Here is a 57,671-nt window from a genome sequence, read left to right on the forward strand (position 1 = left end):
GTCGGCGTCATAGCCGTGCGCACCGACGAGGGCGAAGCCGTGGTGACAACCCGGATAGTGCTCGAGAGTGTAGTTCGCACCGGCCTCACGCAGGGCCGCATCGATTCGCTCCGTCTCGCCGGGGATGATGTAGGGATCGTGCTCTGCCACACCCAGATAGATTTCGCCGGCCATCCGATCGGCGAGAAGATGCGGGCTATCCTCTCGATCGGTCGCGAGGTTCGCCCCGTGGATCGAGGCCGCCACGGCGACCCGATCAGGCAGCCGCCCCGCCGCGAAGAGCGCGAGCGGCCCGCCCATGCAGTAGCCGACGCAGGCGATCCGATCCGGCCTGGCTTCCGGCCTGGCGGCAAAGAACTCGAGGAAGGCTTCGATGTCGCGGAGAACGCCCTCGTTGGTCACGAGCGCGACCATTTCCATGACACGGGCCTGCTGGTCCGGATCGTCCTGCAAGGTCGAGTGATCGAGCGGCTCGTAGTCCCCGGAGCGATAGAAGAGATCGGGGACGAGCACGTAGTAGCCGTACTGGGCGAGACGTTCGGCGGAAGCGAGGAGCGTCGGTCGGATGCCCATTCCGTCCATCAGGTAGACGACGGACGGCCAGGGTCCCTGCCCCGTCGTCGGATGAAAGACATGGGTCGGAACGCGGCCCTCGCCCGTCCGGATCTCGACGAATTCCCCGTTCATCGCTTCCCCCTGCACCGACACTGGAGAGATCCGCCGGGCGATCGTGGCTCCCCGGGGTCGGTTCCTCTTTGATAGCCTACCGACGTGAGAAGGGGAGACCCCATGTCGGTACTCGACGAAATGAAGACCGCCGCGCTGAGCGGATCCCTCGGAGCACTCGTATCCGGAATCGACCTGCGCGAGGTCGAGGGACCGGAGGAGGTCGCCGCCGTTCGCGCGCTCCTGCTAGACCGACTCGTGCTCGTCTTTCCCGACCAACACCTCGACGCCGAGGAGCAGCGCGCCGTGATGGCGCGCTTCGGCGAGGTCGAGAAGCACCCCGAGCGACCGCAGGTCCTGGCCGACAGCGACGAGGAAGTCGTCGTGATCACGCCGTCCGCCGGCGTCTCCGCCGTCTGGCATTGCGACTACGAGCCCGACTTCATGCCCTGCGGCATCTGCTCGCTCAACATGGTCCAGACGGCCGCGGACGGGGGCGGAGACACGATCTTCGTGAACGCCTACCGGATCTACGACAGCTTCTCGGAGCGCATGAAAGAGCTGCTGGACGGGCTGACCGCGATCCATCGCAACACCGGCAACAGCGGTCGACAGCGCGACGAGGCGTGGTTCCCGCTGGTCGGGACCCACCCCGAAACGGGTCGACGCGGACTCTTCTACAGCGCCCACCACGTACAGGACTTCGTCGAGCTGCTCCCGGAGGAGAGCGCCCTCCTGCTCGCCCGCCTGCAGGAGCTCACGCAGAAGCCGAACTTCGCCCTGCGCCACCACTGGAGCCCCGGCTCGATCGCACTCTGGGACAACCGCGCCGTCCAGCACTACGTCGTCCCGGATTTCGAGGGCGACCGCCTGCTCTATCAGGTGACCGTCCGAGCCGAGCCACTCGACCCCCTCCCCGACTACGAGCAGCCGAGCGAGTCCGATCTCGTGTCGGCGACTTCAGAGGTCGCCGCACGCTAGGAGCGGATCGTGTCTTCCAGGCCAGAGAGCCAAGCCCGCTACGCGCTCGTTCTCCTCTTTCTCGTGATGATGCTCAACGTGATCGATCGACAGATGCTGTCGATCCTGATCGAGCCCATCAAGGCCGAGCTCGGCGTCGGCGACGCGGCGATGGGGCTGCTCACGGGCACCTCCTTCGCGCTCCTCCACGTCGTCGCGATGATCCCGATCGCGAGCCTCGCCGATCGCCGATCGCGGCGCGGGCTGATCGCCCTGGGCCTCGGTGCCTGGAGCGCGCTGACCGCATTGACGGGGCTCGCGCGCAGCTTCACCGAGATGTTCTGGATCCGACTCGGATTGGGGGTCGGAGAGGCGACGGCGGTCCCGGCATCCCATTCCCTGGTCTCCGACCTCTTTCCCGTCGACCGCCGGGCAACGGCCCTCTCGATGCTGGTCCTCGCCAGTCCGATCGGCCAGATGATCGCCTACGCCGGCGGCGGGTGGGTCAACGAGGCGTTCGGATGGCGCGCGGCCTTCTTCGTCTTCGGCGTTCCCGGGATCGCGCTCGCGCTCGTGATCCGATCGACGCTCCACGAGCCGGCCAGGGGCCAGGCCGACGGAACGGCCGGTGAATGGACGCCGGTCCCGCTCGTGGCGGCGCTGCGACAGCTGCTCCAGCGCCCGACCTACCGTCATCTCGCAGCCGCCGGTGCGCTGTCGGCGACCGCCAACTACGCGCTCCTCATCTGGTCCGCCCCCCTGTGGATGCGGAGCTTCTCGCTCGACAGCGCCGCCGTCGGAACCTCGCTCGCGCTCGCGACCGGCCCCGCCAACGCGCTGGGCGTCCTGGTCGCGGGCCGTCTCGCCGATCGAGGGGCAGCACGCGACGCTCGTTGGCTCGTCTGGCTCCCCGCCACGGCCTGCGTCCTGGCGGTCCCGGCCTCATTGGCCTTCGTGTTCGCCGAGGAGTACGCCGCCGCCGTCGGCGCGGTCGTCCTCGCTTCGCTGCTGGGTTCGATGGTGATCGGACCGGTCTTCGCCGCGGTCCAGAGCGTCGCGGCGCCCCCGGTTCGCTCCATGGCCGCCGCGGCCCTCTCGCTTCTCCTCACGGCATTCGGGCTCGGGATCGGCCCCCCGCTCGTCGGCATGCTGAGCGACCTCGGGACCTCGGAGCTCGGCGTCGGCGCGCTTCGGCGCGCGCTGGCGGGCGCGATGCTGTGCTTCGCCTGGGGCGCAGTCCATCTCGTGATGGCCGCGCGGACGATCCGGAGCGACCTCGAGCGGGCATCGATCGGGCGCGCTTGATCCCGGTCGGTCGTCAGCCGGCCCCGACCGGCGCGATCGCGTCGACGTCGAACCCGTAGAGTCGAGCCACGTTGTCGCGCAGGATCGCCCGCTGCTCCTCGACCGGAACCTCGGCCAGGATCTCCGCCGCGATCTCACGAGAACGCGGGAACGTCGACTCCGTGTGCGGGTAATCGGAGCCCCACATGAGGGTGCCTTCCCCGCAGACGTCGCGGACCCGGATCCCGACCGCGTCTTCCTGGAAGCTGAGGAAGCAGTTGCGCTTGAAGAAGTCGCTCGGGAGCACGCCGGGCTCGAAACGATGCCAGTCTCCGCGGAGCGGTCGGTCCGTGTAGCAGTAATCCGCCTGGAAGAGGAAGAAGGGTACCCAGCAGACCTCGTGCTCCACCGATCCGACGCGCAACTTCGGATGCCGTTCGAAGACACCCGAGAAGATCATCTCACCGAGCGACTTCCGGACGAAATGGTCCTGGAGATAGAAGGCGGCTTCCGAAACCCGCTGTGTACTCTCCTGACCGGGCTCGGCCGAGAGCAGTCGGCGACCGGTGGCTACGTGCATGCTGAGCGGCATGTCGAGATCGACGGAGGCGCTCCAGACAGGCTCGTACATCGGGTCGTCGTAGGGCCGGTCTTCCGGCGGCAGAACGGTGATCATCGCTCCGCAGAGCCCGAGCTCCCGCGCCCGCTTCATCTCGCCGACCGCCTCGGCCGGATCGTCCACGTTGACGAGCGCGATCCCCTTCAGTCGATTCCGATCGTGGCTGCAGAACTCGGCGATGAAGTCGTTGTAGGCGCGCATGGTCGCCGAGCAGAGCTCCGAGTCGGGAACGCTGTACGCGAGCAGCGCCTCGCTCGGATAGATCACCGAGCCCATGACGCCGTCGTGGGCGTTCTCCGCGAGGTAGAGCGAAGGATCGTAGGCCGCCGGGCGGACCTCCTCGAAGCTCGCCGCGGTGATCAGCTCGGTCGCGTCCTTGTCGAAACGATCGCCGGTCTGGACGCCGAGGAAGGACATCGACCGCTGTCCATCGATCGTCCACCAATCGTGGTCTCCGTCCCGAACGACCCGCGGCTCCCGCCCGCGAAACCGCGCATCGATCCGTTCGGTCCAGAGATCCGGCGGCTCGATGATGTGCGAGTCGGACGAGATCATCCAATCCACGCCGGTCTCCGAGCCCGACGATCCATTCGTTGAGGATGAAGCCATCGCGAACGCCCCTTTCTCGCATGTCGTCGGGAAGCGGCGAGCCCCGACGCAGTGTCTCCCCCATACGCTACACGCAAAGGTCGACCCGCGAGAGGTGGCCCTTCAGCGGCCGCGAGCGGTGGCGAGAACGCCCGAAGACGCCAACAAACCCGACGCCCGCCGCCACGAGCGATCCGAAGCCGGGTTCGGGCACGGGCCGGTAGACGATCTCCAATCGGGGCCCCGAGATCGGCGAGTCCACCGAGACGAAGTTCACGCCGAAATCGAGTTCCTCTCCTGCCGGAACCTCGACGTCGTCGACGTCCCAGCCGGTCCGAAGGCCGAGGAGGGTGTAGCCCTCGTCGTCGACCCACGAGAGACCCGTCGCGTTGAGTGGGAAGACGACTTCCCCGTTCGGAACGTAGGTCTCGCTCACGTCGATGCGTGGCGCGCCTTCCGGCGGAGCGTCGACGGGCTGGAAGACACCGTAGTCGGAGAGCTCCCGCGTCGTCGGATCCGGATCGTTCGTCCGGACCAGAATCAGATCGTCGGCCGACTCCGGATGCGTATTCGAGTAGGGATCGCCGAAGAGGGTGTACTTCATCCGCAGCGTCGCGGACTCGATCACCGCGCCATCGGGGAGCGCGCGGGTATCGAAGGGAAGGTTCAGCCGCGAGATGATCGAACGCGTCGTGCCGCTGAAGTTCTGGTTCGTTCCGAGGTTGCCTCGCGAGGCGGTGAGGAGCGTGGCGCTCGTCAGCGTCCGCGCGAAGTCGAAGCTGCTGGCGTTGCGATACAGGCTCATGTCGACCGGCCCGCCGCCGAGGAAGGAGGCCGTGCAGAGCCCGGTCCCCTCGTCGAAGACGTCGCCCGGCGCGCAGACTTCGGGACCGCAGCCACTCGTGTCGAGCGCGCACGCCGGTCCACAGGCGAGCGTTCCGTGGGTCCACCCGATCGACGCGCAGGTCGCGCCACCGAGCGTCGTGCCGTCGCACACCTCGCCGTTCGCGTCGTCGATCACTCCGTTGCCGCAGTACCGCGAAACGGTCACCCGGACTTCGAGGGCAGAGCCCACGACGCCGAGGGTCTCGATCGTGATGCCGCGATCGGTGTCGACCAGGGTCTGCCCGACTTCGAGCAGGACGTCCGCGGAGTCGACCTCCTGCGATCCCCCGCCCGGCTTCGCGTCGAGCAGGAGCGACGCGCCCGTGGCCTCGGTCGAGAACTCGGGGAAGAACTCGGTGCCGAGGTGGACCATGGCGCCATCCGTCGCGAGCTCGGAGAAGCCCGCGTCGAATCCGATCGGCTTCCGGTAGCTCACCCAGTAGTCATCGAGGACCCGGTAGTCGTCGTACGGTCCGCTGGCCGGAATCCGGAGGGCCTTCAGTCCGGCTCCCGTCGTCTCGTAGGGCTCCAGCAGAAACGTGCCCCCTGCCCCGCCGACCTCGGCGATCTGGTCGTCGAACCACTCGAGCGCGTACTTGCCCGGCGGCGTGTAGTGACCGTCGTTCACGCTGGCTGCGATCACGTCATAGCGGTCGGTGCCCGTCGCGAAGCAGCTCGCGCCCATCGCCTCGGTCCCACACTCCCAATCCAGGGAGTGCTGGAGACCCCCGAAGCTGTGACCGAGCTCGTGCGCGACGAGCGGTCCCCAGGGCGCGGCCGGTGCGTTCAAGAGGATGACCGAGAACTCCGCGGGGCCGAGCTCCGTCTCGAAGGCCCACTTCCCGAGTGTCGACAGGCCGACGAAGCCGCAGTTCGCGTTTCGGGGGAAGACGACGATCCAACGATCGAGGGTCCGGAAGTCGAGTGCGTTGTCGAGCTCGTCGACGAGCTGCCGCGTCCCGGCTTCGGTTCGAACGAGACAGTGGGTGTCGTCGTACGAGGCCTCGAACTGGCCGACGACGAACTGAAAGCTCTGCACCAGGGAAGCCCGTCCATAGGAGGCTTCCGCCACGTAGGCCGCGGCCGACGTGGCGTTGCTCGCATCGTAGACGTAGTCGAAGGCGTCGACCCCGGAGAAGTTGGGGGTCCGATCGTTCGCGAAGTTCACGAACGTGACGAGCGTTTCCTGTGGCCCCAGGACTTCCCCGGGGTCGATCGTCTGCGCCATCGCGGTGAACGGTGGGCACAGCGCAACGAGCATGGAGAGGAGCAGAGAACGGGCGGGAAGAGCGGCCATACGGGGCGATCGACTCCGGGGATGGGGGTTCCAGGCCCTCGTTGGTGCCGAATCCCCAACGCAGGTTCCGTCGGTTCGCTTCTCCAGGAGATGCGAACCGCCTCCTCGGACCCCCATCCCGAACCACGGACACTAACGCGTCGACCCGGTCGTCGGTTGGGAGCGAGCCCGTCGACACGCGCCCCGTGGAGAACCTTCCATGTCTTCTCTCGACCGGCTTCCCACCGCATGGCATCGCGTCGCGCGGCAATCGCTCTGGCTGATCATCCTCATCGGCCTCTCCGCACCGACCGCGCAGGCCCAGCTCGGCAGCCCCGTCTGCTGCGCGAAGAACCCCTTCCCCACCACGACCAACGCCAACGTCGCCGTCCCCGAGCTCTCCCGCATGCTCCCGAGCGGCGGTGTCAAGAGCGAGACCCGCTACGAAGGCGGTCTCCGATGGCGAACGACGCGAACCCTCTCCCTCTTCGGAGTCACCGCTCGCGGCCTCTCGTCGCGAACCTGGGATACGGACACGCGAAAGTGGAGCGACTGGGATCACCTCGGCAACCCGTCCGGTGCGCCGATCGAACGCATCTCGAATAGCGGCGACTCCCCCGGCCTGGACTTCGGCTTGCCGCTGGTTCGCGGATGGGGCGCGCACGATCCCGACTGGATCGTCTACCAGGGTCTCGGGACCGAATCCGGGAGCAGCACGCCCGACTTCGAGACCGCGCGGATGGAGATCGATGCTCCGCGCGCGAGTCTCGACTACGCGGGCCTCACGCCGAACCTGACCACCGCGACCGGCCGCTCGATTCCGAGCTCGTGGGACTACTTCAATCCCCAGGCCGGCCTCGACTCCGTCGCGCAGACGGGCGTGAACCAATATCGCCGCCACATGTTCGGCACCGGCATGCCCCGCTCGTTCGTGACGTCGACCCGCTTCCAGGACTCGCCGACTCTGCCGTTGATCGAGCTTCGACAGCAGACGAAGAACGGGACGCCGACCTGGCACGACCACGGCACGCCGGGCGACCGATTCGGCGTCTCCGTCGGCCCGGGTAGCGCGACCTCGGTCATCCACGACTACCTGAACCGCGAAGACCCGCTCGACGCCGAGGAGCAGCACTACGTGTTCGTCGCCACCGACCCGCAGGTCGAGGGCGACACGGGAATCAACGCCGGCGAGATCGCCTACCTGCAGGGCGACGGACAGACGTTCGCCTGGCACTCCCTCGGAGCACCGGACGCCTTCGTCAACGGTGCCCCGGTCGCGGAGAGCTACTACACCGACGTGCCGATCGTGGGAGGCAAGGGGCGCCTGCTCGTCTTCGCCGTCGCACGTGGCGCGCGAGGCGGTTGGCACCTGTCGACCCACTACCACGACGGCAACGGCTGGAGTGCCGGTTGGGTCGACCAGGGCTCGCCGCCCGGCCTCTACGGAGACAAGTTCCGAATGACTTCCTCCGCGGTCTGGTATGTCGGTTCGAGCAGGGATCCGGGCAACCTTCGCGTCAGCGCCTTCGGCTACGCGGAGAACGACGGCCCCGAGAACGGGCGGCTCGTCGAGTTCCACTGGAATGGCGCGACCTGGCAGTGGATGCCGCTCCGCGAGGCCCCCGGCGGACACGGGCTTCGGACCGACCACGCCGTCGTCGTCGACGAAGGGAGCCGCGATCGGCTGACCGTATTCGTCCGAACCTACGACGGTCGCATCCTCGAATACGTCCGCGAGTATTCGGGCACCAGCGTCTCGAGCGAGACCTGGAACGATCTGTCGAACGAGCCGCTGTTCCGTCCGATCGGAACCTTCAGCGGCCTGATGTCGGGTCGCTAGTCCAGGCAGCCTCTGCGACTCGATCCGACCGGCGGGCGGCGTCTCTCGAGGCGTCGCCCGTTCGCGTCGACGCGGTTCGCATTTCGGCCCTCGCGCCATTGCGCGCCGCCTCCACGGCCGAGAGGCCTCGCCGTGAGAAGTCGATCGAATCCGCGAGAATTCGTGCCGCTTCCTGCGGCGCATGGAAGCCCGAGGAGTTCTCGGCCTCGACGTAGTCGACGTAGAAACTGGCCCGACGCTGGAATTGCTGCGCCTCGGCCAGAAGCGCCTCGTCGACGCCTTCGGCGCGTGCAGCGGTGATCCGGTCGATGAGATCGACGAGAGCGTCGAGCGCACGGTCGACGACGTGCCGATGGCGAGTCTGGATCGCCTCCGTCCGCGCGACGAGCTCCGCCTCGGCGTACTTGTGACAGGTACCGCACGCGTTGTTGGCCGCGAGCAGCGGACTGGCCACGTGGTGATCGCTCACCTTCTTTCCCCCGACCGTCTTGTACGGCATGTGGCAGTCGGAGCAGCTCACACCCGAGCGGGCATGGATGCCCTGCGACCACATCTCGAACTCCGGGTGCTGGGCCTTGAGCATCGGCGCCCCCGTCTCCGCGTGGGTCCAGTCCTTGAAGCCGTTCGCCTCGTACACGGCCCAGGCGTCGTCGACGGTCAGCCCCTTCTGCCATGGATAGGTAAGGGTCTTTCCCGGACCCTCGAAGTAGTACTCGACGTGACACTGACCGCAGACGTAGCTGCGCATCTCCTGACGAGTCGCGTCCCGATTCACGTCGAAGGCCTCGATTCCCTCGAGCCGCTTCACGTCGGCGATCGCTCGAACGAAGGCCGGGCGCGTAACGCGAAGCGCCATGGTCTCCGGCACGTGGCAGTCGATACAGGCGACCGCATGGCCCAGATGGGTCCTGGCCTCGTCGTAGGACATCGCGTTCAGCGCGTCGAACCCCGCGTCGAGGTCCCCGTCACCGAGCGCCTTCATCGCCCCGTAGGTCGAAGCGTGGCAATTGATGCACGTGCCCGGTTGGCCGACGTCCTGGCGGCGCGTGTAGATCTGGTCCTCGAGCATGTAGGCGTGACCGCGTTCCTCGCGGAAGTCCTTCGAGAAGGCATAGCCGGCCCACATGCGGCGGAGCTGGGGGATCGTGTCGAGCTTGCTCTTCGACACGACGTTCCGGGGGTCCCGGCTGCTCGGCTGATTGGGGATCGCCTCGCTCCCGCCGTAGAGCGTCTGCTCCATGTCGGCCGTTCGGAGGTAGTCCTCGAAGTGGATCGGATAGTTCTTGCCCCACTCCGCGGGATCCGTGGTGTCGTCGTCGAGCTCGACGACCTGGACGATCGCCGCGCGCGCTTCCTGCTTCCGATCGAAGATGTTCACGAGCATGAAGGCGGTCAACATCGACGCCAGAGCGGCGGCGGCGGCAACCAGGCCGAGCGTGCGGCCCGACGTTCCTCGCGAGCTGGACATGGGATCCTCCGTCATCGGTCGTGGCCGACCGTCGAATGGCAGCGCGTGCACTCCACGTCCTGCCGATCGGTGTGCGCGACGTCCACGAGCCCGGTCAGCGCAGTATGGCAGCCTCGGCAGGCGCCCTCGGTGATGCGCCGATTGAAGTCGGTCAGCTGAAGGTGCTCGGCGTAGCGACCGGTCGTGAAGGCGAGCGCATGATTGAAGCCGTTGACCGCTTTGGAGCCGTACTTGGCGAGCACGCCCGCGTGGGATGCGTGACAGTCGTTGCAGGTGGCCACGGTCTTGTGAGACGACTTCGCCCACGCATCCAGGTGTCCCTGCATGACGTGGCAGTTCGCGCACGCCGATGCGTCATCGGTCAGGTAGGAGGGAACGTTCGCGTAGCCGAGCGTGAACGTACCCAGCCCCACCGCGACGCCGACGAGCGTGGCGGCCCAGACGGCGAGGGCGCGCGGGCCACGAGCTTGAGTGGAACCCGTTTCCATCGGGCGCCAAGGGTAGAACATCGCGTGCTCCCACGGCGTCACGATCTCGTGGCTCGGTCCCCGTCGAGTTCCGCCGATCGGGGCCGGTCCGAGGCGACGAGCGTCGCCGGCCGCGCAGGGGGCGAGTGGGTGGGGCGCGGCGTGGCCGATACCGCGGGTCTGGAAAGCGCCCACGCGCTCGTCGCGACGGCGTATGATGTGACCGAAGGCGTTGACCCGGACGCGAGTGCCGCGACGACCTTCGCGAGGAGCCATCGCCCCGAGGAGAACCCGATGCCGAGATCGATCGACTTTCGACGTGTCCCCCACCCTGCCGCCCGGCGCGGGATCTCTACGCGCTGGGTGCCGCTCTTCACGGTACTGGGCTTCCTCGTGCTGTCGGAATCTGCGGTCGCTCAGGTCTTCTACGACAACCTGGGCAACGCGGACGTGTTCGAGGACGACGACATCGTCTCCTTCATCGGCGACTACGCCAGCCTCGGCGACACGGAGGACTGGTTCCAGGGCTTTCGCTTCACGAGCGGGGCATCGGGCCCCGTGGCCTCGATCGACGTCGCCGTCGGCAACTATCTCGACGGGCCCGGCACGATGGAGTTCCGGCTCTACGCTGACGCTGCCGGCGGACTCGGTGCGCTGCTCGGAACGTTCACCGTGACGGCGACGGCGGAGCAGTTCGACGGCTCGATCAAGCGCGGCCGCGTCGACGAGGGCTCCGGTGGACCCACCCTCGCGCAGGGCTCCGACTACTGGCTGATGGCCACGGCTGCGACGCCGACGATCTGGTTCCGCAACGAGCAAGGCGACGTGCTTCCACGCCTGTGGACACCAGACGGCGTCGGCGGAACACTCAACGCCGATACGCTTGCGGCCGCGGCGTTTCGCGTGAATGGACCGCCGCCGGTGCCGCTGATGGGACCGACCGCGACGGTGTTGCTGGCCGGCCTCGGAGGCGCGATGGGGTTGCGGGCGCTCCGACGAACCCACCCGAGTCGACGCGGCACAACATGCGCGAGAACGAGCAGGCGATGAGCGGGAGCCTGGTGGGCTGAGTGTCGCCCTACTGCGCGTCGAAGTGGGGACTGCGCGGCGCCACCAAGGCGGCGGCGCTCGAGCTCGGTCCGCACGGGATCCGCGTGGACCGGGTCTGCCCGCACGGTCCTGCCATGGCGCCGAGTACATGGTGGACGGAGGCCATACGGCCGGTCACATCTGGTTCCAGACGACTCGAGCCATCCGCGAGGCGGGCGTGATAGGCTCGCGCCACGGTCGCGCCCGGACGCCCGGCGTCCGAACGCGACCGACAACCACCTGCACCTGCGCCCACGGAGGAAGCCCCGTGCCCGATTTCGACAAGGTCGCCAGCGAGCTCCTGGCTCTACGCGAAGGCGGCGACCCGGTCAGCGAAGCGAGCAAGGAAACGCTGCCCTACAAGAGGCGCGTCAAGGACGCACTCGGCGCGCTCCGCGCGCTCGTCACGGACGATACGCCGACGGACCACCTCGAGAGCGACCTCCGCGTCGTCCACGGGATCGTCGGCGCCCTCGTTCCTGCCGCCACGGCATCTGCGTTCATCGAGCGGCTCCCCGAGGTCCGGCGCCTCGTCGCGACCGACGTCGCGGCGGCCTACGACCGGGATCCAGCCGCCAACAGCTTCGCCGAGGTGATCGTCGCCTACCCGTCGATCCTCGCGATGGTCACCTACCGGATCGCCCACGTGTTCTACGCGCTCGGCGAACAGGTCGTCGCGCGGATCATGTCCGAGGACGCGCACAGCGCAACCGGCATCGACATCCACCCGGGCGCCCGGATCGGCAACCACTTCTTCATCGACCACGGGACAGGCGTCGTGATCGGCGAGACCTGCATCATCGGCGACCGCGTGAAGCTCTATCACGGCGTCACGCTCGCCGCGTTCTCGAACAAGGCCGGCCGGGCCGACTCCGGCAAGCGACGACACCCGACGATCGAGGACGACGTCACCATCTATCCGAACGCGACGATCCTCGGCGGCGACACCGTGATCGGTGAAGGCTCCGTGATCGGTGGCAACGTCTGGCTCACCGAGTCGGTGCCGCGCTACACGCGGGTCACGGTCGAGGAGCCTAGGCTCCAGCTCCACCAGAAACGTTCGCCGGAGATGGGCGAGGGGATCTGACGAGCGCCAGCCTTGGTCGAGCGAAGGAGCGCCCCGGCAACCGGTTCGCGGGGCCGCTGCCGATCATCGTCTCAGGAGAGCGGAGCCGGATGCCGGCGCCATCCGCCGAGTCGAAGCGCTCGTTCCTGCTCAGGTCGCGACGATCGGGGGTTCGAAGTCGCCTGGGAAGTTGTGGCGCCAGGCGAGCTCTTCGTAGCGGCGGGAGATCCGCCAGCCCTCGGCATCACGGCGCATCTCGTCGTGGAACCAGATTCCGGAGATCACGACTCGCTCGTCGTCGCCCCGAATCATCTTGACCCCGATGTACTGCATCGAGCGAACCGAGGCGCGATCGCCGTCGAGTGAGATGGAGGCGTTCGAGCTCAGGTGTTGCGCGGCCGGAAAGCCGGCGAAGACGGCGGCCAGCCATCGCCGCACTTCGGCTGGAGTGCCGACCGCGCCGTCGTTCTCGGAGTAGTCGATCTCGGCGTCCGGGAAAAAACAGTCCTCCCAGGCCCGCCAATCCCCCTTGTCGAGGGCATGCGCTTCCCGCACGAGCAGGTCCTGGATCTCGGCGCGGTCGGAGAGTTCGGCGAGCGTGTAAGGCATCTCGCCTCGGAAGGTAGGACGAGCCTCCGAGAATTGCAGAGGCCCTGGACGCGGTCTGATAGCATCGGAGAGACGTCGGATTGCAGGAGTGAGACACGAGATGGTCGAGCGCACGGGGCATTCGAAGGGGGTCGCGGTGCGGGAAGCGCTCTCGTTCTGTCGCCAATGCATGGGGATGTGCGGGACCGTCGTGAGCCTCGACGAGACGTCGCGGGTGGTCGGCGTTCGCGGTGATCGCGAGGACCCCTCGACCCTCGGCTACGCCTGCTTCAAGGGACTGAACGCCCCGGAGGCCCACAACAGCCCGCAACGTTTCCTCCGACCGATGAAGCGGATGCCCGATGGTGAGCTTGCGCCGATTCCGCTCGAGCAGGCCCTCGACGAGATCGCGACGCAGATCGGCGAGCTCGTCGAGACGGACGGTCCTCGCGCCATCGCGGGCTACCGCGGCGGCGGGGCGTTCTTCACCTCGTCGTCCGTGATGATGCTCCCCGCGTTCCTCTCGGCGCTGGGCTCTCCGAAGTCCTACAGCTCCGTCACGATCGATCAGTCCGCCAAGATGGTCGCGCTCGGCCGGCTCGGGATGTGGCCGCCCGGGCGAGTCCCCATGAGCCGCGCCGACGTCTATCTGCTCGTGGGCGCGAACCCGTTGGTCTCCGTGAGCGCGAACGGTTTCGATACGCGCAATCCGACGAAGCGCCTGCGCGCCGCCCGGGAGCGGGGCATGAAGCTGATCGTGATCGATCCGCGGGAGAGCGAGACCGCCCGCTTCGCGGACATCCACATCCAATCGCTCCCCGGCGAGGACTGCGCGGTCCTCGCTGGCCTGATCCACCTCGTCCTCGAGAACGGCTGGCAGGATCAGGACTTCTGCGACCGCTACGCGGACGACGTCGAAGCGTTGCGGCGAGCGGTGGCGCCCTTCACGCCAGTTGCCGTCGCCCAGCGCGCAGGCGTTTCCGAGGCAACCCTTCGAGAAGCGGCGCGTCTCTTCGCGCACGAGTGCAGCTCGGGTCCGGCGGCGGGCGCGACCGGTCCGGACATGGCCCCCGGCGGCAATCTCGCCGAGCACCTGATCGAGTGCCTGAACATCGTGTGTGGGCGCTACCTGCGCGAGGGCGATCCGGTCGAGCACCCGGGCGTGATCCACGCCCGGCAGCCGATTCGCGCCGAAGTGATCCCCGCGCCGCGCTGGTGGGAAGACGGGGCGAAGAGTCGGGTCGGCGGCTTCGGCCAGCTCGACGGGGAGCTGCCGACGGGGACGCTCCCCGACGAGATCCTCGCCCCCGGCCCCGGGCGCGTACGCTGCCTGATCTCGCATGGCGGCAACCCCGCTTCAGCGATCCCGGGGATCGAGAAGGTCGAACGGGCCTTCGCTGCCCTCGACCTGCTCGTCGCGATCGAGCCCTTTCCGACGATGACGACGGCGCTGGCGGACTACGTGCTCCCCCCGACGCTCCAATACGAGCGCGCCGACCTTCCGATCTGGCTCTACGAGAGCCTCTTCTCGCCCGAGCCCTATACGCGATTCACGCCGGCCATCGCGAAGCCACCGGAGGGCGCGGAAGTCGCGGACGACCACCTCTATTTCTGGGAGCTCGCGAAGCGCCTCGGCCTGACGCTCGAGCTGATGGGAGAGGCGCTCCCGATGGACGCGGCCCCGAGCACCCGCGAGATCCTCGAGCGGACGGCCGCGCACGCCCCGATCGCCTTCGACGACCTCGAACGGGCGGAACGCGGTGTGTTCCTGCCCGGCGAAACCCAGTTCGTCGAGCCGGGCGACCCCGAGAGCCCCCATCGATTCAGCCTGCTGCCGGACGACGTCGCCGACGAGCTCGCCGGCTGCGCCGCGACGCTCGCCCATCCACCCCTCGGCGACGAGCGTTTCCGCTACCGCCTGGCCGTACGTCGGCTCCGGGACGGGAACAACTCCGCAGGCCTCGCGTTGCCGTCCATCAAGGCGCGCGTCCCCGTCAACCCGGGCTACATGAATCCCGACGACATGGACGACGAGGGGATCGCGACCGGCGACGAGATCGAGATCGCATCGCGCCACGGAGCGATCCGTGTCCGCGCGGAGGCCGACCCCTCGCTCCGCCGCGGCGTCGTCTCCGTCTCCCACGGATTCGGCGCGTTGCCGCGTGAGGGCGCGAAGTACGCGGACGCCGGGGTCAGCACGAATTGGCTGACGAGCACCGACGACTCCGCCCGCGAGTCGATCAACGCGATGCCCTGGATGACCGGCTTCCCGGTCTCGGTCGAGCGGATCGGAACGAGCGCTCTCGACTCGATCCCGGTGGCGCGGGGCGCGTAGCGCCGCGGCGGCGGAAATTCGTCCGCTCTGTGAACCCCTTCACGGAACGCGTCGCGGATCGGCGCGAAGATGGCTGCATAGGAGCGAGCCGCCGATAGGGGCCCGCGGCGCGAGCGCGTCGGCGAGTCCCAGGGAGGCCTCCCATGGAGCACCGCCGAGACCCGAACCACCCCGATTCCACCCTCCGCAAGAACCGAATCCGTCCTGCGCTCGTCGAGACACTGCTTCTCGTGGGCGCCCTCGTGCTGTCGACCCCGAGCGTGTCTGGCGCGATGGGCGAGGCCCGTGCGGACGTCGCGCCCGACGGAACGCCGCGAAACGTCGCCAACTTCGGCCTCCAGACCTTCGCGACGTCGATCGGCCCGTATCACGTTCGCGGTCCCGGTGAGTCCTTCGGCGAGGTCGACGTCGCCATCGGCGTCTTCAGCGCGAGAAGTCGGTGCGTCAACTTCCAGAGCAGCAATTCGAGCGCCTTCATCCGCGACAGCTTCACCGTCGTTCCGCTTCCAGGAACGACCCCGAGCGGGCCCGTCACGGCGACGCTCCACCTGGACTTCTCCGGCGACATCGACCTGGACACCGAATCGGGCGACGCTCTGACGCCCTCCAACCTCAGCGCGCTGATCACGGTGAACCTTCAGCGCCTCACCGCGGCGCGGGGGAGGATGATCGATCGCGCCCGCGTCCTGAAGTCCTACGCGGAGAACACCTCTCCGCCCGCTCCGTCGATCACCGGCCCCCGCGTCGTGACGGCGGACCTTCTCACGACCACGCTCCTCGGGACCGGTCAAGCTCAGGTCTTCGTCGACAGCCGTGTTCGGTTCGACGGCGTGGTGTCGATCCCGATGACCGCGCCCGTCGGGACGCCCTTCTATTTCGAGGCCTACCTCGGCGTCAGCATGACCTCGGGCGAGGGCTACATGACCTTCGGCGGCTTCGAAGACGGAGGCGTCCTGTCGATCGAGCTGCCGCCCGGCTACACCTTCAACTCCGGCTCGGGCGTACTGTTGAGCCAGGCGCTCCCCGAGCCGACGGTGGCTTTCTCGCTCGCCGCCGGATGCGCCCTCCTCGCCGGCCGGTCGAATCGATCCCGAAAGAAGCCGATCGCGGACCAGGGCGGAAGACGAGCGGAGCGCTCGAGACCGACGCTCTCCGCGATCCACGTGGGACGGACGTCGGCGGCGCGTCGCGAAGGAGCACGAGCAGGCCGTTCGAGTCCTCGAACCACGGGCACGACGTCGTCCGGTCGTTCGGTGTGAAGCACTCGCTTCGCAGCGAGTCGGCGGGGCAGTCGCGATTGCCCTCGACGAAGACGGTGTCGTCACTCTCGGCGAGGATCTCGCCGTTCCGGACGGCCTTCCTGTCTGGTCCTTCGTCGGGCGTCTCGCGGGACGATGGGTCCTGGAGCCCGAGTGGCGCCCGGAACGGCGTGCGGGGGATCGCTGCAGGGGCGATACTCCCGTCACGGGCGCCGAACGAGCGCCCGGCCGGAGTCTTCCATGGCAGCCCTCCTGCTCGACATGGACGGCGTCCTCTACGAGGAAGAGCGACCGGTGCCCGGCGCAGCCGAGTCGGTCGCCTGGCTGCGTGCGCAACGCGTGCCCTTCCTCTTCCTGACCAACACGACCTCCCGACCGCGAAGCGCCCTCGTCGAGAAGCTCGCTCGCCTCGGAATCCCGACGAGCGAGAACGAGATCTTCACGCCTCCGGTCGCCGCCTCGACCTGGCTCGCGAGTCATGCGGAAGGTCCGTCTGCACTCTTCGTTCCTGCGGCGACCGCGGCGGAGTTCGGGGACGTTCCGCTTCTTCCGAAGGATGCCGAGTCAGGCGCGGCGAGTGTCGTCATCGGCGACCTCGGCGCCGGCTGGGACTTCGACACGCTCAACCGCGCGTTCCGTCTGCTGATGGGCGATCCTCGTCCCGCGTTGATCGCCCTCGGGATGACGCGCTACTGGCGCGCCGAGGACGGGCTTCGCCTCGACGTGGCGCCCTTCGTCGCCGCCCTCGAGCGGGCGTCCGGCGCCGAAGCGATCGTGCTCGGCAAGCCCGCGCGGCCCTTCTTCGAGTCGGCCGCCGAGCGGCTCGGTGCGCGCATCGACGACCTCGTGATGGTCGGCGACGACATCGTGGGCGACGTACAGGGAGCGCAACACGCGAGCATGCGCGGCGTCCTGGTCCGCACGGGAAAGTTCCGCGCCACGGATCTCGAGGGAGGGATCCGTCCCGATGCGGTGCTCGACTCGATCGCCGACCTGCGGACGTGGTGGACCGACGCGTGAAGGCGGGGTCCGGGAGCGCTACCGGCCCGCGCTGAACCCCGGCGTGCCCTCGGCCCCGCCCGGATCAGGCTCCGCGACCGAGGACGCGTGCTCCGTCGCGAGTTCCTCGAGGCGCGCCGCCACGCTCCCGGGAAGCGCGGTCCGTCGCGCGACGATCGAGTACGCGACCGGCACGACGAAGAGCGTGAACAGCGTGGCGAAGCTGACCCCTGCGAAGACGGTGACGCCGATCGCGAAGCGGCCGCCCGAGCCGGCGCCCTGCCCCGTCATCAGCGGAAGCGCACCGATCGCGGTCGACAGACCCGTCATCAGGATCGGGCGAAGGCGCGTCGCGGCCGCCTCGCTCACCGCCTCGTCGAAGGCGGCGCCCGCGGCGCGAAGCTGGTTGGTGAACTCCACGATCAGAATTCCGTTCTTTGCGGCGAGTCCGATCAGGATGGTCATCCCGATCTGGCTGTAGATGTTGAGGCTGCCGCCCAGGAGATAGAGCCCGAGGAGCGCCCCCGCGATCGCGAGCGGCACGGTCAGCATGATCACGAGCGGATGGACGAAGCTCTCGAACTGCGCGGAGAGCACGAGGAACACGATCAACAGCGCGAGGGCAAAGCTGGTGTAGGCCGCAGCGCTCGACTCGCGGAACTCGCGTGACTGGGCCTTGTAATCGAAGCGCGCGAACGCCGGCAGCTCGTCGCGTGCGAGCGCGAGCAGATCGTCGAGCACGTTGCCCAGCGTGTGGCCCGGCGCGACGCCGCCATCGAGCGTCGCGGCGGAGAGGCGGTTCAGTCGCTTCAGCGAACCCGCGTCCGCCAGCTCGCGAGTCTGCACGAGGTTCGACAGCGGGATCAGCTTTCCGGTTCGTTCGGAGCGAACGTAGAGATTTTCGAGATCGTGGGGATCGCGACGCTGCTCTTCGCGCGCCTGCAGGATCACCGGATACTCCTCGCCGCGGTCGACGAAGGTTCCCACCTGTCGGGAGCCCAGCATGGTTTCCAGCGTGCGGCTGATGGTCTGGGTCGTCACGCCGAGATCCGCCGCGCGGGCGCGATCGATCTCGATTCGGATCTCCGGGCGCGTCGGGCGATAGTCGCCATTCGCGCCGACCAGACCGGGGACTTCGTCGGCGCGTGCGAGGACGCGCTGCAGCCACTCACCGGCCTGTTCGTGGCTGCTCGCTGCGATCACGAACTGGACGGGCCGCCCCCCACGGTTGCCGAGTCCGCCCGGGCTCATCGCGAAGACCCGCACGCCCGGGAGCCTGCCGCCCTCTCGGTTCAGGTGCGCCGCCAGCTCGTCGGCGCTCCGGTCACGGTCCTCCCAGTGCTCGAGGACGATGATCCCGATGGCCGAGTTCATCCCTTCGCCGGAACCGAAGCCGGGCACGCGAGTGATCGCGTTCCGCACCTCGCCCCGATCGACCATCGGAAAGAGCACCCGGTCCTCGATCTGGCGGACGTGGTCGACCGTGTAGTCGAAGCTCGCTCCCTCCGGCCCCTGGAGCACCATCATGAAGGCGCCCCGGTCCTCGCTCGGCTCGAGCTCCGTCGGCACCTGCTCGAAGAGGAAGTAGATCGCCGCCACGGACACGAGCAGTGCCCCGCCGGCGAGGATCGGTCGACGAAGGGCGACCGCGAGTGCTGCGCGATAGGCCCGCGTCCCCGCTTCGAGCGCGGCGGTCGAGACGCGGATGATCGGACCGTCCTTCTCCTTGCGGACGAGCAATTTCGAGCAGAGCATCGCGGAGAGCGTCAGCGCCACGAAGCTCGAGAGGGCGACCGTGGCGGAGATCGTGATCGCGAGCTCCCGGAAGAGCCGGCCCGTGGCCCCCTCCATGAACGCGATCGGCACGAAGACGGCGATCACCACGAGCGTCGTCGCGATCACCGCGAAGCCGACCTCTCGCGCTCCGCGCAACGCCGCCAGGAGCGTCGGCTCGCCGAGCTCGATCCGACGTTGGATGTTCTCCAGCACGACGATCGAGTCGTCGACGACGAGACCGATGGAGAGCACGAGGGCGAGGAGCGTGAGCAGATTCAGCGAGAGACCGAAGGCGAAGAGGAACGTCATGCTGCCGACGAGGCAGATGGGAACCGTGACCGCCGGAATCAGCGCCGCGCGACTCGTCCCGAGAAAGAGGTAGATGACGATCACGACCAGGATCATGGCGATCACGAAGGTCTGATAGACCTGGTCGACCGACGCCTGGACGTACTCCGAGCTGTCCCAGGAATTCAACAGCTCGAGGTCTTCGGGCAGCTCGGACTGGACACGCGCGACCTCTTCGCGGACGAGGGACGCGACTGCCGTCGTGTTGGCACCGGACTGCTTGACGATTCCGATCCCCATCCGAGGGACACCGTTGCCGCGGTAGTAGGTCCGCCATTCTTCGGGGCCGCGGCTCACGCGCGCGACCTCGGCGAGACGGACGAGATGACCATCCGCCCCGCGCGCCACCACCATCGATTCGAAGTCGCTCACCTCGCGGTAGCCGCGCTCGACGCGGACGGCGAAGTCGCGTCGCGTCGACTCCAGACGCCCCGCCGGCAGCTCGATGTTCTCGCGCCGAAGCGCGTCTTCGACGTCGTTGACGGTGAGCTGTCGCGCAGCCAGGGCGACGCGGTCGATCCAGACGCGCATCGCATAACGCCGATCGCCGGAGAGGCGCACCCGCGCGACGCCGTCGAGGACCGAGAACCGGTCCACGAGGTAGCGCTCCGCATAGTCGGTGAGCTCGAGGGCGCTGCGCGTCCGACTGCCGAAGTTCAGCCAGAGGATCGGGCTCGAATCGGCCTCGGCCTTGTAGATCTCGGGCGGATCCGATTCGTCGGGCAGGTCGTCGATCGCCCTGGCGATGCGTTCGCGCACGTCGTTCGCCGCGTCGGCGATCTCCCGCGAGAGCTCGAACTCGATCGTGATGTAGGACGCGCCGTCGCTGCTCGTGGCCTCGATGGTACGAATTCCGTCGATCCCGTTCAGGCGATCCTCGAGGGGCTTGGTGATCCGGCTCTCGACCACGGCCGAGGACGCGCCCGGATAGGAGGTCGAGATCGAGACGATCGGCGGGTCGACGTCCGGCAGCTCGCGAAGCGGCAGACTCCCGAAGGAGAGCACGCCGAAAGCGACGATCAGCGACGACAACACGGTCGCCAGCACGGGCCGACGAACCGACACGTCCGACAGGAACACCGCGCCTACCCCCCCTGCTCCGTCGGCTCGAGCGTCGTCGAAGCGTCGGCGCGCGCAGTTTCTTCGACGACCTCGACGCTGCTCCCGGGAAAGAGCATCGACCCTCCTTCGACGACGACACGCTCGGTCCCGTCGAGTCCGGCGAGAACCTCGACCTTCCCGCCCGCACGACGACCGGTCCGGAGCTCGATCCGCTTCGCCTTCTCGTCCTCTCCGACGGCGAACACGAAGTTCTTCTCGCCGAGGGGAACGATCGACTCCTCGGGCACCGAGAACGCGACGCGCTCGTTAGCGGACAAACCGATGGCCATCAACATGCCGGGACGCAGCGCATGGTCCGGATTCCGCAGGTCGGCGCGCAGACGCACCGAGCGCGTCTCGGGGTCGATCCTCGTGTCGATCGCCCGAACGACGCCCTCGAATCGTCGATCCGGCCAGGCGGCGGTCGTTGCCCGCACGACGACCCCCGGCTCGACCACCGACAGGAAGCGTTCCGGAACCGAGAAGTCGACCTTGATCAGCTCGATGTCGTCGAGCGTGGTGATCGGATCGCCGGGCTGAACGAGGGTCCCGGGGCTCACGCTACGCATCCCGAGCACGCCAGCGAAGGGCGCGCGGATCAACCGATCGCGCAGCCGCGCCTCGAGCTCCGCGAGCCGGGCTTCGGCGGCGGCGCGCGCAGAGGTCTGCGTCTCGAGCTGCGCCTGGGAGAGCGAACCGTTCCGGCGCAGCTCGACGGCGCGCTCGTACTGGCGAACCGCCTCTTCGTAGTTCGCGCGCGCTTCGCGGAGCTGCGCGGACTCCTCGCGACTCGTGAGCTCGACGAGCACCGCTCCGGCGTCGACGACGGCGCCGTCCTCGAAGCGTACTCGACTCACGGTCTCGGTGACCTGCGCAGCCACGACGATCGACTCGTTCGCCCGCGCGGTTCCGAGTGCCTCGATGCGGTCGACGAAGGTGTGCTCGGCGACGTCACCGACGACGACCGGAATCGACCGTCGCATCCCCTGGCCGCCCATGAACTGGTCCGCGGAATCGTCTCCGCATCCGCAAAAGACGAGCGCGAACGCGAGCCAGCCTGCCAACCGAAGCGCCGGCCGGGCGGCGGCTCGACGGTCCTGCGCCGCGGGGGCGATCGAGCGATCACACAGCGGGACGTGCGGCGAACGTACGGGGGACGACATCGTGTTGGGCTTTCGGGGCGGCGTGGGCCGAGTCTAGCGCCCCGATCCCGCGTATTCTCGACGCCTTCGCATCGAGGCCCCAGCCGAGTCGCGCGCGCTCCGGGCAACGACCCGGGAGGAGCTGCTCCGGACGCCCATCGACGAATCGCTCGATGCACGCCCGATGGGCGAGCGCGTGGAGCGCCTGATCGAGCGTTCTTTCGTCGCCGATGCAGCTGGCCCGCTCCGCGCGAAGATCCAAGGCGCCGTGATCGATTCCCTGATCCGATCCAGCTGGCGTTTCGCGCGACCTTCGTCGACTTCGTGCCGTCGCGCTCACCGGAGTTCCTGCTCGCGAGCATGGACGAGACCTCGATCGATGATCTCGAGCAAGTCGCCGACCCACGAGCGTCGCGGACCGCGATTTCTCCGGGTTTCCCCCTATTGAGTGATCCGGCGGGCCCGCCGTTTCGCGAGTAGGCGGATCGGGGCGCGATGAGCGGGCTCCGGGTCCCCGGAGCCGGGGTCGAGGAGCGGGCATGGGCGGTGATTTCGAGCAGCGGGCGTCTCGGCGTGGCGCTGCGGGTGGCGACGTCCGGATGTCGGACGTCCCCCAGGAATACGTCGAGGCCTGTCTCGAGCGACTCTCGGAGGAAGGGGTCGAAGGCGAGTCGAGGACGCCACTCCTCCGGGTCCTCGAGCGCGCGATCCGGCGCGATCAGCTCGTCCTGCCGATGGTGTCCACGACGCTGACGCGGGTTCTCGGGCTGCTCGAGCGCCCCGACGTCGCGATCACCGACCTCGCGCTCGCCGTCGAGACGGACCCTGCGCTCGCAACGAAGATCGTGGGCGTCGCGAACAGCAGCGCCTACGCCGGAATCGACTCGGCCTCGTCCGTCCATGATGCGCTGATGCGTGTCGGTCTCGAGCAGGCCAAGACCATCATCGCCGGCGTCGCCTTCCGGTCCTCCGTGTTCCACATGCCCGGTTTCGAGCGAGAGATGGACATGCTCTGGCAGCGATCCCTCGCGAACGCGCTCGCCACGCTCGCGCTTCTCGAACACGATCCGCGCTGGCGCGACAGCGCGTTCCTGCTCGGCCTGGTTCAGGACGTCGGTCGAATCGTCCTGCTCGCCACGGTCGCGGCCGCGACGGCCAGGAAGACGAAGACGCCGAGCGCGGCCACGATCGAGGCTGCAGGCGACGTGATCCGGTGCGAGCTCGGCGCGATCGCGCTGTCGGCGTGGGCGTTCGACGACGATCTCGTCGACGCGGTCGTCTGGCAGGAGCAGCCCGAGCAATGCCCGGAGGCCAGTCGGCCGCTCGCCAAGGGCCTCTACGCCGCGGACACGCTGATCCATCTCGGCATGCGCGGCTGGCAGCCCGGCGCGAGCCCCGAGTCCGACATGATGGTCGGAGAGCTCGTCGAGCCGCTCGGCTTCGAGCTGCAGCAGATGGCCGAGGTCCTTGCCCTCGTGGAGGGCGGCATGTCGGCCTTCTCGAAGCTCGGCTGAGCACCCGCGGACGAGTTCCCGGCCGGGAACCTCGTGATTCCGCCGTCGGCCCCTGCGAATGGGTCATTTTCGACACGAATCTGCGCGGGTTCCGTGTTTCTCTGCCAACCTGGCGCATTCCTTCTGCCACAAGGGCCCGCGCGAAGCCACACATCTCCGGATCCGAACGTGCGCCCTGCGGCCACGTTCTTCTTCGGAGATGTAGAGCATGGGCAGACTCGTCAACCTCGGTTCGGCTCTGATCGCCGGTCTCGTCTTCGTCTTCGCGGGCGCCGCGAGCGCGGCGCCGATCGGCGTCCTGAACGGACTGACCCAGATCGACGTCACCTCCTTCGGCACGCTGATCTCGCCCGGCTTCGACATCCAGTTGACTCCGGGCGGGACCGGGGAGGTGGTGTTCTTCGACGGACTGCCCAGCCCCTCGGTCCTCTACGACGTGACCTCGGTGGATCTCATGGCCGGACAGGTCTTCCTCGACGGCGCAGTGCTCGAGCTCAGCAGGGCCGGAACCACGGTCGAGCTCAGCAACTTCGTGATCGACGCGGCCGCCGGCTTCGTGCTCGCCGACGTGCTGTCGCCGGGATTCGACGTGAACGCGCAGATTTTCGCGATCAACAAGGCCTGCAGCCTGGCCGACCCGTGCGTCGGTCTCGACGGTACGATCAGCATCGGCGGCCTCGAGCTGACCGTGACCGGCACCGCAGCGGACGTGCTCACGACCGAACTCGGCGTCGGTGATCTCACCGACGTGGCCTTCGGTGTCGCGACCACGACCTTCACGCCGATTCCGGAACCGGGAACGGCGGCCCTGATGATGCTCGGCCTCACGGGCCTCGGCCTGGCCGGGAATCGCCGCGAACACTGAGGCGACGCGAGGGCACAACCCTTTTTCGGCGCTCGCACCCACTTCGACTGAACCGCTGACCCCTGAACGTCCCGCCGCGACCTCGCGACGGAGCGTTCTCGTCTGAGTCTTCGCGGTCGTTCGCCTGTCGACGACCCTCAGCGGGCGTCGCGCTCGGACGGATCGGCCGGAAAATCGGTCGAGAACACGCCCTTCCGCCCCAGGACGTAGGCCGACACCACTCGCGACTGGAGCTCCTCGCCCTCGTTGAGGTGCGGATAGGGCTCCGCGGGCACCGGCCGGCCCAGGTAATCGCAGAGCGGCTCCCAGCCCTGCCCGACTTCGTAGACCAGCAGGCGCTCGGCGGGCACCGTCTCGATGACCTCGCGGTTGTGTCGCTCGAAACCGGCGATCCAGGCGTCGCGGTCGGCGCGCTCGCTGCCCAGGCGTCGATTCACGCGCTTTCCGATCGAATGGATGGCGCGCACGTTGGGAGAGTACAAGCCGGCGAAGCGGATCTTTCTCAAGGCGCGGTGCATGGCGGCGAAGGATTCGAACCAGCGCTCGGGATCGCGCACGGTGAGGAGTACCTTCGCCTCGGGGAAGGCCTCCATCAGCTCGCGGTAGAAGAAGCACGTCGGGAAGTCGAGGGTGGCGGTGTAGTGCCGGAAGAGCCACTGCCAGTCCATGGCGGAGCGGCCCTTCATGAAATCGACCCAGGCCGGGCGATGGCCTTCGTTGTAGCCGGGACGCGGCTGGAGGATCTCCACGAAGTGGTAGCAGGGCGCGAAACCGAGCATCTCGAGCGCGGCCTTCGTAGAGAGTGTCCCTGTTCTACCGAAGCCGGCGCCGATCACCTCGAGGGGCATCGCGTCACGGTACCACGCGCTCCCAGCGCGAACGACCGCTGCGGAAGGTCCTCATGAACGGCCGGCTCGCGCGCGTCGCTTCGCCCGAAGCCCCCGCGTCGCGTAGATCGCCAGGTTGACGGCGACCACCATCGCCCCGAGCAGCACCTGCACCTCGCGCGTCAGCCCCGCCGGATACACCAGCGGCACGACGTAGTGCTCGATGAAGCCTCCCGAGTAGCCCGCCTCCCCGGCCGCCCGGCGGAGCACGTTCTCGAGCGGCGTCAGCGGGCAGATCCAACCCATCGTCACGACGGTTGCTGCCCAGGCCGCGGCGGGCAGATGAATCCACGCGACGCGCGGCCAGCGGAGCGTCAAGAGCCCGCCGACGACGGCGAAAGCGATGAAGGCGGCGTGGATCAGGAGGACGACGTCGGCGAAGAAGCGAGTGAGCATGTCTCCCTCGGCGCGCGGCTCGACCCCGTCCTTCCGCCGAGTCGGCCCTGGACCGGCCCGGCCTAGGCGAGCGCCGCCGAGAAGAGCGCGAGCAGCCGACTCCATGCGCGCTCGGCCTGGGCCTCGTGGTAGACGCGCGAGTCGGGCGGACACCATCCGTGCAGCGCGCCTTCGTAGACCTCGATCTCGGCCGCCAGGCCGTTCTCGTCGAAGGCGCGGCGGAGCGCGTCCTTCGCTTCGGGCTGTTGCTCGTCGTCGTTCTCGGCGATCGCGAAGAGAAAGCGTGCCTTCATCTCGGGGACGAGGAGATGGGGGCTGTCTTTGCCCGGCGTGACGAGGCGGCCTCCGTGGAACGATGCGCCCGCCGCGACCCGGTCCGGTCGGGCGGCCGCGGTCCGCATCGTGTAGGCCCCGCCCATGCAGTAGCCGAGGGTGCCGATCGGTCGCTGGGGATCGACGGCTGCCTGCGCGTCCAGGTAGTCGACGAAGGTCGCGGCGTCCGCTTGCTGGACGGCGGGCGTGAGCGCACCCATCAGCGACATGATCTTCTTCCGGGTCTCGGGGTTCGCGAAATCGGAGCCCGGTTCGGGAATCGGCGCCGGTCCGACCCGGTAGTAGGGATTCACGGAAAGAACGGCGTATCCGGAGCTCGCCAACCGCGTCGCCATCTCTTCGATCGCCGGGCGCAGGCCGAACGCGTCGGGCCAGAGCAGGGCGGCCGGGTGACGCCCCTCCGAGGGATGCACGAAGAAGGCATCGGCCTGCCCGTCCGGTGTCGGGACGACGACGTTCTGCGATTCGAGCCGTGCCGACTCGGCGCCCGCCGGCAGCGCCATGGCCAGCCCGACACCGGCCGCGACCACGCCCAGCTCCCGCCGAGTCAGGCGAGCCCGTCGGGCGACGTCCTCGTCCATGTCCGCGAAGGTCCTCTCGTCACACATCGAACGTCTCCTCCCGATCGCCGTGGTAGCGAGATGCTACTCGCCGCGAACCCGATGTGCTGCAATGCGCCGTATCCGAACGCGAACCGCCCCGAAGCAACGCTTCGAGGCGGCCACGAACGCGGCGAGGGTCGACCCGCCTAGAAGTCCGCCCAGCACCCCGGCTCGGAAGGCGTCGGCATCGCGTCCTCGAGCAGGATTCCGTGATCGTCGTCGAACTCGAGCATCTCTTCATGCATGCGCTGCCAGTAGAGCATGTGGGTGTAGTTGGCGTTGTAGAGGGGGCCGCAGAGCGGGACGCCGCCGAGCGCGTCGCCCTCGCCGCCATCGAGGAGCAGGTCGCCGTCGTAGTAGAGGTTGTTCATGATGCCGATGTGGAAGAAGAGGGGCTCCGCCGTGACCATCGGCATCGGGTCGTACTGGATGCCCCAGCGATGCACGTTCGGCGTCACCTCGTTCTCGAAGACCTCCTGCCAGAGGACGTCGCCGACGGCCGGGGCGCCGAAGACGTGCACACCCTGGACCGGAATCGATTCCTCGAACTCGAGGCGGAAAGCGGTGATCTGGGCGACCGCCCCGCCGAGGCTGTGGCCGGTCAGCCAGAGACGACGCTGACCGCTGGCGAGGAGCGGCTCGATCTCTTCGAGCACCTCGTCGAAGATCACGTCGGCGGCGTTCAGGAAGCCGCGATGCATCCCCACCGACCGCACGTCGATCGTCTTGCAGTAGCCGAAGGCGCAGATCGTCGTGCTCTTCTTGCCCCACTCGGGCTTGAAGACCGGATCGAACTGCAGGTTGTTCTGCATCCAATCGGTTCCCGTCGGGCCGCCGGTCGAGCCTTCGAAGGAGACGATCACGAAGTCGTCGTCGTAGACCACGTAGGCCTTCGAGTCGCCGACGCCGGCCTCGATTCCGAAGAGCAAGGCAGGGTCCTGTTCGAAGCCCATCTCCTGGGTGGCTTCGCGTGCGTCGTCGAAGCCGAGGTAGGCCATCCCCGAGAGCTGGCCGAGGAAGTACGCGTTCGGCATCACGCCGTCGGGATCCGCGTCGAAGTCGGCGATGTCGTAGTCCGCGTCGAAGAAGTCGACCGGTTCGGGCGCCGGCGGCAGCGGCGAGCCCGGCGCGGCGAGTCCGCCCCCGCTGCCGCTTCCCGTCGACGTCTTTTCGGGACAGGGAGCGAACGCGCCGGTCCGCGGGTCGATTCGGATGCAGGTCTCGAGTCGGGGATCGACGGTCGGCACCGTCACCGGCTCGCTGCCCGAGTGGACGGTCGCGAGGGAGGAGCGGTCCGCCGCCGCGGCCTCGTCCGCGAGGATCCCCGCGAAGAGCGTCGCGAGGGCGAAGAGCGGGGCGATGAAGCACAGGCGGTCGAGGGAGCGAAGCATGGTCGGGATCTCCAGGTGGTTCTCGCGGCCTGGCGTGCTTGCCTGGCCCGATACCGGGAGTCTCGGCCGATGCGGCCCCTCGAACTGTGAAGCGCTTCAAAGAGCGGTCGAATTCCGTCGAAATTCCGACCCTTTGCGGACGATTCCGGGCACGCGGGGCCACCTGCAGCCGGGGCGCCGCCGGGCTCTCCGGATCGTCCCGCCGGGCTGCGTTCGCCCTGGCGCTCGCGTCCCGAGACTCTCCTCAGCCGGGAACGCGGAAGGCCCAGACGGCCCAGCCGAGGGCGTCCCGGCCGCAGGCGAAGTAGGCCTGATCGGCCGCCCGTCGCTTCGCGACCAGATCGGGCAGGTCCGGATCGTCCGGGTGCTCCCGCGCGAAGGCGTCGAGCGCCGCGTTCTGCAACATCTCGTAGCGGTCCCAATCCTGCAGCGAGGCGTCCGACATCCAGAGCAGTTTGAGTCCCTGCTCGACCGCGACGGCGTGGCAACCGGCCAGGTCATGGAAGACTTCGCGCGTGAGTCCCTCGGCCGCGAGGTACGCAGGCGTCGGCGCGGACCGCCAGTGCGGTTCACCGACGACGACGATGCCTCCGGGCTTCGCATGCGCGGTCAGCGCGCGCAGCGTCCCGGCATGTCCCTCCCAGATCCAGGACGCGCCGAGACACACCGCGACGTCGAAGCGCTCGTCGCTCGCGAAGTCCCTGCCGTCGCCCTCCACGAGCACGAGGTCGGCGTCGGGTAGCCGCTCCGCCTTCCGCTCGACCGCCCGGGCGAAGTGATAGGGCGACGCGTCGACGCCGACGCCGGTGACCCCGAAGCACTCGTGCCAGAGCATCAACATCTCGGCGTGACCGCACGCGAGGTCGAGCACCCGCGTCCCGGCCTCGAGCCCGAGCACCTCGCCGAGCTCGATGATCCGCTCGGGCGAGAACGGATTCATCAGGCCGTGGCGCGCATGCGTCACGTCGTAGTACCGCCACATCTCCATCTTCGCCCTCCTCGTCCTCGTCCTAGATGCGACGCGACGCGACGCGGGATGGGATCGCGAGGCCCGAAGGCCCACTTCGCGCACGTGCCGCGCGATCTCGCTCGGGGCGCAGGCGTCGTGGGTGTCGTGGGTACCGTTTGCATGGCGAGTGTCTTCGCTCATGCCGATCGAAGCCTACCCGACGACGACCGGAGGGTCGTCGGGCTCAGTCGTCGCCGAGCGCGATCCGCAGGATCCGATCGCCCTTGAAGGAGCCGACGAAGAGCTCGTTGCCGACCTGGAGACCGACCGTGCCAGCGCCCATCGGCTCTCCGTCGCTCTCGTAGACGACACCGAGATTCATCATCGACTCGGGATCGACCGCAACGATCGCGAAGGGGATCGGGCAGGGCCGATCCGAAGCTGCGAGGCACGCCTCGAAGAGCTCCGGGTCGTCGATCCCGCGAAGCGAGGCGACGAGAAGACGTCCGTCGGTCGACCAGGTCACGTTGTCCGGCGAGGACACGACCGCGCGTCCGACTTCGACACCTCGCGCGACGTCGACCTTCCGGATGCTGTTCTCGCCGCTCGCGTTCATGTAGATCGTTCGGCCGTCCGGAGACGAGGCGATGCCGTTGGGCATGACGCCGGCAGTGCCGGCAACGACGACGAAGCCCCCTTCCGCGGACCAGTAGAAGGCGGTGCCCGTCGGTCCGTCGGGGAAGCCACCGGACAGGTCAGCTGCACCGGCGATCGACGCCATCTTCGTCGTGAAGAAGCTCCCGTCGGAGAGGGCCGCGACCTCGTTCAGCGACGCGTCCGGCGGACTCGGCACGCAACCGCGCCAATCCACCTGCCAGCCGGTCCCGGTCTCGCGGACCTCGAAGAACTCGACGGCCTCTCGGCTGCCGTGCTGAACGACGAGCAAGGCGAGCCGCCCGTCGTCTCGACGCACCAGGTCGATGCCATGACTGTTGAAGCCCTCGCCCGGGGCGGTCGTGCATTCGGGTGCGCCCCAGCCCGCTTCCGCGGTCGCCGCGACCTCCCCTCCCCGGAAGACGACGGTTCTCGATTCGGAGGCCAGGTCGAAGACGACCAATCCACCCGAATGATCGTCCGCGCTCTGGCCGTACTCACCGATCAGGAGCGCCCGGTCTCCGGGGAGCGGAACCATGTCCTCGGGATTCGTGAAGCCGCAGATCGCGCGCGCCGGCCCCTTGCGCCCACACTCTTCCGTGGAGGAAGGCGTCGAGTCCGGCGCGGAGACCACCGCAGGGCCGTCGCCCTCGCAACCCGCGACGAGGGAGGCGAGCGCGAGCGCCGTGATCAGGGCGCAGAGCGGGGTGAGTCGAAGGGCTGCTCGGGACATGAGGACACTCCTGTCGGTTCACACCGAGACTCTACGACATGGCGCGCCCCTCAGGCACCGCCCCCCCGACGCGCCCCTGCCCGAAACCGGGGTACCCCAGCCGCATCCGGGAGGAATACACGATGCCCTACCTCCAGCCGCTGGTCCTCCATCTCGCGTGTTTCGCGATCGTACGCGCGACTCGGTACGCATCGTGCTCTGGCTCGCGCCCGGACTTTGCGCGCTCTTCGTCACCAGGATCGTGTACACGGTCCAGAAGCGGTTCGCCTACCGCGACGACCAGGCGCGAACGATCACGTTCTTCCCCGCGCGACCGCGACGCGAGCCCACCGCGCTCGAGTGAACGTCGGAAGACGGGTCGCCGGGATCGATCCGAATCGGGACCGGCGCGCAGTTCCATGAAGGCAGGGCTCAGTCCAGATACCCGAGGACGCGGAGCTGCTCACGCTGGGCCGCGGTAAGCGTCATCGCTGCGTTCTCCTTCTCGTGCGTCGCCAGATCCGGGAGCGAAGACTCCAGGGCGGCCGCGAGTTCCGCGTGGCTGGCAGCGATGTCGTGGCGTTCGAGCGCGTCGACTTCGAGGTCGAAGAGTTCGACGGGCGTTCCGGCGTGGTCGACGAGCTTCAACGATCCGTCGACGGTGGCCCGGGCGGGGCGCCCATGGTCCAGACCGTGTCGCGCGACCTTGAGCGCGTTGGGGAACATCTCGATCTGCACCACGGCTTTGATCGGATCGGGGGAACGCAGGTCGCGCCCCGATCCGATCGTCCGCCCCGTTCCGATCGCCGCGATCGTGGCGCCGACGTCGATCAGGCCGACCGGTTCGGAGGTCGCGCGAATCCGGTGGCCGAGGGGCGGACTGACGATCAGCGGAATGCGCGTGACCTCTCCGTACACGGTCGACCCGTGCTCCACGAGCCCGTGTTCTCCGAACGCCTCGCCGTGGTCGGAAGTGATCACGAGCCACGAACGGTCGAGGCGTCCACTCCGCTCGAGATCCGCGATCAGCGATCCGAGCGCAGCATCGAGCTCGCGAATCTCTTCGTCGTAGCGTGCCTCCACGAGGGCGAGCTCGGACGCCTCGTGCTCGGGCTGGGCCGGGCCCGGAGCGACCTCGGGCGAAGCGAACGTGCCGAAGAACTCGCGCTCCGGGACGTAGGGCGCGTGAGCCTCGAGATAGTTACCGAAGACGAAGCAAGGGGCAGCGCCACACGACTCCAGCGCCTCGACGACGGCGTCGTTGATCGTCGCCGCGGTCGCGAGGCCCTCCCCGGCCTTGGCGTGCCAGCCGGGCAACCATCTGCGGCGGATCGCCTCGGTGACGGGGGGCCGGGTCGTCACGCCGAGCGGGCGGAAGAAGACCTCGAAGCCACGTTCGAGTCCACTCGCCATTTCGAGCCAGCCGTTCGCGAAGATCCCCGCCGTGCGATAGCCGTCGTCGAAGAGGACCTCGGCCAGCGTCTCGACCGCGTCGAGCTCGACGCTTCGGATCCCGGTCGCTGAGAGCGCGCTCTCGGCCTGCACCCCGTGACGCGACGCGAGCTCGCCCGTGAAGAGCGAGGCGTGGGACGGAAGCGTCCAGGTCCCGTTCGCGAAGGCCCAGGGATAGGCGACGGCCTGCTCGCGGCGCTCGAGGAACGCTTCGAGCTGGGGCGTCGTCTTCCGGTGGTATCCGTAGACCGACATGTGGTCGGCACGAACGGTGTCGAGGACGAGCAGGATCACGTCGGACCGTGGTGATGCGACAGCGTCGGCGACGGAGGGCGACGGGATCGTCCGAGTCGGCGCAGGCGCGCCGAGAACGAAGGGGATCGCGACGGTCGCGGCGAGCGACGCGAGGGCGAGCGACGGAAGAAGACCCATCGGACGCGATACGGTGGCGAGCCGCTCGCAGGCCGCGTACCCGGCAATCGAGACCAGGATCGCCAGGGATTGGGCGATCGGGACCGAAGCCTCACCCTGAAACGCCGCGACACCGAGCTTCTCCACGATCCGCTCGGACACGAAGAACCCGACGCTCGACGACAACCCGACGGCGAGACCGAGCCGCCAGGCGCTGGTGGCCAGCGGCGTCGGCATCGAGAGCGCGGCCAGCGCGAGGCACGCCGCGATCGTGCCGGGGATCGGCCCGAGCAGGATCGCGACCTGCAATCCGGTCCAACCGGAGAGCACCGTCGGTACGCGCCATTTCGCGGGGAGCGGAGAGGCGAGCACGCAGAGCGCGAGTGCCAGGGGGAGCGACAGAAAGGCCGAGAAGACGAAATAGCCGACGTCCGGATCCCCTCCCCGACCGACGTTGAACACGAAGGCAAAGAGGACCGGACTGAGTACGGCGAACAGGACCGGGGCAGCGAGCGAGCGTAGACGAACGGCCATCAGGGGACTCCGAGGCGACATCGCGCGACTCGCTTGCGGCCGCTCCACCGGCGGGCACCCGAGTCGTCAGGGGGGCGCGTGCAACCGGTCCGGAGATACACCGCCCGCGGCCGGAATTGGCGCCGGCCTCGGAATCGTCGGGAGATCGTCCCGACGGCGCTTCGCGATCTCCATGAAATGCCCACATGGCTTCACGGAAGCGACGCGCGCGCTACGACCCCACGAAGGCGTTGCTGAATCGCGCACGAATCGTTGCGCGGCCGTGACCGAAGGCCGCGCGTCGGATACGTCCTCGCGACCCACGCTCGTCCTGCGCGCGCTCCGGTCCCCGTCGGCGCACACCGGTCCTCTCGCCTCGTCGGAGTCGAGCTGAGCCGCCCCCTAGAGCGTCTCCAACCGCGCGTGGACGTACTTGTGCCAGGGCGTCCCGGCCCACGGATCGCGGTCCGCGCTCGCCGTGAGCTCGTTGGGAGACACTCCCGTCACGACGTCGTTGCCGTCGGCATCGGGATAGACGAGCCCCAGGCCGTTCGGGATCGAGAGCGTGCCCTCGCGCATCCGATCGCTGGTCTGGACCTGGACCTCGGCGCTGCCACGATGGGTGACGACGCGGGCGAAGTCGCCGTCGGCGAGACCGAGCTGCTCGGCGTCCTTGGGGTGGACCGAGAGCTGGGTGCTGTCCTTGCCCTTCATCCACTCGGGATCGCGGATGCAGGTATTCGCCGTGTAGCCACGGCGTTCCCCGGCGGCCAGGATCATCGGGAAGTCGGGGCCGCCCTCCGGCACGTGCTGCTCACGCAGGCCCCGCATCTCGTCGAGCATCTCGCTCATGTCGAGGCGGACCTTCCCTCCCGGCAGCCGGAACTGGGTCGCCGCGTTGCCCGGCTCGTCGCGGGAGACGATCGCGCCCGACGGGCTGCCGAGGATGGCCTCGAAGAGACGCTCCCCGAGCGCCAGCCCCTCGCCTTCGTAGCCCGCGGCGCGGACGAGATCGGGGCTCTGCATGGCGTAGCGATGCGACAGGGCCCAGACGCCGGCGGACGCAGCCATGCCCTCGGGCAGGGTCGGGCCGAGGGTGCGGTAGACGACGTAGGGCAGGTGCGGACCGATCTTCGGGTTCGAGCCGAGCGCCGCGAAGAAGGCGGGGCCGAAGACGTCGCGCCCCTGCTTCGCGGCCTCCTTCAGCTCGTCGAGCTCGCCGTCCTCGAAGACACCGAGCGCCTCGATCAATCGTGCGTGGATCTCGGGTTCCGGGAGCGTGCCCTCGCGCGGAGAGAAGATCGGGTGCCGCAGGTGGAAGAAGTTCTCCGGGTGCTCGAAGTTGAAGAAGGTCGACTCGAGCTTTTCGTACTGGGACGGCGCGGGCAGGACGTAGTCGGCGAGTCGCGCGGTCTCGGTCATCGCGACCTCGATCACGACGACCGTGTCGAGTCGAGCCATCGCCTCGCGAAAGCGCTTCGCGTCGGGCAGCGAGTGGGCCGGGTTGGAGCTCTCGATCAGGATGCCCCGCGCGCGCTCGGGATGATCGGTCAGGATCTCGTCCGGGATCGCCGCGCCGGGCATCAGCCCGCCGAGGATCCGTTCGCCGCTCACCGGGAGGGTGAGGTAGTCGTGCTCGAAGCCCGCCTCGTCCGCCCGCTTCGCGGCGCCGGTCGAGCTCATGAGCGGGACCATCGGCGTCGGGAGATGCGTACCGCCGAGACCGTTCGCGAAGCTCCCCCGGAGCGTGAAGAGCAGGATCAAGAGGTAGCTGTTGAGCGTCGAGTGAATAGACATCTCCATCCCGATGTCCTCGTAGACGGCGATCTTGTCCGTCCGGCCCATCGCCTCGGCGACGGCGACGACGTCCTCGTGCGCCACGCCCGCGTAGTGGGCGTAGTCCGCGACCGGGATCTGCTCGAGGATCTCGAGCACGGGCTCGTAGCCCGACGCGTGCGCCTCGAGCCAGGCATGGTTCACGAGGTCGTGCTGGACCAGGTGGCCCAGGATCGCGGTCAGCGCCCAGGCGTCCCGACCCGGGCGAACGGCGAGATGGACGTCGGCCAGGTCGGCGGACTCCGTGCGCCGCGGATCGAGGATCACGAGCGTCCGGTCCTCGTCCTTCGACAGCTCGCGCATCAGGATCCGCGCGCGCTGGATCCCGTTCGACTGCCAGGGGTTCTTGCCGACGAAGATCGCGACGTCGGCGTGTTCGAAGTCCCCGTGGTAGAGCGCGCCGAGGGTCCGCTCGCAGGTCCAGTGCCAGCCGGTCTTCTCCTGGGAGAGCGCGTTTCCGCCGTAGCGAATGCCGAGGGCCGCCTTGACGGCGCCGCTGTACATGCCGCCCAGGTGGTTGCCCTGCCCGCCGCCCCCGTAGTAGAGGATCCGCTCGCCGCCGTGCTCGTCGCGGATCCGACCGAAGCGCTCGGCGATCTCGCGAAAGGCCGTGTCCCAGTCGATCTCCTCGAACGTGCCGTCGGGTCTGCGACGCAGCGGGCTCGACAGTCGATCGCGCCCGTTCTGGTAGTAGTCGAGGCGTGTGGCCTTGTTGCAGGTGTAGCCCTGGGAGACCGGGTGCTGCTTGTCGCCCTTCACGCGGGCGATCGTGCGGCCATCGTCTCCGACCTTGATCTGCACGCCGCAGTTCGCGTAGCAGAGACAGCAAGCGCTCGGCTGCCATTCGGGATTCGGCGGGGTCGTGGTTTCCGGCATGGAGTCTCCTCGCGTTTCGGGCACGACGGAAACCTATTCTTTTTGGTTGCTGGAAGCAACTGATTTTCGTAACCTCCGGTCATGGGTCGAAAGAGCTTCGAACACATGAACTGCGGCATCGCCCAGTCCCTCGAGATCCTCGGCGACTGGTGGACCCTCCTCGTCGTGCGGGACGCGTTCCTCGGCGTGCGTCGGTTCCGCGACTTCGAGGCGAGCCTCGGGATCGCCAAGAACGTGCTGACCGACCGGCTCCAGCGCCTGGTCGAGCACGAGATCCTCGAAACGGTCGACATCGGCGAGAGCGGGACCCGCTACGAATACCGCCTCACCGAGAAGGGTCTCGCCCTCCTCCCGATCGTCACGTCGCTCCGCGAGTGGGGCGAGGAGTGGATCCTCGGCGAAGGCAACGAGCCGATCCTTGTGAAGGATCGCCGTACGGGCCGGCGTCTCCCGAAGCTCCGCCTGCGCGATGCCGACGGGAACCTCGTCGAGCCGCAGGACCTCGTGGTCGAAGCCGGGCCGGGGGCCGATCGGGCGACGGCGGAGCGATTCCGGGAGTAGGCCGGGCCGTGGACCGCGTCTTGGTTCGAGCGTCCCGGCTCGCAGACTCGGGGGCTAGGCGGATCGGTCGCTCGTGTGCGACCGCGTCGCCCGCCGAGGCCGGACGCTCGCGAGCCCCGCGAGACCGAGTCCGAGCAGCAGACCCGTTCCGGGTTCGGGGAGGACGATCAGCACGGTTCGGGATCGACTACGGGGGCGGCCGAGGAAGTCCTCGATGACCTGGTCGACCGCGAGAAAGACCCTCCCGTCGTCCGACATCTCGAGGATAAAGCGAAAGTCCCATCCTTCGACGTCGAGGCCCGCGAGCTGCATGACCGTTTCCAGGGTCTGGACACCTGCGGCCTCGGTCACGACGAGTGGCGGATCGCCGATTCGATTCACACTCACCACGGAGCCGTCTCCGGACAGCTCCATGTCGTACTGCGACCCGAGCGCACCGAAGAAGTCGTCGTTGTACTGGATGATCCACGTGGCTCCGCCGTCGTCGAAGACCGCGGTGACCGGCCGTTCCCCGACGCTCCCGTCGTCGAGCTCGATCTCGATGGTGCCGAATCCGAGTCGACGCGCACCGTCGTGGCTGATGTCGCCCGTCCATCGCTGCGACCAGGCAAGACCGTCGGCATCCACTCCGGCGAGCCGCTCCGCCTCTCCGTCGCTATTCCAGCGAAGACCCGCGAGTGGGCTCCGGATACCCCTCGATGGGTCGTCCCTCCAACCCGATCCGTAGGCGACCCCCTCGTTCGTAATGCCGACGGTCGTGACCACGTCGAACTCCGGATCACGCTCGACGATCCGCGCGCCGTTCTCCGCGTCCCAGATCGCGACTTCAGGCAGCGAACCGCCGCCGAATTCCAGGAACTCGCTGCCGGCGGCGTATCGGCCGTTCGGGGAGATCGAGGTGAAGATGCTCGGATACTCGTTCGGATCGGGCCGGGAGACGACCGTCTCCGTATTCGTCTCCGCGTCGACGAGAAAGAAGTCGGCCTGCGGGGTCCGCTGCCCGATCGCGAAACGGTGGTCCGAGCTGAGCGCGTTGAGCCTGGTGAACGAATAGGGCGGCTGGGGATAGACGTCCTCCTCGTACCCAGTCGCGTACGTCCAGACCCCCCGATTGAACACGACACGGGAACCGTCGCCGGAAAGGCGCTCGCCACCCAGGAATCCGTCGCGCAGCAAGTAGATCCCGGGCGGCGGGGGAGCAGCGAGGGCCGTCGAAGCGCCGAGGAGCATCGCCAGCGCGACCAGGGTCGCCGTCAGGGCGAGGGGCAGGCATGCACGTCGGCCGCTGCGCTGTCCGAGAGCCCTGGGATCCGAGAGGTTTGTCCGCCGTGCCGTCCGATTCGAGACCAATCGCTTTCTCCGCGCCCGATCGAGCGCAAACGTGACCGCTCTGGAGTGGTCTCCGCGAGCCGAATATCGCGTACGAATCGCGGGCGCGATCGCCCGTGGTAGCCGAACCGCGCTCGTAGAAGCCCAGCGGCCCCCCCGATATCGTCTCGACCTGAAGAGCTCCGCGAGCGCAGAGGGCATCGATGAAGCAATCGCGTCGATTTCGTTTCGGGTTGAAGGTTCGTACGTCCGCCGACGGGAGGGATCTCGCGGAAGCCGCGCGCCGAGCGGAGAGCTTCGGCTACGACGCGCTCCTCGTCTCCGACCACCCCACCCACCCACAGCTCGGTCCGATCGCCACGGCCACGGCGCTCGCCTGCGCGACGACGACCGCACGCATCGGATCGAGTGTCGTCGCCAACGACTTCCGACACCCTGTCCTGCTCGCGAAGGAGTTCGCAACGCTCGATCGGCTCTCTGGCGGTCGAGCGGAGCTCGGGATCGGCACGGGTTGGAAGCGGGACGAGTACCTGGACCTCGGCCTGGAGTTCGAGCGGCCGGGACGCCGCATCGAGCGCCTCGGCGAGGCGATCGACATCCTTCGCGCCTTCTTCTCCGGGCAGCCCTTCGACTTCGAGGGCGAGCACTACCGGATTCGCGAGATGGCGCCCTACCCCCCGCTCTCGCGCCCGCGGCTCCCCCTCATGATGGGCGGCGGCGGGCGAAAGTTCCTCAGCCTCGCTGCACGCAAGGCGGACATCATCGGCATCAACCCGGCCGCACGATCCGGCGTCCACGACGTCGCGACGGATACCGACGCGACGGAAGTACGCACGGACGAGAAGCTCGAGTGGATCCGCGACGCGGCCGGGGAACGCTTCGACGAAATCGAGCTCGCGATGCAGGTCTATGCGGGACGGATCACCGACGACCGCGCCGAGGGCGATCGGCTCCTCCAGCAGCGGTATCCCTTCGCGATCGAAGAGGCACGGCGCGTCCCCTATGCCTGGGTCGGGAGCGTGGACCAGGTCTGCGAGGCGATCGAAGCGCATCGCGAACGCTGGGGGATCAGCTACTGGGTCGTGATGAGCGACGGAATGGAAGAGATGGCGCCCGTAGTCGAGCGGCTGGCGGGGCGATGAAGCGAGATGCTCCCGATCGCCGCTTGACGTCGATCGGGCGGACGCCAGTGCCAGATCTCAGCGCACATCGAGATCGTCGAAGTCCGGTTCCCTGAGCAGACTCCACATCTCGAGGGGCGTGAGCGGGTTCTGGGTCGCCGAGCGGCCGAACTTCGTCCAGTAGTAGTTCCGGGCGCGGGGATCGCTCCAGGCCATCTGCCCGTTCCGCTCGTCGATCATCTCGTTGTAGGCGCGGTAGGCCTCGAGCTTGACGTCGATCGAACGCTTCTCCTCGAGGACGAGGCGCTCGATGCATTTGAGCGCGTAGAGCGTCTCCATCTCCTGGAAGGCCGGGACGAGAAGGCCGCCATTGCTGTTCGGGCCGTAGAGCGTCCACAGGTTCGGGCAGCCCGGGATCATCGCGCCGACGTAGCCCTGGGCCCCGGTGTCCGCCCACAGCTTCTCGACCGTCATGCCGTCACGCCCCGTGATCGCCATCGGGAAGAGATACTCGGTCGCCTTGAATCCTGTCGCGTAGACGATCGCGTCCACTTCATGGACCTCGCCGCTCTCGGTCTCGACGCCCTTCTCGGTGATGGTCCGAATCGGATCCGTCACCAGGTCGACGTCGTCACGCTGGACGGCGTCAAGGATGCTGTACTCGGAGTCGACGATCACCGGTCGAGCGGAGAGCACCGGATGCTCCGGTGTCATCTTCGCGATCATCTCTTCGTCGTCCCCGAACTTGTCGCGCAGAAACTGGACGCAGTTGTCACGCGCCATCTTGTTCAGCTCGCTGATCGCGTGTTCGTCGTCGAAGTCCGGATCGATCTGCGCGATCGGCGCGAATCCTGCGGCGAATCCGCCAGCGACGCGGAGGCGCATGAAGTTCGTATGGAAGGGCAGATTCCGATCCAGCCAGGGCACCTCGGGCGGGAAGGCGTCGCGATAGCCCGGAGAGGGGAAGCACCACTGCGGCGTCCGCTGGAAGACCGTGAGGTGACCGGCTTCGGGAGCGAGTTCGGGGATCATCTGATACCCGGTGCAGCCCGTCCCGATCACGGCGATCCGCTTGCCCTTCGGATCGAAGTCGACCGGCCAGCGCGCGGTGTGCCAGGACGGTCTCTCGAAGCGCTCGATTCCCGGAATGTCCGGATCGCCCGGGCGATTGAGGAAACCGACCGCGGTGATGACCGCATTCGATCGCAGGGTCCGCTCGCCGCCGGGACCGTCGACCCGGATCTCCCACATGGACGCGTCTTCGTCCCAGGTGAGCGAGCGCACCTCGGTCTTGAAGGTGATGTCGCCGCGTACGTCGAAGGTGTCCGCGACCCAGTCGAAATATTTCTGGTTCTCCGTCCAGGGACAGAACGAGTAGGGGTAGCTGTAGTCGGAGGCGAAGGTGTGCGTGTAGAGACGACTCGGCGTATCGACCCGTGCGCCCGGGTAGCGGTTCTCGTGCCAGGTTCCCCCGACGCCTTCGTTCTTCTCGAGCACCCGAAAGGCGATGCCCGCACGCTTCAGCTGAATCGCCGCGTTGAGCCCCCCCATGCCCGACCCGATGATCGTCACGGAGAAGTCCCGACCGCGGTCGCCGGGTTCCCGGGACCAGTCGAGCCCGCGTGCCCACGGATTCACCGCCAGCTCTTCGAGCCAGAGATCGAACGCCTCGGGCTCCAGCTCGCGGCCCATCGTGAGCGCCATGCTCTCGGCCAGCCGACCCGAGGGTCCCATGTCGATCGGACCCGCACCGCGATCGCGATACGACTGGAGGAAGTCTGCGGCCTTCCGCCGAATGAGCGCGGCGGCTTCCGGCGTCGCCTCGATCCCGCCTGCGAAGCCGCGGGCGGTCCCGACGATCACCTCGGTCGCCGCGATCTCGGCGTCGCCGGTGAGTTGGTAGACGAGTCCGCGGAGGACCATCGAGTCCGCGTGTTCCAACGCGGCTTCGATCTCGGCGTCACTGGCTTCCAGGAGCTCGGTACGGGCCGCGGCGGGGGCCGTCGGGTCCTTGCGCAGGGCGTCGGTCGGGGCGTTCGTCATACCCCCGATTATAGGAAGCGGCGGCACCCGTCGGGGACGAAATCGAGGCTGCCTCAGACCAGCTCGGCGAGCGCCGCCCAGGTCCGCTCGACAGAAGCCTGGGGATCGTCGCCCACACCGACGGGCAGGAAGGCCATCTCGTCGACGCCCGCCTCCCGGTACCGCGCGAGGGCCGCTGCCAGCGCCTCCTGATCGCCGTGGGGCACGACGGCGTCGATCATCGCGTCCGTCCAACCGTCGCGCGGCCCGTTCTTCGCGTCGGGGACACCGCAGCGCTCGAGCAGCGCCGCATACGCTTCGAGACGCGGGTAGAGATCGAGATAGGCGTGGACACCCGCGCGGACCTCCTCCCGATTCGTCGAGAGGATGCAGGGCATGATCATCACGACGGGCGGCACCGGACGCCCGGCTTTCTCGGCGCTCTCCCGAAGCGTCGGGACGATCGTGTCGCGCACGTAGGCCGGAGGCGCGAGCCACGGCAGGACGCCGTCGGCGTGCCGACCGGCCGCGCGGCACATCTGCTCGCCGAGCGAAGAGAGGAAGAGTGGAATCGGCGGCGACTCGACGTCGATCTCCCAATCGACGCGGAACAGTTCACCCTCGAACTTCGCGTGCTTGCCGTCGAAGACCTGGCGCAGGATCTGGAAGTACTCCGACGTGTGCCGGATCAACCGATCGAAGGGCAGGCCGAAGCAGTCTTCGATGATCGAGGCGTGCCCGGGTCCGAGGCCGAGCCGCAGCCGTCCATCCGCCGCCGCCTGCGTCGTCAACGCCTGCATCGCCGTCACCAGGGGATGGCGCGTGTAGGTCGGCAGGACGTTCGTCGTGAGCAGCACGCATTCGGTCCGCCCCGCGGCGACCGCGAAGACGACGAGCGGGTCCATGTTGTGGCCGCAGCCGAGCATCGCCGAGTGGAAGCCCAGCTGCTCCGCCCGCTCGATCCAGGACACGGCCCGATCGAGCTCGCGAACCTCCGGCGGTAGAACGATCGACTGCTTCATGGGACCTCCTGCGTGGGACGCCTCGGGCGGCGTCTGCGCAGGAGGGTACGTCCGAATCGACGCGCGGGTGAGGCCTTCCGGCCGACCCTTCAGACGTCGAAGGAGACGTGACGAGAGCAGGCTGGCGAGCGCGACGCTCGCTGTGATCGCCCAGTAGGTTGTTCATCCGGCCTCGAGCATCGCCCGTCGAAGATCGACCAGATAGGCCCGCATTCGCGCGTGGTTCCGCGCCCCGAGCCTCATCAGCTGCTTGTCGAGCGGGGGCAGCGCCTCGAGCGCCGGGTCCGCGTACCGATAGAGCACCTTGGGCCGGACCAGGACGGGGTCGCGCGGTGGCTCGGGCGCTTCGAGCGCACGATCGATCGCTTCGAGCACCGCTTCACGCGGCGTCGCCTCCGTACCGAGCTCGCCGAGGGCCGCCGCCAGGATCGGCTCGATCGACAGGACCACCGACGCCGCCGTCGACGGGGAAATCGATTCGAGCAGGTCGAGCAGGGGCTCGAATCGCGCGGCGTTGGCGGGATCGGGGTAGATGCGGCCTTCGCGCTCGAGAACGCGATACGCGCCGCCGGGGCGCAGGAACTGGAGCTGCCGATGGGGCAGCTCGCTGCGCGTGGCGTTGTCGACCAGCACGGCGAGCCGGCGTACGAGCTGCTCTCGCGCGACCCAGTCGGCGGGCAGATCGAGCGGTGCCAGCTGATCTCGCACGAAGGGGTCGCTGTCGGCGAGCGGCGGCACGGGCGCCTCTGGCTCGGGCGGCGCGGGCACGGGGCGCGTCACGGCGGGTGACGGTGGCGCCGCGGGCGCCCGAGGCGGTGGCTCGACGGGATCCGGACGCTCGACGGCAGGCACTTCGGGCCGAGGCTCGGGCGGCGGCGACGGTGTCGTCGGCACGAACTCGTCTCGAAGCAGCCACCAGGCAACACCCAAGGTGGCCAGGATCGCCACGATCACCGGTACGGTACGAAGCACGGTCCCCTCCTTCTTCCTTCTATCTATCTACGCCCGGGCCGCGCGGCGGGCATGAAGGACCGACGGCGGAGACGCGCTTGCGGTTCCCGCGTGCGGCGACGGTGTCACTCGATCCCCATGAGCACGTACGACAGGTACCGCTGGTTGATCTCGCTCACGTACTTGACGGGCTCGGCCTTGCGCATGCCGAGCATCGCGATCTCGACGTGACGGAACCACCGGTCGGGGTCGAGCCCCTGCTTCGCCGCCCGCCTGCGCGCGAGCAGGACGGTCCGAGGGCCCGCATTGTAGGCGGCGAGCGCCATCCGAAGCCGGTCGCGCTCCCGCATGTCGGGCTCACTGTCGAAGTATCGCTGCTTGATCCAATCCAGGTATTTCAGGCCCGCGTGCACGTTGTTCGACGCGTTCTCGGCGCCGGCCACGTCGGCGATCCCCACGTAGGGCTCGCGCGCGGTCGTGGGCTTGATCTGGAGCAGCCCGACCGCACCCGAACGATTCCGGGCCGCCGCATCGAAGCGCGACTCCTGATGGGCCATCGCGGCGACGAGCCGCCAGTCGAGATCGAAACGGGCAGCGTGCTCGCGGAACAGGGCATCGTAGTCGGAGAGGCCGCGCTCCTCGGCGTCCGCCAGCCGACGTGCGACGCGGCCGCGTCTCTTGAAGTACCGCTCGATTGCGAGGTTGCCACGTAGACTGCCCTGCCGATGGCGGCGCAGGAAGGCGTTCATCTCGGCGAGCAGCCCGTCGGCGCCGAGGCGCGTCGCCCAGGCGAGCTTGCCGCCTTCTCGGAGCGGAGGGGCCTTCGCGATGCGGAGCGTCGGATGGAGGGCGACGAGCGTCTCCGCAACGAGGCTGTCGGCCACCGTGTACGGAAAGCGACGGGCCGCCACGAGTTCGAGGATGCGCTCCGTCTCGAGCCCGCCGTCGACGGGAAACACATCGACCGGCGGGCGCCCCGCATCGGCGAGGGTCCGATCGAGACGGGCGAGACTCTCGGCGAAGCTGCTGCTCGCGCGAACGGCGACGGTCCGGCCCGAGAGCTGTTCGAGCCGCTCGAGCGCCGGCGCCTGGTCGTGGGAGACGATCCGCTCGTCGACGCTCTGGTAGGGCTTCGAGAACGCGACCTGCTCCGCGCGTGTCGGCGTGATCGTCAGGCGCGCGGCGATCAGGTCGCCCGCCCCTTCGAGCAGGAGCGGGATCAACTGGTCGTCATCCACGGGGATCAGCTCGAACTGGATCGGCGGGGAGCTCGGGGGACGCTCGTGTCGCTCGTTCAGGAAGCGGGTGAATCCGCGTACCATCTCGTACTGGTAGCCGCCCCGCTCGCCGTCGTTCAGGAAGAAGTCGAAGGCGTTCCGCGAGGTCAGCACCCGAAGGAAGCGTGCTTCGAGCACGGTCTCGAGGCTCGCCGGGTAGCGATCCGCCACGTGCCGTCCGAGGGGTCCGGCGGTGGCCTCGGTCAACACGGGGTCGACGGGGGCCTCCGCGGCCTCGGCCTCGGCGGGTGCCGAGGTCTCCGAGGGGCGAGGGTCGGACGCCTCCTCCGAGCAGGCGAGAAAGGCGAGCAGCGCGCTCAGGATCAGCGCCATCGTGATCGGGAGCAATCGAGGACTTCGGGGATCGAGACGACCGTCCATCGCGGAGGAGTAGCACGGCGACCTCATGCGACTCGCCCGGTCACCGACCCCAGCCGCTCCGCGAGCACACCGCTCAGGTTGCCGAGCACGCGCGCGGCGATCCGAGGGTGGCGGCGGGTGAGGTCCTCGAGGTGGGTGCGCTCGAGACGTAGCAGCCGTACCTCCGAGCGCGTCCAGACGTCGGCCGTCCGTTCGCCCGTGAAGACCGCCGCCTCGCCGACGAGATCGCCACGCCGCATCGAGCGCAGGCCGATCGATCCTTCCGGCCGCTCCGTCGAAGCCTCGAGCAGGCCGTCGATCACGACGTAGAGGGCGTCGCCGCGTTCGCCCTGCTTCAGGAAACGGCGGTCGGCGGGCACCTCGATCAGCTCCGCCATCAACGCGACGATCCGCGCCTGCCAGGGGCGGAGACCGGCGAAGAGCGGGATGGTGCGATCGGGCGCGTCGCCGAGGTCGAGGGTGAGCACGTCCCAGAGCGAGACGATGCGCATCCGGGTGGCGAGCGACGGCGTGAAGGTCAGGTCGTTGGCCCAGGCGATGGCGAGAATCACGGCGGCGAGCACGCCGAACTCGACCTGGGCCCGGATCTCGCTCATCAGCAGGGCGAGGAAGCCCAGGCAGAGCGCGAGGGTCGTGACCGTGACCGGACGACCGATCTCCGCGACCGCTTCGAGCACGCCCCGCTCCTCGTCGGCGTGCCGGCGGGCCGCCTCCTTGAAGTGCACCAGCAGATGAATCGTGTCGTCGACGGCGATGCCGAGGACCATGCACGCGACCAGCCCGGTCGTGATGTTCAGCGTGACGCCCGTCCAGCCGAGCACGCCGAAGTAGATCGCGATCGGGATCAGGTTGGGGGCGAGGGCGAGGAGGCCGGTCTTCAGGGAAGTGAAGAGGAGCGCCAGGACCAGGTAGATCAGCGCGATCGCCGTTGCGAGGGAGAGCGCCTGGCCGAGCGCGATCTCGTCCATCGTGCGGCTGAGCAGCACGGTCTGGCCGGTCACCTCCGCCTCGAGCGGCGCGGGCAGCGTCGCGAGCCGCTCCTCGATCCGGCCGACGAGCGCCATCACGTCGACCGAGTCGATCGCGCTCGTCCGCACGACGACGTTGGCGGCGCGGCGATCGGCGTCGACGAAGCGATCGACCTCCTCGTTGCCGCCGAGCACGAGCAGCTGACCGACGAGGGCGCGCGACTCGGGGACGCGCAGGGCCGCCCGGTCGCCCTCGCGGAAGCCCTGGTTCAGCACCCGAACGTAGTCCGCGAAGGACGTGCTGCCCGCGACCTCCGGCTGCTCGGCCAGCCAGGTCTGGAGCGCGACGAGGGTCTCGAGCCGCGCGGGCTCGAGGAAATCGTCCGGCTCCGGGCTTTCGACGAGGATCTGGAATGCGTTTGCCCCACCGAGGGCCGCGTTCACACGGTCGAAGTCGAGGCGGACGGGGTTGTCCGCGCGCAGGTTGCTCACCATGTCGGTGCTGATCTCGATCCGCCCGATGCCCGCGGCGGCGACGACGGTGGCGAGGAGCCAGACGGCCATGACCGCGTCGCGATGACGCAGGTCGAAGCGCGCGATCCGGCGCAGGAAGGCTTCGAAGCGGCTCTCGGCGGGACGCTCTTCGGACGCGGATCGGGGCGCGGGGCGCCGCAGCAGCGCCAGGCACGCGGGGCCGAGGGTGATCGAGACGAAGGTCGTGGCGAGCACGCCGACGGCGCAGAAGACCGCGAACTCACGGACGGCGACGATCGGGCTGGTCGCGAGAGAGAAGAAGCCGATCGCGGTCGTCAGGCCGGTGAAGCAGATCGGCTGGATCACACGTCGCAACACGTCGGTGGCCAGGTCGGCGGGCGCCACCGCCGCCGGAGACTCCGCGGCACGCGCGTAGTAGGCGGAGACGACATGGACCGCGTAGGCGAAGCCGACCGCGATGATCACCGGCGGCGCCGCCACCGTCACGGGGTTGAGCTCGCCGAACAAGGTGCCGACCAGGGCCATGGTCCAGACGAGGCCGACGCCCACGGTCGCGAGCGGCAGCGCCACACCCCGCAGCGTACGGAACGACGCGAAGGCCGCGAGGGCCATCAGCAGGACCGAGAAGGGAAGCACGCCTCCGAGGTCACCCAGCATGAGCCGGTTCGTCTCCGCCTTGACGTGACTCCCACCGGCTATCCACACCTCGAGCCCGCCGGCCTCCTCGGCGGCGATCCGACCGAGGCGCTCGTCGAAGCCACTCTCGATCAGGTCCCGATCCGAGAGGTCCAGCAGCGCGATCGAGATCGCCGCCACCCGACCGTCGAAGGACACGAGATTGCCGGCGTAGATCGGGTCGGCGAGCGCGCGGCGCCGCAGATCGGCGAGGGCCGAAGGGTCGGTCGGCACGTCGTCGTAGAAGGGCTCGATCTGGAGCTCGCCCCGTTCGCTTCGGATGTTGAGGGCCGTGGCGAGACTCGAGGCGTACCGGACCTCGGGCTGGTCCTCGATCCGCTCGGTCAGGCGCTTCAGACGCTCGAGCACCTCGGGCACGAACACGTCGTCCGCCGCGATCGCGACGAGCAGCAGCTCACCGCCATCGAAGAGCGCGTTCGCGCGCGCCGCGGCGGCGAGCCCAGGATCGTCTCGCCGCAGCATGCTCTCGATCGACGGGTCGAGCAGCAGTCGCGGCGTGCCCGTGAAGGGATCGACGATCGCGGCGAGCGCGAGCAGCGTAGCCACGAGGATCGTGCCGACGACCCGGCGAGGATGCTGGGTCACCCGCCGAAGCCACCGGGACCGACGATTCTCGACCGGCTCGCTCACAGGCCTGCGCGCCTCCCGACCGAAGCATCGCAGACTGGACGCGGTTCGCCGACGCCGGGGGACCGGGGCCTCAGCGGAGGGCGAGGTCGGTCCGAGCGAGCCAGTCGTGGGCGCTCGCCACGATCGACCGCGTACTGCGCTCCGTGAGGCGTGCCTGGAGCATCCGCGGCAAGACCGGGCCGATCTCGACCTCGCTCGCGTAGACGAGCAGCGAGCGATCGGGCCCGAGCGCGTGGACCTCCCAGAGACCTGCGACGTGCTTCAGGTCGCTCTCGTGCTGGTCCGAGAGGGCCCAACGGATCCGCCGCGCCGTGGCGTCCCACGTGTGCCGAATCGTGTAGTCGATCCGCGTGAGGAGCACCGGCATCGAATAGCGGTCGACCGAATCGTGGCTCGAGCGTGAGACCGGATCGATCGAGCCGACCTCGCGCATGAACTCGCCGTGGCGCGTCGTCTGGATCAGGCGCCCGAAGACCTCGTCCGCGGGGCGCTCGACGACGAGCAGCGCCGAGATGAGCTCGGGACAGCCCTCGATGAACCCGGGCTCGGGGAAGGCGAAGCCGCGCTCGGCGAGGGGCGCGGCGATCGGGTCGGGCAGCGCGTCGAGCCACGCCTCCGCCGACTCCTCGACGACGGGCGGGAGCATCTCCACGTCACAGCTCGCATGGGCGACGCCCGCGAGGCCCCAGAACACGACCAGGACCCCGAAGAGCTGCGTGGCGTTTCGGACGATGACGATCTGCATGGCAGTTCCTCCCGGTCGCTCTCGACCCTGAGACGAGGATCGCTCGCGGGCGATATCGCTTCCGAGAAGCAGGCCACACAACGCTTCTTTTTCCGCTTTCGCGGGACGCTCGCCACGCCGCCGCGGGCACGGCACGACGGGCACACCGGATTTCCCGTAGGCGGCCTCACACAGGTCGGCCCGGACGCTGATCCTGATACCGTCCCCGAGGTCGGGCTCGATCCGGATCCGCCGACCGCCTCCCCGATCGCTCCGGGGGCGATGCCGACGCTGGTCGTGGGTCGCCGTCTCCGGCAGGATTGGAGGCATGCGGACGCCGACCGTCGCGATGCTCCCGCGACGCGTCTCCGGGAATCGAGGACGGGAAATGCCGATCACCTATCGCACGCTGCCGGTTCCGGCCTTCGAGGCGTTCACCGCGCGGATCCCCGCCGGCGCCGTGACCTTCGGCGTGGAGTATCGAAGGCTCGATGAGGCCGTGATCCTCGACTTCTACGGTCCGGACGCCCGCGATCAGTTCGATGGCGTCACGCCGGCGGGCATGGAGGGAACCATCGAGGAGGACGGGCTCTGCCTCCACGTGTTCGGAACGAGCGACGGCGCCGAGTACCTGCGCTTCGACTGCTTCGACGACGCCGCGCACTATCATCTCCTCGACCCGTTCACGCCCCGCAACGTCGTGGTCGAGCACGACGTCGCGCGCCGGGGACCGCTGCTCGACTGGGCGCTCGCGTCGTTGCTCGATCGACTGCCGGAGCTCCTCACAGAGGCAGGCGCGTCGGATCTGGCCGCGGCGGTCGATGCCGGACGTGTCGCCCACGCACTCGAGGCGGTGAAGATCGAGGTCGAACGCGCACTCGCGGCCGGTGCACCGATCGCGAGCGGCTCGCGCGATGGGGTCGGGACGGAAACGGGGTGAGGATTCACGGCAGTCCCACGATCGGCAATCCGAGGCGGGTGGCGATCTTTCTCGCCGAGAAGGGGCTCGAGATCCCCTTCGTGCCGGTGGACCTCTACTCCCAGGAGCACCGGGGCGAGGCCTTCCTCGCGAAGAATCCGATCGGGCTGGTGCCCGTCCTCGAGCTCGACGACGGGACCTTCGTCTCGGAGACGATGACGATCTGCCGCTACCTCGAGGAGCTGTTTCCGGAGCCCAGCGTCCTGGGTAGCGATCCACTCGACCGCGCGATTCGCGACATGTGGCAGCGCCGCGTCGAGTTCGGATTCTTCGCCGCCATCCGGGCCCATTTTCGACACGGCTTCGAGCCGGCGCGGGTCCTCGAGCCGATTCAGATCGCCGAGTGGGGCGAGCTGAATCGCACGCTGGCCGTGGAGGCGCTCCGGGTGCTGGACGCCCAGCTCGCCGAGAACGAGTTCGTCGCCGGATCCGGATTCAGCGCGGCGGACATCACGCTGGTGGTGAGTCTGCAGGGCACGGCGTCGACCGGATTCCGGATCCCCGAGGACTGCCCCCACGTAGAGCGATGGTTCGCCGAGGTCGTTCGGCGACCGAGCGTCGTCGCGACGGCGCCCTGAACCCCTTCGGACACGAAGCGCGGCTCGCGACCGATTTCAGGCGGCCTCTTCGAGCGCCCTCTCGAGATAGAAGCGCGCCAGCTCGAAGCGGTCGTTGCCCCAGAACATCCGATCGCCGACGAAGTAGGTCGGAACGCCGAAGACGCCACGGTCGATGGCCTCCTGCGTGGCCTGGTCCAACTGGGCTTCCAGCTCGGGCGAGCTCGCGCGCGTGAGCGCCGCGTCGGCATCGAGTCCCGCCCCGGCGAGCAGGGCGTGGACGACTTCGGGATCCGAGAGGTCGCGCGCCTCGACCCATCGCGCCCGATAGGCCGGATAGTGGTACTCCCGCAGCTTCCCGGCCTCGGCGGCCACGAACGCTCCGCACAGCGCGAGTCGGGTCGAGCGCCCGACGAGCTCCTTCGGCGCGAGGTTGAGCTCCCCCCCGATCATCTCGGACCAGCCCTGGAGATCGTCCATGTACCACGCGCCGCGCCGTTCGCCGGTCGGCGCTTGTTGCGGTCCGGCCGTGGGCTCTCTCAGGGTGGCGAGATGGACCGGGCGGAACTCGATCGTGGCGCCGAGCTCGCCGAAGAAGGCCTCGGCGCGACAGCTTCCGAGATAGGCCCAGGGGCACGCGTAGTCGAAGTAGAACGGAATCTGCATGGCGCATCCTCTGATTCGATGGAATGCGCCCCATTCTACCGCAGGGGGATGCCCGCCCCAGAGGCAGGAGCCGACGAACCGGCTCCTGCCGGGGCGAGTCGAAGCCCTCGGACTATCGCCGGTGCTTGCCGTGCTTGCGGTGCTTGCGCTTCTTCCGGTCGCGATCATCGTCGTCGTCGTCATCATGGTGACGTCGACGATCATGACCCCAACGGCTTCGGATTCGAGGCTTCGCGTCGTGGCTGTGCAGACTCGCCTCGAGGTTCTCCAACAGGAGATCGATCTCCCCGATCCGGTCGATGAGCATGCCCATCTCCATCTCGAGCGCTTCGATCGACTCGAACGCGATCGTCAGCTCCTCGGCCAGCGCTTCGGTGCCCGGTGCATCGGGGGCCCCGAGCGGCTTGCACTTGCCGGCGGCACCCGCTTCGAAGACGGCGGCGATCTCCTGCTCCGCGAGGGCGCGACCGTAGATCGTGAGCTCGTCGACAGCACCGTCGAGCGCCTGATCCGCCTGGAAGCATCCGCCCAGACAGTCCTGGTCCTGACCGAGCAGGAGACCGAGGGGGCCTACGTCGAGAGGCCCGGCCGGGTAGGCGCGGCGGTCGACGACGAGCCCATCCACGAAGAGCGAGCCCTCGCCGCCTTCGCGCACCAGCGCCACGTGATGCCAGGCGCCGTCGTTCACGAAGACCGGGATCGATCCGGACTGCGACTGCTTGATCCACACGACGAGGCCAGCCGTCCCCTGGAACAGAAGCAGCTCGTTGGCGCTGGACGGGTTGCCGTTGGCAGCCGAGAGCAGGCCGGCAGTCGGATCGGTCGTATTGATCCAGAACTCGACCGTCAGGTCAGCCAATCCATCCGCGGCCAGACGAGGCAGGAGAACACGATCGTCCTGGCCGCCTCCCACACCATCGAACCCGAAGGCGTCCCCCACGAGCCCCATCGCATAGCCTGCACCGGCCGTCGGGCGCGCGTCCCTGCCGGACTCGAGATCGCTCGCGGAGCCGTCGCCTGGCCACCAGCCGATGGAGCCGGGTGGATTCTCGACACATTGCTGTGCGGAAGCCATCGGCGCGAGGGCGAGGGTGATTCCGAGGGAGATCGCGGGGATCGTCTTCTTCAGAGGGGCGGCGCGTTTCATTCGAACTCTCCGTTCTCGATCATCGGGGGCGTGCACGGATCCGCGATGGACGCGGATCAGAATCCTGTGATGGCGAGGAAGGGAGACGCTGTCTGAGAAGCTCGGCGCCGTGCGTCTTCGACGAAGGAACGTGAGCGGACGGACGACACGGGGCGCGATCGAAAGAGAAGCGTCTCCCGACGGCCTCGCCGCCGGAATCCCCTCCTCCTGAGTTCTGGCACCGAACGCGGCTCGCTCGCAGTCCGTACGACCGAGCGTCTGTCCGGCACCGGAATACTTCGGCGCTTCGTCGAATCAGGTGGTGTGTCGACGGTCACGCGAAGCCGGCTTTGCCCGCGGCTTGCTCTTCGGGAGCCACTCAGTCGCGACGCGATTCCGTGAGAGCGATCCCCACGGGCCCCACGCCGACACGATCCGTCGGCGAAGACCTCCGAGCACATCGGTGTCGCCGCCGGACCACCCCATCCCGGAGAAGCCGATCAGGGGGCCGGGTGATCGCGCCGTGCCGGCTCAATCGGGATCGGCGAAGACCTCGGGGCCGGCCATCAACATGAAGCGAGACAGTTTGCTCCGAGTGTCTCGATCGAGCTTGCGCTTCGACGCGAGGAGGAGACTTCGCATGCAGAGCGTGTCGACTTCGATGCCCGCGGACGAGCTCTTGTCGCCGACGCGCACGCGCTCGAAGGTATACACGGAGCTCTCGTCCGGAAGTCGCCCTCCCTGAACGTCGGAGGCGTAGATCGGCAGCAGTCGATAGTCGCCGGAGCGGGCAAGCAGCACCTCGACCACCTCCGAGCGCACCGTGGGCCGCTGCACGATCATCACCACGCCGAGGGCAGAGTTCGCCGCGCCGACCTGGAGCTGAAGCATCGCCTCCATGACGTCGGTGTAGACGACATTCAGGCTCGAAAGGTCCGGGTCCTTCTCGAGCAGGTAGCCGAAGGTCACCGCCGCGCCGCTTCCGGGCCCGTCGACCGAGATCTCGGTTCCCTTCGTGGCGGCGAGGTTGGCGAAGCTCCAGAGGCTCCCCTTGCTCGATCCGATCGCGAGGACGCATTCCTTGCCCGCATCCCCCAGCACGATGTACTCGCTCGCGAACTCCGGGTTCATCTTCACGAACCGGGCGAGCGCATCCGACTGCGTCAGCGCGAGGCCCACGGGACTCGACGGATCGGCGAGACGCGCAAGGTTCTGCGTCGATCCCGAGCTGGGATCGAGCGAGATCTCGTAGCCCTGGTCCGCCGAGAGACTCGCCTTCAATCGCTCGCCGATCGCGTGGTAGCTGCCGCCCTCCCGGCCGGTGCTGATCGCCGTCTGCGCGCCGGCGACGCCGGAAAGGCAGAAGACGAACGCGAGCCCGACCACCGGGATCGCGAACAGAGAAGAGGCACTCGACGACATGCGCAGGAATCTCCGACTTCGAGGATCTCGAGGAGGTGAAGGCTCGATGGGAGCGATGTGTCGGGTCGTCCTCGGTTCGGGGCGAAGCCCGCGACCCGTCAGGGTGATTCTAGACGAACGCGGCGCCGGAGCCGAGCCTGGCGTTCCGACTCGGCACGTCCATGCGCGTATGGCGCCGCCCCGTGGGCTCGGGCTCCCGGCTCGGCTGCTGGAGGGCGCGACGCGCGGGACTAGACGCCCTCTTCGTGTGCGCGCTTGCGGCCGAGGGAGATCGCGATCACAGCGCCCACGAGGATGACGTGGAGGAGCCCGATGAACAGGGCCATCCAGGGGATCGGCTGCGTGCCGGGCTCGACGCGCTCCATGTCGAGGACGTTCGGGAAGGTGCTGAACATCGGAATGCGGAAGCCGTAGGACGTGAGTTTGACCGTGGGCCTCTCCGGGTTGATGGAGAAGCTCTTGGCTTGCGCAGCGACGTTCCCCGAGTCGAACTTGAAATAGGGCGGCCAGCCCCAGCCCGTATCCTCGTTGCGATACACGCGCGGCGCCCCTTCGAGGTCTTCCGCCATCACGTAGCGCACGTCGAGCGCGCGGATCCCGCCCTCCGGCGTCTCGACATCACCGCGCCGCGTCTCGGTCCCCGTGACGTGAACCAGCTCGTGTCTGGGCAGCGTCCAGGCGAGAAAGACCAGGTAGGCGGCGAGCAGGATCAACCCGCCTCCGAGGCCGATCCGTTTGAGCCAGCGCTCCAGGGTCTCCACGTTTCGTCGCTCCTTGGTCAGCGGTCCGCAAAGGTAAATTCGATGGGCCGATGGCGCCAACGCGGTCGCCTCGACGCCGGGGGGTACGCCCATCGTGTCGTCGAGATGGCGCCCCAGACGCGCAACGGCTCCGCAATCGACACGCAGCTCTCGGGTCGAAGACGCGTGCGCTGCACGGTGGCTGCGGGCCCTTTCCGGGATTCGACGCGTTTTTCGACCGCATCCGAGGGTTTCACTCGTCCCCGGTCGCGCGACGTCCGAAACGACAGCGAAGGTCGCTCCTCGACGAGAGCGGCCCGCGAACGGCCGAGATGGACGAAGCAGCGAAATCCAACGAAGAGACACGGGACGCGCCCAAGGGCTTCTCGCTCCTGCTCGTGGTCGAGGACGACCTCACCGCGAAACGGCTGGAGGAGATCCTCGCGCGGCCCGAGGGCACGCGCTTCGAGACGACCCGGGTCCTGCGCGTCGAGGAGGCGCTGCTGCGCCTCCACGCCGATCGTTTCGACGCCATGCTGATCGACCTCTCGGTCCACGAAGCCGACGGCCTCGACTCACTGATGCGCGCGAGTGCCGCGGCGAGCGCGGTGCCGATCGTGGTGCTGACCTATCAGCGCGACGAGGAGACCGGGCTGCGAGCGACGCGCGCCGGCGCCCAGGACTACCTGGCGAAGGGCGAGGTGACGCCGGAGCTCCTCACCCGGACGCTCATACACGCGATCGAGCGCCACCGGACTCTGCAGGCCCTCACCCAGGCCAAGCGGAAGCACCAGTTCCTCGCCACCCACGATACGCTGACCGAGCTGCCCAACCGCTACTGGTTCATGGACCAGCTCGACCGGCTCCTCGCGCGGTCCCAGCGCAGCAACACCCCGATCGCCGTGTTCTTCATCGACCTCGACGGATTCAAGGCGATCAACGACAACCTGGGCCACGCGATCGGCGACGAGCTGCTCGGCGACGTCGCCAAGCGATTGCGCAGCTCGATCCGCAAGAACGACCTCGTGGCGCGGATCGGCGGCGACGAGTTCCTGGCGGCGATCCAGGGCATCGAGGACGAGGAAGAGGCGTTCACCACGGCGGACGTGATCCGACAGGCCGTCGAGCGCCCCTACCACCTCGACGGCAACGAGTGCTGGATCAGTGCGAGCATCGGCATCGCGATCCATCCCCAGCACGGCGAGGACGGAGAGTCGCTGATCCAGAGCGCGGATGCCGCGATGTACGAGGCGAAGAACTCGGGCAAGAACTGCATCCACATGTACAACACCGAGCTGAACGAGAAGGCCGCCGAGCGCTTCGAGATGGTGAACGGGCTGCGGCAGGCCGTGCTCTCGGGCCAGCTCTTCCTGGAGTTCCAGCCCCAGATCGAGGTCGCGACGGAGTCGATCGTCGGCGTCGAGACGCTGGTGCGATGGGAGCATCCGACGCGCGGCTCGATCTCGCCCGCGGACTTCATCCCCGTCGCCGAAGAGACGGGCGGGATGGTCCAGCTCGGGGAGTGGGTCCTGCGCGCAGCCTGCCAGGCCGCGATGGGCTGGGAGGGTCTCAACGACGCGCGCGTCGCGGTGAACATCTCCGGTCGCCAGATCCACCACCACGACTTCCTGAGCCATCTCGACCGGGTTCTCGACGAGACCGGAATCGCGCCCACGCGCCTCGAGCTCGAGCTGACGGAGTCCCTCGCGGCGAGCGAAGAGGCCGTCCAGGTCCTCGACCAGATCCGCGAGCGCGGCATTCGGGTGGCCATCGACGACTTCGGGACCGGCTACTCGTCGCTCACCCTGCTCCGCCGGCTGAACGTCGACCTGCTGAAGATCGACCAGTCCTTCGTTCGGGGCGCCGCCCAGACGGATCCCGACGGCGTGATCCTCGAAGGCATCATCCACATCGCGCGCGGTCTCGGCATCGACCTGATCGCCGAGGGGGTCGAGACGGTCGAGGAGATGCGCTGCCTGCTGGAGCGCGGCTGTTCGCGCATGCAGGGCTACCTGTTCTCGAAGCCCGTCACGCGCCACGAGCTCGTGCACCTCGCCACCGACCCGGAAGCGGCCTGGCGAATCCCGATCGTCGACCCGGAGAGCTGGTCACCCGAGCTGAGTCAGCGGTCCATTCAGACCCAGACCCGAAGAGGCGGCGCGCGGAGCGGCAGTCTCCACGATCCCGACGAGCACCTCTACCCGGTGCTGAAGGACTAGCGAGCTTCCGCCGGCTCGGAATAGATCCCGACCTGGCCCGAATGGATCTCGATCCACTCCGCGCCCTCGTCTCCCGCGCGCCACGCGTAGAGCTTGTCGGGCGAGAAGTAGCCCATGCCGGGGCCCACGCGTCTCGAGCCGAAGAAGAGCTCGCCCCGCAGCACGAAGTTCACCTGGTAGGTGCCGTGGCGATGGGGCTTGACCGACTCGCCGGGCGCGGCGGTCTCGTGATACACGGTGAGCTCTGGCGTCTGGATGATGGTCCGGGTCACGAGGTCGCGCCCCAGCAGATCGAGCAGCGCGTCCGCGTCGGCCGCCTCCCCCATCAGCTCGAGGTTGGTCTGGCCGGCGATCTTCGCGACGTCGAAGATGAAGGGTCGACTCACGTCGGTGTCGTTCTCGGTGACGATCGCCGTCGGGTTGGGCCCGACGCTCGTGCCACCGCCCTGCTCGTCTCCCTGCTCCGCCATCCGACACTCCTTCGCGTTTCGTGCTGGAACGAGCGTACCCTGGCGCGAGGAGGCCGCCAGCCGGGGCGACGTCGACCCGATCCGAGCTCACCCAGGGCAGAATCGCGTCCAGCGCGACCCGGCGAGCCCCGACGGATCCGCGCAGCGCGTCGCCTCCGCGCTAGAAGACGAAGCCCGGGCCGCACTCCACGAGGAGCTGCCCTTCCAGTCCAGCGGCGCGGTGCTCCTGAGCGGCCTGGTATTCGGGGTCGCGAAGCATGTCGAGCATGACCTGCGTCGTCGGGTACTGGATGAGAGCCATGGCGTCCCAGGCGCCGTCGCCAGTCCCGATCAGGAAGCCGCGCACGTCACCCGAGTAGAGGATCTTCACGCCGCGGGAATCCATCACCGCGTGAAACCCCTTCGCGTAGAGCTCGTACGCCTCGCGCCCGCTCAGGTCCGACGCGCGTCCGTCCGCGTACTCGGCGCGCTCCTTGAACTTGAGCAGGTTGAGCATGGCGATCGGCTCGCCGGTCCGACGGTCGCGGAAGGCGCGGACCTGATCTCCGGTCGGCTGAAGGATGTTCTCGATCACGGCGGTTTCCCTCTGCGGTCTGATGGCTCGAAGCGCGCAGCATACATGGAATCCGCCCGATCCAGCGCCCGCGTCTTCGGAGGACGGGTGCGGAGCTTCGCGTCGATCTCGAGGTCGGGGCCGACGGACGTTCGACCTCAGGTCGCGAGGACCCACTGCTCAGCGAAGAAGCGTCACCCGATCACCCGCGCGGATCTCCCCGGGCTCCTCGACGAGCGCGTAGACGCCGAGGTGCCCCTCGTTCTCGCGGACCAGCGTGCGCATGATCTGCGGCGCCTTCGGGAGGTCGGCGAAGCCATGGGTGACCATCGCGCACCGGACGCACTTCGAGTGAACCGAGAGCACGGCGTCACCGACGCGCAATCGGCCTCCGACCCAGTCCTGCTCCGGAAAGGCCCCGCCACCTACGCCCGCGACGAGCAGGTTCGGACGGAAGCGGCGCCAATCGACCTCCGCCTCGGGCTGAGCGTCCGCGATCGTGTCGAGCGAGCGATCGGTCAGGACCAGGAGCGGGAAAGCATCGACGAGCGGTCCGTTGCGCGACTGGAACTCGACGAGCTCGGGGGCCGGCTCCGAGAAGTCGGGCAGCGGCTCGTCCGCCTCCCTCGCGAGCATCGAACGCATCTCCGCTTCGCCGATCGGCTCCCCGGCCTCGGCCGCTCGCGACTCCGCGCCCGCTGGCCAGACGCTCACGCGCCTCCCGAGGAACGCCGACAGGCGCTCGGCCGCGTCCGGCGCGCCCGCCGGAAATCGTGGGCCGCCGGGCAACACGACCTCCGGGACGGCCCCCGGCTCGTACCCATCGACGTACGCCGCCGCACAGGACATCAGCTCCGGACAGCGCTTGCCCAGAAAGAAGTCGCCCCGGCTCTCGTCGCGCAACCCCCAGGCGCGATCGCCCGGGAGGCCGTCGATTCCGAGAGCGGCCCGCCCCAGGCGTTCGCCCTGCATACTCTTGACCGGATAGCGGAAGATCCCGGCGAGTTCGCCGACGCGGGGCATCGACGCCGCTCGATCAGGGAAGCACGGCGACGGCGCTGATCTCGATCAGCATTCCGTCCATGGCCAGGCCCTGCACGCCGAGCATCGTGGACGCATTGGGCGGAAAGGGCTTGCCGTCGAGTGCTTCGGCCATCGCCGCGGAGAACGTCTCGACCTTCTCTGCCGAGATCTCGACGATGTACATGTTGCTGCTGACGACGTTCTCGACCTCGCCGCCCACGGCCTGGAGGGCGGTTCGCAGATTCCGGAAAGCCTGCACCGTCTGGGCGTGCAGATCACCGGGCCCCACGAGCTGGAAGTTCGCATCGAAGGCACCCTGGCCCGCGATGTGAACGATCTTCCCGACCCCCTCCGCAGTGACCACCTGCGTGAAGGCATCCAGCTTGAACAGTCCGTCGGGATTCACTCGCTCGATCTGCATCGCTCCTCCGTTTCGTTCGGCTGCGCTTCTCAGCACCCGCCGGGCGGGCGCGGGGGCAGCGGCGCGGCGGGTCTCGGCAGCAGCGTCGACGTGACGTACCACGCGCCAGACGGGTTGTCATAGTGCAGGAACTGGCTCGTCCCGTCACCCGAGAAGTCTCCGAGATACTGG

General features: G+C 68.4%; 48 protein-coding genes and 1 pseudogene (2 of these 49 running past the window's edge). 17 read left to right on the forward strand and 32 right to left on the reverse strand.

Features of this window, described 5'->3' with window-relative positions:
- Positions 1 to 687: the 5' portion of a dienelactone hydrolase family protein gene (locus tag NXI30_01795; GenBank protein MCR9092926.1), read on the reverse strand. Its footprint begins 60 nt before the window's first position; the window shows 687 of its 747 coding nt (coding positions 1-687); the start codon lies at positions 685 to 687; its stop codon lies off the left edge, out of view.
- 102 nt (positions 688 to 789) lie between these two features.
- On the opposite strand from NXI30_01795, the gene NXI30_01800 reads away from it, so the two are divergent.
- Entirely contained in the window at positions 790 to 1,647 is an 858-nt protein-coding gene (locus NXI30_01800) for a TauD/TfdA family dioxygenase (GenBank protein ID MCR9092927.1), read from the forward strand.
- A 9-nt stretch (positions 1,648 to 1,656) separates the two neighbouring features.
- Positions 1,657 to 2,931 carry an MFS transporter gene (locus NXI30_01805; protein ID MCR9092928.1) on the forward strand — a complete coding sequence of 425 codons (1,275 nt, stop codon included), beginning with the start codon at positions 1,657 to 1,659 and terminating at the stop codon, positions 2,929 to 2,931.
- A gap of 13 nt (positions 2,932 to 2,944) precedes the next feature.
- On the opposite strand, the gene NXI30_01810 is transcribed toward NXI30_01805, so the two are convergent.
- Together NXI30_01810 and NXI30_01815 are read right to left on the reverse strand one after the other, a co-directional pair.
- Complete coding sequence (locus NXI30_01810; protein MCR9092929.1) at positions 2,945 to 4,084, reverse strand: amidohydrolase; 1,140 nt, start codon at positions 4,082 to 4,084, stop codon at positions 2,945 to 2,947.
- 121 nt (positions 4,085 to 4,205) lie between these two features.
- The gene (locus tag NXI30_01815) at positions 4,206 to 6,263 is read right to left on the reverse strand and encodes a hypothetical protein (protein MCR9092930.1); all 2,058 of its coding nucleotides are present in this window, start codon (positions 6,261 to 6,263) and stop codon (positions 4,206 to 4,208) included.
- Between the two features lie 235 nt (positions 6,264 to 6,498).
- Here NXI30_01815 and NXI30_01820 point away from each other — a divergent pair, with 235 nt between their 5' ends.
- Positions 6,499 to 8,118, forward strand: coding sequence for a hypothetical protein (locus tag NXI30_01820; protein ID MCR9092931.1), 1,620 nt, complete (start codon positions 6,499 to 6,501; stop codon positions 8,116 to 8,118).
- Here the strand turns inward: NXI30_01820 and NXI30_01825 are convergent.
- Positions 8,093 to 9,586, reverse strand: a complete 1,494-nt coding sequence (locus NXI30_01825) for an ammonia-forming cytochrome c nitrite reductase subunit c552 (protein MCR9092932.1) — start codon at positions 9,584 to 9,586, stop codon at positions 8,093 to 8,095. The genes NXI30_01820 and NXI30_01825 overlap by 26 nt on opposite strands.
- An 11-nt stretch (positions 9,587 to 9,597) precedes the next feature.
- The gene (locus NXI30_01830; protein ID MCR9092933.1) at positions 9,598 to 10,074 is read right to left on the reverse strand and encodes a NapC/NirT family cytochrome c; all 477 of its coding nucleotides are present in this window, start codon (positions 10,072 to 10,074) and stop codon (positions 9,598 to 9,600) included.
- A 273-nt stretch (positions 10,075 to 10,347) separates the two neighbouring features.
- Here NXI30_01830 and NXI30_01835 point away from each other — a divergent pair, with 273 nt between their 5' ends.
- From NXI30_01835 to NXI30_01845, 3 genes and pseudogenes are all read left to right on the forward strand, one after another.
- Entirely contained in the window at positions 10,348 to 11,103 is a 756-nt protein-coding gene (locus NXI30_01835; protein MCR9092934.1) for a hypothetical protein, read from the forward strand.
- Between the two features lie 23 nt (positions 11,104 to 11,126).
- A pseudogene (locus NXI30_01840) lies at positions 11,127 to 11,225 on the forward strand (SDR family NAD(P)-dependent oxidoreductase).
- A gap of 185 nt (positions 11,226 to 11,410) precedes the next feature.
- On the forward strand, positions 11,411 to 12,229 hold the full coding sequence (locus tag NXI30_01845) for a serine acetyltransferase (protein ID MCR9092935.1): 819 nt from the start codon (positions 11,411 to 11,413) through the stop codon (positions 12,227 to 12,229).
- Between the two features lie 129 nt (positions 12,230 to 12,358).
- On the opposite strand, the gene NXI30_01850 is transcribed toward NXI30_01845, so the two are convergent.
- Positions 12,359 to 12,817, reverse strand: coding sequence for a nuclear transport factor 2 family protein (locus tag NXI30_01850; GenBank protein MCR9092936.1), 459 nt, complete (start codon positions 12,815 to 12,817; stop codon positions 12,359 to 12,361).
- Between the two features lie 100 nt (positions 12,818 to 12,917).
- Between NXI30_01850 and NXI30_01855 the strand changes: the two genes are divergently transcribed.
- From NXI30_01855 to NXI30_01865, 3 genes are all read left to right on the forward strand, one after another.
- The gene (locus tag NXI30_01855; GenBank protein MCR9092937.1) at positions 12,918 to 15,131 is read left to right on the forward strand and encodes a molybdopterin-dependent oxidoreductase; all 2,214 of its coding nucleotides are present in this window, start codon (positions 12,918 to 12,920) and stop codon (positions 15,129 to 15,131) included.
- Positions 15,132 to 15,274: 143 nt separating this feature from the next.
- Positions 15,275 to 16,390: a hypothetical protein gene (locus tag NXI30_01860; protein ID MCR9092938.1), complete on the forward strand. Its 1,116-nt coding sequence runs from the start codon at positions 15,275 to 15,277 to the stop codon at positions 16,388 to 16,390.
- 240 nt (positions 16,391 to 16,630) lie between these two features.
- Positions 16,631 to 17,410 carry a TIGR01458 family HAD-type hydrolase gene (locus NXI30_01865; GenBank protein MCR9092939.1) on the forward strand — a complete coding sequence of 260 codons (780 nt, stop codon included), beginning with the start codon at positions 16,631 to 16,633 and terminating at the stop codon, positions 17,408 to 17,410.
- Between the two features lie 18 nt (positions 17,411 to 17,428).
- On the opposite strand, the gene NXI30_01870 is transcribed toward NXI30_01865, so the two are convergent.
- Together NXI30_01870 and NXI30_01875 are read right to left on the reverse strand one after the other, a co-directional pair.
- Complete coding sequence (locus tag NXI30_01870; protein MCR9092940.1) at positions 17,429 to 20,593, reverse strand: efflux RND transporter permease subunit; 3,165 nt, start codon at positions 20,591 to 20,593, stop codon at positions 17,429 to 17,431.
- 5 nt (positions 20,594 to 20,598) lie between these two features.
- Positions 20,599 to 21,777 (reverse strand): efflux RND transporter periplasmic adaptor subunit, encoded by a 1,179-nt coding sequence (locus NXI30_01875; protein ID MCR9092941.1) that lies wholly within the window; start codon positions 21,775 to 21,777, stop codon positions 20,599 to 20,601.
- 518 nt (positions 21,778 to 22,295) lie between these two features.
- Here NXI30_01875 and NXI30_01880 point away from each other — a divergent pair.
- On the forward strand, positions 22,296 to 23,270 hold the full coding sequence (locus NXI30_01880) for an HDOD domain-containing protein (protein MCR9092942.1): 975 nt from the start codon (positions 22,296 to 22,298) through the stop codon (positions 23,268 to 23,270).
- Positions 23,271 to 23,478: 208 nt separating this feature from the next.
- Positions 23,479 to 24,135, forward strand: a complete 657-nt coding sequence (locus NXI30_01885) for a PEP-CTERM sorting domain-containing protein (protein MCR9092943.1) — start codon at positions 23,479 to 23,481, stop codon at positions 24,133 to 24,135.
- A gap of 137 nt (positions 24,136 to 24,272) precedes the next feature.
- Here the strand turns inward: NXI30_01885 and NXI30_01890 are convergent, their stop codons facing one another.
- From NXI30_01890 to NXI30_01915, 6 genes are all read right to left on the reverse strand, one after another.
- Positions 24,273 to 24,983 carry a sulfotransferase family protein gene (locus tag NXI30_01890; GenBank protein MCR9092944.1) on the reverse strand — a complete coding sequence of 237 codons (711 nt, stop codon included), beginning with the start codon at positions 24,981 to 24,983 and terminating at the stop codon, positions 24,273 to 24,275.
- A 51-nt stretch (positions 24,984 to 25,034) separates the two neighbouring features.
- On the reverse strand, positions 25,035 to 25,418 hold the full coding sequence (locus NXI30_01895; protein MCR9092945.1) for a DUF2784 domain-containing protein: 384 nt from the start codon (positions 25,416 to 25,418) through the stop codon (positions 25,035 to 25,037).
- 62 nt (positions 25,419 to 25,480) lie between these two features.
- Positions 25,481 to 26,359, reverse strand: a complete 879-nt coding sequence (locus NXI30_01900) for a dienelactone hydrolase family protein (protein MCR9092946.1) — start codon at positions 26,357 to 26,359, stop codon at positions 25,481 to 25,483.
- 140 nt (positions 26,360 to 26,499) lie between these two features.
- Positions 26,500 to 27,744 (reverse strand): lipase family protein, encoded by a 1,245-nt coding sequence (locus tag NXI30_01905; protein MCR9092947.1) that lies wholly within the window; start codon positions 27,742 to 27,744, stop codon positions 26,500 to 26,502.
- Between the two features lie 244 nt (positions 27,745 to 27,988).
- Positions 27,989 to 28,732 (reverse strand): class I SAM-dependent methyltransferase, encoded by a 744-nt coding sequence (locus tag NXI30_01910; GenBank protein MCR9092948.1) that lies wholly within the window; start codon positions 28,730 to 28,732, stop codon positions 27,989 to 27,991.
- 205 nt (positions 28,733 to 28,937) lie between these two features.
- Positions 28,938 to 30,080: an SMP-30/gluconolactonase/LRE family protein gene (locus NXI30_01915; protein ID MCR9092949.1), complete on the reverse strand. Its 1,143-nt coding sequence runs from the start codon at positions 30,078 to 30,080 to the stop codon at positions 28,938 to 28,940.
- 157 nt (positions 30,081 to 30,237) lie between these two features.
- Here NXI30_01915 and NXI30_01920 point away from each other — a divergent pair, with 157 nt between their 5' ends.
- A complete protein-coding gene (locus NXI30_01920) occupies positions 30,238 to 30,423 on the forward strand; it encodes a hypothetical protein (protein ID MCR9092950.1) in 186 nt (61 codons plus the stop codon).
- Positions 30,424 to 30,491: 68 nt separating this feature from the next.
- On the opposite strand, the gene NXI30_01925 is transcribed toward NXI30_01920, so the two are convergent.
- Both NXI30_01925 and NXI30_01930 read right to left on the reverse strand, forming a co-directional pair.
- On the reverse strand, positions 30,492 to 32,456 hold the full coding sequence (locus NXI30_01925; protein ID MCR9092951.1) for a sulfatase: 1,965 nt from the start codon (positions 32,454 to 32,456) through the stop codon (positions 30,492 to 30,494).
- Between the two features lie 381 nt (positions 32,457 to 32,837).
- Positions 32,838 to 35,147, reverse strand: a complete 2,310-nt coding sequence (locus NXI30_01930) for a molybdopterin-dependent oxidoreductase (GenBank protein ID MCR9092952.1) — start codon at positions 35,145 to 35,147, stop codon at positions 32,838 to 32,840.
- A gap of 81 nt (positions 35,148 to 35,228) precedes the next feature.
- Here NXI30_01930 and NXI30_01935 point away from each other — a divergent pair, with 81 nt between their 5' ends.
- Positions 35,229 to 35,708, forward strand: coding sequence for a helix-turn-helix transcriptional regulator (locus NXI30_01935; protein MCR9092953.1), 480 nt, complete (start codon positions 35,229 to 35,231; stop codon positions 35,706 to 35,708).
- Between the two features lie 54 nt (positions 35,709 to 35,762).
- Here NXI30_01935 and NXI30_01940 read toward each other — a convergent pair whose 3' ends face one another.
- Positions 35,763 to 37,058 carry a hypothetical protein gene (locus tag NXI30_01940; GenBank protein MCR9092954.1) on the reverse strand — a complete coding sequence of 432 codons (1,296 nt, stop codon included), beginning with the start codon at positions 37,056 to 37,058 and terminating at the stop codon, positions 35,763 to 35,765.
- Between the two features lie 212 nt (positions 37,059 to 37,270).
- Here NXI30_01940 and NXI30_01945 point away from each other — a divergent pair, with 212 nt between their 5' ends.
- Complete coding sequence (locus tag NXI30_01945; GenBank protein ID MCR9092955.1) at positions 37,271 to 38,179, forward strand: TIGR03621 family F420-dependent LLM class oxidoreductase; 909 nt, start codon at positions 37,271 to 37,273, stop codon at positions 38,177 to 38,179.
- Between the two features lie 57 nt (positions 38,180 to 38,236).
- Here the strand turns inward: NXI30_01945 and NXI30_01950 are convergent, their stop codons facing one another.
- From NXI30_01950 to NXI30_01975, 6 genes are all read right to left on the reverse strand, one after another.
- A complete protein-coding gene (locus NXI30_01950) occupies positions 38,237 to 40,201 on the reverse strand; it encodes an NAD(P)/FAD-dependent oxidoreductase (protein MCR9092956.1) in 1,965 nt (654 codons plus the stop codon).
- A gap of 53 nt (positions 40,202 to 40,254) precedes the next feature.
- Complete coding sequence (locus NXI30_01955; GenBank protein ID MCR9092957.1) at positions 40,255 to 41,202, reverse strand: LLM class flavin-dependent oxidoreductase; 948 nt, start codon at positions 41,200 to 41,202, stop codon at positions 40,255 to 40,257.
- Positions 41,203 to 41,364: 162 nt separating this feature from the next.
- Positions 41,365 to 42,174, reverse strand: coding sequence for a DUF3014 domain-containing protein (locus NXI30_01960; GenBank protein MCR9092958.1), 810 nt, complete (start codon positions 42,172 to 42,174; stop codon positions 41,365 to 41,367).
- 104 nt (positions 42,175 to 42,278) lie between these two features.
- Positions 42,279 to 43,811 (reverse strand): transporter substrate-binding domain-containing protein, encoded by a 1,533-nt coding sequence (locus tag NXI30_01965; protein MCR9092959.1) that lies wholly within the window; start codon positions 43,809 to 43,811, stop codon positions 42,279 to 42,281.
- Positions 43,812 to 43,834: 23 nt separating this feature from the next.
- Complete coding sequence (locus NXI30_01970) at positions 43,835 to 46,555, reverse strand: efflux RND transporter permease subunit (protein MCR9092960.1); 2,721 nt, start codon at positions 46,553 to 46,555, stop codon at positions 43,835 to 43,837.
- A 115-nt stretch (positions 46,556 to 46,670) separates the two neighbouring features.
- A complete protein-coding gene (locus tag NXI30_01975; protein MCR9092961.1) occupies positions 46,671 to 47,345 on the reverse strand; it encodes an SRPBCC family protein in 675 nt (224 codons plus the stop codon).
- A 307-nt stretch (positions 47,346 to 47,652) separates the two neighbouring features.
- Here NXI30_01975 and NXI30_01980 point away from each other — a divergent pair, with 307 nt between their 5' ends.
- Both NXI30_01980 and NXI30_01985 read left to right on the forward strand, forming a co-directional pair.
- A complete protein-coding gene (locus tag NXI30_01980) occupies positions 47,653 to 48,264 on the forward strand; it encodes a hypothetical protein (GenBank protein ID MCR9092962.1) in 612 nt (203 codons plus the stop codon).
- A 38-nt stretch (positions 48,265 to 48,302) separates the two neighbouring features.
- Complete coding sequence (locus NXI30_01985; GenBank protein MCR9092963.1) at positions 48,303 to 48,881, forward strand: glutathione S-transferase family protein; 579 nt, start codon at positions 48,303 to 48,305, stop codon at positions 48,879 to 48,881.
- 36 nt (positions 48,882 to 48,917) lie between these two features.
- Here NXI30_01985 and NXI30_01990 read toward each other — a convergent pair whose 3' ends face one another.
- The 4 genes from NXI30_01990 to NXI30_02005 form a co-directional block, all read right to left on the reverse strand.
- Positions 48,918 to 49,526 carry a DsbA family protein gene (locus tag NXI30_01990; GenBank protein ID MCR9092964.1) on the reverse strand — a complete coding sequence of 203 codons (609 nt, stop codon included), beginning with the start codon at positions 49,524 to 49,526 and terminating at the stop codon, positions 48,918 to 48,920.
- A gap of 112 nt (positions 49,527 to 49,638) precedes the next feature.
- On the reverse strand, positions 49,639 to 50,673 hold the full coding sequence (locus NXI30_01995) for a LamG domain-containing protein (protein MCR9092965.1): 1,035 nt from the start codon (positions 50,671 to 50,673) through the stop codon (positions 49,639 to 49,641).
- A 510-nt stretch (positions 50,674 to 51,183) separates the two neighbouring features.
- Complete coding sequence (locus tag NXI30_02000; protein MCR9092966.1) at positions 51,184 to 52,074, reverse strand: hypothetical protein; 891 nt, start codon at positions 52,072 to 52,074, stop codon at positions 51,184 to 51,186.
- Positions 52,075 to 52,304: 230 nt separating this feature from the next.
- Positions 52,305 to 52,835 carry a DUF1523 family protein gene (locus NXI30_02005; protein ID MCR9092967.1) on the reverse strand — a complete coding sequence of 177 codons (531 nt, stop codon included), beginning with the start codon at positions 52,833 to 52,835 and terminating at the stop codon, positions 52,305 to 52,307.
- 311 nt (positions 52,836 to 53,146) lie between these two features.
- Here NXI30_02005 and NXI30_02010 point away from each other — a divergent pair, with 311 nt between their 5' ends.
- On the forward strand, positions 53,147 to 55,033 hold the full coding sequence (locus NXI30_02010) for an EAL domain-containing protein (GenBank protein MCR9092968.1): 1,887 nt from the start codon (positions 53,147 to 53,149) through the stop codon (positions 55,031 to 55,033).
- Here the strand turns inward: NXI30_02010 and NXI30_02015 are convergent.
- The 5 genes from NXI30_02015 to NXI30_02035 form a co-directional block, all read right to left on the reverse strand.
- Positions 55,030 to 55,503 carry a cupin domain-containing protein gene (locus tag NXI30_02015; protein MCR9092969.1) on the reverse strand — a complete coding sequence of 158 codons (474 nt, stop codon included), beginning with the start codon at positions 55,501 to 55,503 and terminating at the stop codon, positions 55,030 to 55,032. The two genes, NXI30_02010 and NXI30_02015, sit on opposite strands and share 4 nt — an antisense overlap.
- A gap of 160 nt (positions 55,504 to 55,663) precedes the next feature.
- Positions 55,664 to 56,077: a DUF1330 domain-containing protein gene (locus NXI30_02020; protein ID MCR9092970.1), complete on the reverse strand. Its 414-nt coding sequence runs from the start codon at positions 56,075 to 56,077 to the stop codon at positions 55,664 to 55,666.
- A gap of 159 nt (positions 56,078 to 56,236) precedes the next feature.
- Positions 56,237 to 57,079 (reverse strand): MOSC domain-containing protein, encoded by an 843-nt coding sequence (locus tag NXI30_02025; protein MCR9092971.1) that lies wholly within the window; start codon positions 57,077 to 57,079, stop codon positions 56,237 to 56,239.
- A 13-nt stretch (positions 57,080 to 57,092) separates the two neighbouring features.
- A complete protein-coding gene (locus NXI30_02030) occupies positions 57,093 to 57,500 on the reverse strand; it encodes a RidA family protein (protein MCR9092972.1) in 408 nt (135 codons plus the stop codon).
- 29 nt (positions 57,501 to 57,529) lie between these two features.
- On the reverse strand, positions 57,530 to 57,671 hold the end of the coding sequence (locus NXI30_02035) for a VCBS repeat-containing protein (GenBank protein MCR9092973.1). 3,239 nt of this gene lie beyond the right edge of the window; only the last 142 of its 3,381 coding nucleotides appear in the window; its start codon lies beyond the right edge, outside the window; the stop codon is at positions 57,530 to 57,532.

The sequence above is a fragment of the bacterium genome, assembly GCA_024742285.1.
GTDB lineage: Bacteria > Myxococcota_A > UBA9160 > UBA9160 > UBA4427 > UBA4427.

What these genes read in the sequence shown, in the direction of transcription:
- NXI30_01910 (MCR9092948.1), bottom strand. Translation starts at nt 28,732, where the DNA reads ATGGAGATGTGGCGGTACTACGACGTGACGCATGCGCGCCACGGCCTG.
- NXI30_02030 (MCR9092972.1), bottom strand. Translation starts at nt 57,500, where the DNA reads ATGCAGATCGAGCGAGTGAATCCCGACGGACTGTTCAAGCTGGATGCC.
- NXI30_01810 (MCR9092929.1), bottom strand. Translation starts at nt 4,084, where the DNA reads ATGATCTCGTCCGACTCGCACATCATCGAGCCGCCGGATCTCTGGACC.
- NXI30_01930 (MCR9092952.1), bottom strand. Translation starts at nt 35,147, where the DNA reads ATGCCGGAAACCACGACCCCGCCGAATCCCGAATGGCAGCCGAGCGCT.
- NXI30_01935 (MCR9092953.1), top strand. Translation starts at nt 35,229, where the DNA reads ATGGGTCGAAAGAGCTTCGAACACATGAACTGCGGCATCGCCCAGTCC.
- NXI30_01890 (MCR9092944.1), bottom strand. Translation starts at nt 24,983, where the DNA reads ATGCCCCTCGAGGTGATCGGCGCCGGCTTCGGTAGAACAGGGACACTC.
- NXI30_01815 (MCR9092930.1), bottom strand. Translation starts at nt 6,263, where the DNA reads ATGCTCGTTGCGCTGTGCCCACCGTTCACCGCGATGGCGCAGACGATC.
- NXI30_01835 (MCR9092934.1), top strand. Translation starts at nt 10,348, where the DNA reads ATGCCGAGATCGATCGACTTTCGACGTGTCCCCCACCCTGCCGCCCGG.
- NXI30_01895 (MCR9092945.1), bottom strand. Translation starts at nt 25,418, where the DNA reads ATGCTCACTCGCTTCTTCGCCGACGTCGTCCTCCTGATCCACGCCGCC.
- NXI30_01885 (MCR9092943.1), top strand. Translation starts at nt 23,479, where the DNA reads ATGGGCAGACTCGTCAACCTCGGTTCGGCTCTGATCGCCGGTCTCGTC.
- NXI30_01825 (MCR9092932.1), bottom strand. Translation starts at nt 9,586, where the DNA reads ATGTCCAGCTCGCGAGGAACGTCGGGCCGCACGCTCGGCCTGGTTGCC.
- NXI30_01995 (MCR9092965.1), bottom strand. Translation starts at nt 50,673, where the DNA reads ATGAAACGCGCCGCCCCTCTGAAGAAGACGATCCCCGCGATCTCCCTC.
- NXI30_01820 (MCR9092931.1), top strand. Translation starts at nt 6,499, where the DNA reads ATGTCTTCTCTCGACCGGCTTCCCACCGCATGGCATCGCGTCGCGCGG.
- NXI30_01950 (MCR9092956.1), bottom strand. Translation starts at nt 40,201, where the DNA reads ATGACGAACGCCCCGACCGACGCCCTGCGCAAGGACCCGACGGCCCCC.
- NXI30_02010 (MCR9092968.1), top strand. Translation starts at nt 53,147, where the DNA reads ATGGACGAAGCAGCGAAATCCAACGAAGAGACACGGGACGCGCCCAAG.
- NXI30_01965 (MCR9092959.1), bottom strand. Translation starts at nt 43,811, where the DNA reads ATGGACGGTCGTCTCGATCCCCGAAGTCCTCGATTGCTCCCGATCACG.
- NXI30_01860 (MCR9092938.1), top strand. Translation starts at nt 15,275, where the DNA reads ATGGAGCACCGCCGAGACCCGAACCACCCCGATTCCACCCTCCGCAAG.
- NXI30_01855 (MCR9092937.1), top strand. Translation starts at nt 12,918, where the DNA reads ATGGTCGAGCGCACGGGGCATTCGAAGGGGGTCGCGGTGCGGGAAGCG.
- NXI30_02000 (MCR9092966.1), bottom strand. Translation starts at nt 52,074, where the DNA reads ATGTCGTCGAGTGCCTCTTCTCTGTTCGCGATCCCGGTGGTCGGGCTC.
- NXI30_01980 (MCR9092962.1), top strand. Translation starts at nt 47,653, where the DNA reads ATGCGGACGCCGACCGTCGCGATGCTCCCGCGACGCGTCTCCGGGAAT.
- NXI30_01915 (MCR9092949.1), bottom strand. Translation starts at nt 30,080, where the DNA reads ATGTCCCGAGCAGCCCTTCGACTCACCCCGCTCTGCGCCCTGATCACG.
- NXI30_01955 (MCR9092957.1), bottom strand. Translation starts at nt 41,202, where the DNA reads ATGAAGCAGTCGATCGTTCTACCGCCGGAGGTTCGCGAGCTCGATCGG.
- NXI30_01925 (MCR9092951.1), bottom strand. Translation starts at nt 32,456, where the DNA reads ATGGCCGTTCGTCTACGCTCGCTCGCTGCCCCGGTCCTGTTCGCCGTA.
- NXI30_01865 (MCR9092939.1), top strand. Translation starts at nt 16,631, where the DNA reads ATGGCAGCCCTCCTGCTCGACATGGACGGCGTCCTCTACGAGGAAGAG.
- NXI30_01905 (MCR9092947.1), bottom strand. Translation starts at nt 27,744, where the DNA reads ATGCTTCGCTCCCTCGACCGCCTGTGCTTCATCGCCCCGCTCTTCGCC.
- NXI30_02015 (MCR9092969.1), bottom strand. Translation starts at nt 55,503, where the DNA reads ATGGCGGAGCAGGGAGACGAGCAGGGCGGTGGCACGAGCGTCGGGCCC.
- NXI30_01880 (MCR9092942.1), top strand. Translation starts at nt 22,296, where the DNA reads ATGGGCGGTGATTTCGAGCAGCGGGCGTCTCGGCGTGGCGCTGCGGGT.
- NXI30_01900 (MCR9092946.1), bottom strand. Translation starts at nt 26,359, where the DNA reads ATGTGTGACGAGAGGACCTTCGCGGACATGGACGAGGACGTCGCCCGA.
- NXI30_01830 (MCR9092933.1), bottom strand. Translation starts at nt 10,074, where the DNA reads ATGGAAACGGGTTCCACTCAAGCTCGTGGCCCGCGCGCCCTCGCCGTC.
- NXI30_01800 (MCR9092927.1), top strand. Translation starts at nt 790, where the DNA reads ATGTCGGTACTCGACGAAATGAAGACCGCCGCGCTGAGCGGATCCCTC.
- NXI30_02025 (MCR9092971.1), bottom strand. Translation starts at nt 57,079, where the DNA reads ATGCCCCGCGTCGGCGAACTCGCCGGGATCTTCCGCTATCCGGTCAAG.
- NXI30_01975 (MCR9092961.1), bottom strand. Translation starts at nt 47,345, where the DNA reads ATGCAGATCGTCATCGTCCGAAACGCCACGCAGCTCTTCGGGGTCCTG.
- NXI30_01875 (MCR9092941.1), bottom strand. Translation starts at nt 21,777, where the DNA reads ATGTCGTCCCCCGTACGTTCGCCGCACGTCCCGCTGTGTGATCGCTCG.
- NXI30_01990 (MCR9092964.1), bottom strand. Translation starts at nt 49,526, where the DNA reads ATGCAGATTCCGTTCTACTTCGACTACGCGTGCCCCTGGGCCTATCTC.
- NXI30_01850 (MCR9092936.1), bottom strand. Translation starts at nt 12,817, where the DNA reads ATGCCTTACACGCTCGCCGAACTCTCCGACCGCGCCGAGATCCAGGAC.